This window comes from Sediminivirga luteola (genome assembly GCF_014639315.1).
GTDB classification, from domain to species: Bacteria; Actinomycetota; Actinomycetes; order Actinomycetales; family Brevibacteriaceae; genus Sediminivirga; species Sediminivirga luteola.
On the sequence record NZ_BMFY01000005.1, the window covers coordinates 115,344 to 173,014 of the forward strand.

40 protein-coding genes (2 of these 40 cut by a window edge) are annotated in these 57,671 nt (G+C 70.7%); 32 read left to right on the forward strand and 8 right to left on the reverse strand.

What is annotated here, in order from left to right; genetic code table 11:
• The 6 genes from IEW13_RS07175 to IEW13_RS07200 all read left to right on the forward strand — a co-directional run.
• Positions 1-11,201: the 3' portion of a ricin-type beta-trefoil lectin domain protein gene (locus tag IEW13_RS07175; RefSeq protein ID WP_188550267.1), read on the forward strand. 3,187 nt of this gene lie to the left of the window's left edge; the window shows 11,201 of its 14,388 coding nt (coding positions 3,188-14,388); its start codon lies beyond the left edge, outside the window; the stop codon is at positions 11,199-11,201.
• On the forward strand, positions 11,198-11,926 hold the full coding sequence (locus IEW13_RS07180) for a DUF11 domain-containing protein (RefSeq protein ID WP_188550268.1): 729 nt from the start codon (positions 11,198-11,200) through the stop codon (positions 11,924-11,926). Before IEW13_RS07175 ends, IEW13_RS07180 begins: the two co-directional genes overlap by 4 nt.
• A gap of 225 nt (positions 11,927-12,151) precedes the next feature.
• Positions 12,152-13,144 carry a substrate-binding domain-containing protein gene (locus IEW13_RS07185; RefSeq protein ID WP_373283556.1) on the forward strand — a complete coding sequence of 331 codons (993 nt, stop codon included), beginning with the start codon at positions 12,152-12,154 and terminating at the stop codon, positions 13,142-13,144.
• Positions 13,145-13,186: 42 nt separating this feature from the next.
• Positions 13,187-14,257 carry an ABC transporter permease gene (locus IEW13_RS07190; protein WP_188550269.1) on the forward strand — a complete coding sequence of 357 codons (1,071 nt, stop codon included), beginning with the start codon at positions 13,187-13,189 and terminating at the stop codon, positions 14,255-14,257.
• 11 nt (positions 14,258-14,268) lie between these two features.
• Entirely contained in the window at positions 14,269-15,165 is an 897-nt protein-coding gene (locus tag IEW13_RS07195; RefSeq protein WP_188550270.1) for an ATP-binding cassette domain-containing protein, read from the forward strand.
• 235 nt (positions 15,166-15,400) lie between these two features.
• A complete protein-coding gene (locus tag IEW13_RS07200) occupies positions 15,401-16,348 on the forward strand; it encodes a sugar phosphate isomerase/epimerase family protein (protein WP_188550271.1) in 948 nt (315 codons plus the stop codon).
• A 76-nt stretch (positions 16,349-16,424) separates the two neighbouring features.
• Here IEW13_RS07200 and IEW13_RS07205 read toward each other — a convergent pair whose 3' ends face one another.
• A complete protein-coding gene (locus IEW13_RS07205) occupies positions 16,425-17,447 on the reverse strand; it encodes a LacI family DNA-binding transcriptional regulator (RefSeq protein WP_188550272.1) in 1,023 nt (340 codons plus the stop codon).
• A 169-nt stretch (positions 17,448-17,616) separates the two neighbouring features.
• Here IEW13_RS07205 and IEW13_RS07210 point away from each other — a divergent pair, with 169 nt between their 5' ends.
• From IEW13_RS07210 to IEW13_RS07265, 12 genes are all read left to right on the forward strand, one after another.
• On the forward strand, positions 17,617-18,501 hold the full coding sequence (locus IEW13_RS07210; protein ID WP_188550273.1) for a sugar phosphate isomerase/epimerase family protein: 885 nt from the start codon (positions 17,617-17,619) through the stop codon (positions 18,499-18,501).
• Positions 18,498-19,574, forward strand: coding sequence for a Gfo/Idh/MocA family protein (locus tag IEW13_RS07215; RefSeq protein ID WP_188550274.1), 1,077 nt, complete (start codon positions 18,498-18,500; stop codon positions 19,572-19,574). Before IEW13_RS07210 ends, IEW13_RS07215 begins: the two co-directional genes overlap by 4 nt.
• Positions 19,571-20,632: a Gfo/Idh/MocA family oxidoreductase gene (locus IEW13_RS07220; RefSeq protein ID WP_188550275.1), complete on the forward strand. Its 1,062-nt coding sequence runs from the start codon at positions 19,571-19,573 to the stop codon at positions 20,630-20,632. Before IEW13_RS07215 ends, IEW13_RS07220 begins: the two co-directional genes overlap by 4 nt.
• A 73-nt stretch (positions 20,633-20,705) precedes the next feature.
• On the forward strand, positions 20,706-21,986 hold the full coding sequence (locus IEW13_RS07225) for a LacI family DNA-binding transcriptional regulator (protein ID WP_188550276.1): 1,281 nt from the start codon (positions 20,706-20,708) through the stop codon (positions 21,984-21,986).
• 151 nt (positions 21,987-22,137) lie between these two features.
• Complete coding sequence (gene iolD, locus IEW13_RS07230) at positions 22,138-24,075, forward strand: 3D-(3,5/4)-trihydroxycyclohexane-1,2-dione acylhydrolase (decyclizing) (RefSeq protein WP_188550277.1); 1,938 nt, start codon at positions 22,138-22,140, stop codon at positions 24,073-24,075.
• A complete protein-coding gene (locus tag IEW13_RS07235; RefSeq protein ID WP_229744986.1) occupies positions 24,072-25,010 on the forward strand; it encodes an HpcH/HpaI aldolase family protein in 939 nt (312 codons plus the stop codon). Before iolD ends, IEW13_RS07235 begins: the two co-directional genes overlap by 4 nt.
• Before the next feature lie 34 nt (positions 25,011-25,044).
• Positions 25,045-26,367: a Gfo/Idh/MocA family protein gene (locus IEW13_RS07240; RefSeq protein ID WP_268235179.1), complete on the forward strand. Its 1,323-nt coding sequence runs from the start codon at positions 25,045-25,047 to the stop codon at positions 26,365-26,367.
• Positions 26,360-27,334 carry a hydroxyacid dehydrogenase gene (locus IEW13_RS07245; RefSeq protein ID WP_188550278.1) on the forward strand — a complete coding sequence of 325 codons (975 nt, stop codon included), beginning with the start codon at positions 26,360-26,362 and terminating at the stop codon, positions 27,332-27,334. Before IEW13_RS07240 ends, IEW13_RS07245 begins: the two co-directional genes overlap by 8 nt.
• 86 nt (positions 27,335-27,420) lie before the next feature.
• Entirely contained in the window at positions 27,421-28,308 is an 888-nt protein-coding gene (locus IEW13_RS07250) for a sugar phosphate isomerase/epimerase family protein (protein WP_188550279.1), read from the forward strand.
• Entirely contained in the window at positions 28,305-29,384 is a 1,080-nt protein-coding gene (locus IEW13_RS07255) for a Gfo/Idh/MocA family protein (RefSeq protein ID WP_188550280.1), read from the forward strand. The genes IEW13_RS07250 and IEW13_RS07255 overlap by 4 nt, the downstream gene beginning before the upstream one ends.
• Positions 29,381-30,406 carry an inositol 2-dehydrogenase gene (gene iolG / locus IEW13_RS07260; RefSeq protein WP_188550281.1) on the forward strand — a complete coding sequence of 342 codons (1,026 nt, stop codon included), beginning with the start codon at positions 29,381-29,383 and terminating at the stop codon, positions 30,404-30,406. The genes IEW13_RS07255 and iolG overlap by 4 nt, the downstream gene beginning before the upstream one ends.
• A complete protein-coding gene (locus IEW13_RS07265; protein WP_188550282.1) occupies positions 30,393-31,373 on the forward strand; it encodes a sugar phosphate isomerase/epimerase family protein in 981 nt (326 codons plus the stop codon). Before iolG ends, IEW13_RS07265 begins: the two co-directional genes overlap by 14 nt.
• A gap of 16 nt (positions 31,374-31,389) precedes the next feature.
• On the opposite strand, the gene IEW13_RS07270 is transcribed toward IEW13_RS07265, so the two are convergent.
• Both IEW13_RS07270 and IEW13_RS07275 read right to left on the reverse strand, forming a co-directional pair.
• Positions 31,390-31,953 (reverse strand): dihydrofolate reductase family protein, encoded by a 564-nt coding sequence (locus IEW13_RS07270; RefSeq protein WP_188550283.1) that lies wholly within the window; start codon positions 31,951-31,953, stop codon positions 31,390-31,392.
• A gap of 13 nt (positions 31,954-31,966) precedes the next feature.
• Positions 31,967-32,287: a hypothetical protein gene (locus IEW13_RS07275; RefSeq protein ID WP_188550284.1), complete on the reverse strand. Its 321-nt coding sequence runs from the start codon at positions 32,285-32,287 to the stop codon at positions 31,967-31,969.
• Between the two features lie 107 nt (positions 32,288-32,394).
• Between IEW13_RS07275 and IEW13_RS07280 the strand changes: the two genes are divergently transcribed.
• Positions 32,395-32,898: a winged helix-turn-helix transcriptional regulator gene (locus IEW13_RS07280; protein ID WP_188550285.1), complete on the forward strand. Its 504-nt coding sequence runs from the start codon at positions 32,395-32,397 to the stop codon at positions 32,896-32,898.
• 177 nt (positions 32,899-33,075) lie between these two features.
• On the opposite strand, the gene IEW13_RS07285 is transcribed toward IEW13_RS07280, so the two are convergent.
• Both IEW13_RS07285 and IEW13_RS07290 read right to left on the reverse strand, forming a co-directional pair.
• Positions 33,076-34,932 (reverse strand): phospho-sugar mutase, encoded by a 1,857-nt coding sequence (locus IEW13_RS07285; RefSeq protein ID WP_188550379.1) that lies wholly within the window; start codon positions 34,930-34,932, stop codon positions 33,076-33,078.
• Between the two features lie 62 nt (positions 34,933-34,994).
• Positions 34,995-35,861 (reverse strand): purine-nucleoside phosphorylase, encoded by an 867-nt coding sequence (locus tag IEW13_RS07290; RefSeq protein WP_188550286.1) that lies wholly within the window; start codon positions 35,859-35,861, stop codon positions 34,995-34,997.
• 252 nt (positions 35,862-36,113) lie between these two features.
• Here IEW13_RS07290 and IEW13_RS07295 point away from each other — a divergent pair, with 252 nt between their 5' ends.
• The 5 genes from IEW13_RS07295 to IEW13_RS07315 all read left to right on the forward strand — a co-directional run bounded on the left by IEW13_RS07295 (position 36,114) and on the right by IEW13_RS07315 (position 43,511).
• Positions 36,114-37,058 (forward strand): GNAT family protein, encoded by a 945-nt coding sequence (locus IEW13_RS07295; protein ID WP_229744987.1) that lies wholly within the window; start codon positions 36,114-36,116, stop codon positions 37,056-37,058.
• Between the two features lie 37 nt (positions 37,059-37,095).
• Entirely contained in the window at positions 37,096-37,629 is a 534-nt protein-coding gene (locus IEW13_RS07300; RefSeq protein WP_188550287.1) for an SRPBCC family protein, read from the forward strand.
• Between the two features lie 86 nt (positions 37,630-37,715).
• Positions 37,716-38,087, forward strand: a complete 372-nt coding sequence (locus tag IEW13_RS07305; RefSeq protein WP_188550288.1) for an SdpI family protein — start codon at positions 37,716-37,718, stop codon at positions 38,085-38,087.
• A 933-nt stretch (positions 38,088-39,020) separates the two neighbouring features.
• Positions 39,021-41,123, forward strand: coding sequence for an HNH endonuclease signature motif containing protein (locus tag IEW13_RS07310; RefSeq protein WP_188550289.1), 2,103 nt, complete (start codon positions 39,021-39,023; stop codon positions 41,121-41,123).
• Between the two features lie 537 nt (positions 41,124-41,660).
• Positions 41,661-43,511, forward strand: coding sequence for an ABC-F family ATP-binding cassette domain-containing protein (locus IEW13_RS07315; RefSeq protein ID WP_188550290.1), 1,851 nt, complete (start codon positions 41,661-41,663; stop codon positions 43,509-43,511).
• A gap of 143 nt (positions 43,512-43,654) precedes the next feature.
• On the opposite strand, the gene IEW13_RS07320 is transcribed toward IEW13_RS07315, so the two are convergent.
• Entirely contained in the window at positions 43,655-44,830 is a 1,176-nt protein-coding gene (locus IEW13_RS07320; RefSeq protein WP_188550291.1) for an MFS transporter, read from the reverse strand.
• Positions 44,831-44,858: 28 nt separating this feature from the next.
• Here IEW13_RS07320 and IEW13_RS07325 point away from each other — a divergent pair, with 28 nt between their 5' ends.
• The 8 genes from IEW13_RS07325 (at position 44,859) to IEW13_RS07360 (ending at position 56,554) form a co-directional block, all read left to right on the forward strand.
• Positions 44,859-46,085 (forward strand): ROK family transcriptional regulator, encoded by a 1,227-nt coding sequence (locus IEW13_RS07325; protein WP_229744988.1) that lies wholly within the window; start codon positions 44,859-44,861, stop codon positions 46,083-46,085.
• A gap of 406 nt (positions 46,086-46,491) precedes the next feature.
• Entirely contained in the window at positions 46,492-49,233 is a 2,742-nt protein-coding gene (locus IEW13_RS07330) for a helix-turn-helix transcriptional regulator (protein ID WP_188550292.1), read from the forward strand.
• The gene (locus IEW13_RS17365) at positions 49,230-51,839 is read left to right on the forward strand and encodes a LuxR C-terminal-related transcriptional regulator (protein ID WP_229744989.1); all 2,610 of its coding nucleotides are present in this window, start codon (positions 49,230-49,232) and stop codon (positions 51,837-51,839) included. Before IEW13_RS07330 ends, IEW13_RS17365 begins: the two co-directional genes overlap by 4 nt.
• A gap of 180 nt (positions 51,840-52,019) precedes the next feature.
• On the forward strand, positions 52,020-53,627 hold the full coding sequence (locus tag IEW13_RS07340; RefSeq protein WP_188550293.1) for a collagen-binding domain-containing protein: 1,608 nt from the start codon (positions 52,020-52,022) through the stop codon (positions 53,625-53,627).
• A 76-nt stretch (positions 53,628-53,703) separates the two neighbouring features.
• Entirely contained in the window at positions 53,704-54,246 is a 543-nt protein-coding gene (locus IEW13_RS07345; RefSeq protein WP_188550294.1) for an alternate-type signal peptide domain-containing protein, read from the forward strand.
• Between the two features lie 198 nt (positions 54,247-54,444).
• The gene (locus IEW13_RS07350; RefSeq protein WP_188550295.1) at positions 54,445-55,245 is read left to right on the forward strand and encodes a hypothetical protein; all 801 of its coding nucleotides are present in this window, start codon (positions 54,445-54,447) and stop codon (positions 55,243-55,245) included.
• Positions 55,242-55,787 (forward strand): signal peptidase I, encoded by a 546-nt coding sequence (locus IEW13_RS07355; RefSeq protein WP_188550296.1) that lies wholly within the window; start codon positions 55,242-55,244, stop codon positions 55,785-55,787. Before IEW13_RS07350 ends, IEW13_RS07355 begins: the two co-directional genes overlap by 4 nt.
• Positions 55,784-56,554 (forward strand): hypothetical protein, encoded by a 771-nt coding sequence (locus IEW13_RS07360; RefSeq protein WP_188550297.1) that lies wholly within the window; start codon positions 55,784-55,786, stop codon positions 56,552-56,554. The genes IEW13_RS07355 and IEW13_RS07360 overlap by 4 nt, the downstream gene beginning before the upstream one ends.
• A 77-nt stretch (positions 56,555-56,631) precedes the next feature.
• On the opposite strand, the gene IEW13_RS07365 is transcribed toward IEW13_RS07360, so the two are convergent.
• Positions 56,632-57,618 carry an SIS domain-containing protein gene (locus IEW13_RS07365; protein WP_188550298.1) on the reverse strand — a complete coding sequence of 329 codons (987 nt, stop codon included), beginning with the start codon at positions 57,616-57,618 and terminating at the stop codon, positions 56,632-56,634.
• Positions 57,582-57,671, reverse strand: partial view of a hypothetical protein gene (locus IEW13_RS07370; RefSeq protein ID WP_188550299.1) — the 3' end only. Its footprint extends 1,182 nt past the window's final position; the window shows 90 of its 1,272 coding nt (coding positions 1,183-1,272); the start codon falls outside the window, past its right edge; the stop codon is at positions 57,582-57,584. Before IEW13_RS07370 ends, IEW13_RS07365 begins: the two co-directional genes overlap by 37 nt.

Here is a 57,671-nt window from a genome sequence, read left to right on the forward strand (position 1 = left end):
CGGTCCGGCTGGCCCCCGAGTACGCGGGCGATGGCATGGACGTCGTGAACACCGCAAACGCGGTCGCCGACAACGCCGAGGCGATCAACTTCTCCAATCCGGCACCGTTGCCGGAGGTGCTGCCGGCCAGCGCCGATGTCGCGGTGGAGAAGTACCTGGCCACCACGGGCAATGTGGTTCCCGGCCAGGAACTCACCTACCACATCAACGTCACCAACGAAGGCCCCTCCACCGCGACGGACATCGTCGTCGAGGACGAGTTGCCTCCGGGTCTGACCTTCGTCTCCGGCACCGGCTGCTCCGCCGATGAGTCCGGCGCGGTCACCTGCGACACCATCACCAGCCTGGCCCCGGATGGGACGGTGTCGTACACGATCGTCGCCCAGATCGACCCCGGCTACGAGGGAGACGGCGAGAACCTGGTCAACGAGGTCACCGTCACGCCGGCCACCCCGGATCCGAACGAGGACAACAACACCGCGCAAGCGGCCGCTCCGACGGTGAGCGACGCCGAGGCGGATCTGGCCGTCTACAAGGACGAGCCGCCGATCGCCGACGGCGTGGCGCCCGGTGAGGAGTTCACCTACGAGGTGACGGTCGTCAACTACGGCCCCTCCAATGCCACTGAAGTCGAGATCACCGACATGCTGCCCGCCGAGGTCTCCTTCGTTTCGGCCGGCACGGACCCGGAATGCACTCTCGACGAGGATGCCGAGTTCGGCGGTGACGTCATCTGTACCCTGCCCGAACTCGCGGTGGGAGCGAACCACACTTTCACCATCCAGGTCCAGCTAGACCCGGCATACGGCAGCCCGGAGCAGCCGGCCGATGGCTATGACATCGTCAACCGCGCCTGGGTGACTGCGGACCAGATCGACCCGAACACCTGGGGCGAGGACGAGGATCCGCGCACGGTGGACCCGGCGACGACCAACAGCGTCGCCGTCTTCGAGGGCATCCCGAACCTGCACGAGGGCCAGGCCGACGTCGAACTCGTCAAGACGGTCGTGGAAGCCGACGCCCGTCCCGGCGGCATCGTGCACTACCGGCTGACCATGATGAACCACGGTCCCTCCGTGGCTCCCGGTCCGCAGGTCACGGACACCCTGGAAGGGGATATCAGCTTCTACTCCTACCCGGAGGGCTGTGTCCTCGATGAGGACGACTCCCAGGTGCTCGTCTGCGGTCCGGCAGCCATCGGCACCTCCTCGCTTCCGCCTAACGAGCCCGAGCCCCGCACTCTGGACATCTACGCACAGATCGGCCCCGGGTACACCGGCGACGGCTCCGATATCTTCAACGGCGCCACCGTCACCTCCGCCTACCCCAACGGCTGGAACGAGGACGACGAGGACAGCGCAACCGACCGCATCTCCCTGACCGACCAGGGCGTGGCCGTCGGCGAGGCCGAGGCCGATCTGACCATCGAGAAGCGCCTGACCACGACCTCGGACGTGGCGCCCGGTCAGATGCTCGACTACGAGGTCACCGTCAGCAACACCGGTCCTTCCACGGCGGCGGACTTCACCATCACCGACGCCCTGCCGGCCGGCCTCTCCCTGGTCTGGGGCGGCGGCTGCAGCGCCACAGGCGGAACCATCACCTGCGAGCACACCGATCCGCTCGCGCCGAACGAGTCCGTGACCTACTACTTCCGCGTGCAGATCGACCCGAGCTACACCGGCTCCGCCGCGGATCTGGTGAACACCGCCTCCGTCGACTCCACCACCACCGATCCGGACGGGAGCAACAACCAGTCCTCGGCCGCTGCGCCGAACCTGGGCGACCCGCAGGTAGGCCTCTCGCTGAACAAGATGCTGGCCAACCCCGGACAGGACGTCGTGCCCGGTGAGCAGTTCAGTTACATCTTGAGCCTGGTGAACAGCGGCCCCTCCACGGCGACGAATGTCACCATCACCGATCTGCTGCCCCCGCAGCTGACCTTCGTGCCGGACGCCGGCGGCGTGTGCTCCGCGTCCGAGGGCAATGCGCAGCTGGTCGAATGTGATCTTGGCAGTGTCCCACCGGACTCTCGTCCCGTGGTCGTCACGGTCGTGCTCGACCCCGAGTACACCGGCGACGGCGGCAACATCATCAACACCGCCGCGGTCTTCTCCGAGCAGACCGGTGAGGAGCCGGCGGACACCGCGGAGGCCCCGCCGGTCCCGGCCGCCGAGCCCAGTGCCGATCTGAGCATCGACAAGTTCAGCAGTTCCTCGCAGGTCCGCCCCGGCGATACCTTCGAGTACACCTTCACGGTGGAGAACGCGGGCCCGTCCACCGCCCAGAGCGTCGTCATCAGCGATCCGCTTCCGGATGCAGTGACCTTCGTGGGCTCCGAGGACGGTTGCGCGCCGGCCGACGGCGGTGCCATCACCTGTGCCGTCGGCAGCGTCGCACCCGGACAGCCGGCCAGCTACACCATCACGGTGGAGCTGAACGACGACTACCTGCCCTCCGACGGCGATATCGTGAACGAGGCCACGGTCTCCTCCGCCACCGCGGATCCGGACGGGGACAACAACGTCGACGACTCGGTCATCACCAGCGGTGACCCCGAAGCGGCCCTGGAACTGACCAAGGTGGCGAACGTGGACGGCACGGTCGGGCCCGGTGAGACCTTCAGCTACACGTTGACCGTCACGAACCACGGCCCCTCGGTGGCCCGCGACGTGCAGGTCTTCGACCAGCTGCCGGCCGTGCTGGCGTTCCATTCCTCCGAGAGCTGCTCCGGCGACCCGGGCTACTACGGCGGCCAGGTCACCTGTGACGTTGCCGAGACGCTGGCAGTGGGCGCGAATGTCGAGCACACCATCGAGGTCCGCCTCAGCCCGTCCTACCCGGGTGACGGCTCGGACATTCAGAACAGCGCCAGCGTCACCTCCTCCACCGCGATGCCCGAGGGATCCACCCCCAACGCGGAGGTCACCCTGCCCCCGGGCGCGGTCTCCGAAGCCGTCGCGGACCTGGAGCTGAGCAAGACAGCTCCGGAAGCACCCGTCACCGCCGGTGAGAACGGCACGTTCACGCTGACCGTGGAGAACCACGGCCCGGCGGATGCCACCGAGGTGGTCATCACGGACACCCTGCCGGAGGGCCTGGCGCTCTACGGTTCGGACGGTGCCGACTGCACGCAGTCCGGCCAGGAGGTCACCTGCCCGATCGGCACAGTGCCTGAGGGCGGGACCGCCCAGGTCGTGCTGGACGTCGCAGTGGCATCCTCCGTGCCGCATGGCACCACCCTGACCAATGAGGCGACGGTTTCCTCGGCCGCCGAGGACGACGACGAGAGCAACAACGTCGCTTCCGCCTCGCTGACCGTTCAGGCCATCGCCTCGGTATCCGTGACCGACGCCCCGCCTGCCTCCCTGAACGCCGGCGAGGAGGCGACCTACACCGTCACCGTGCGCAACGAGGGCCCCTCGGATGCGCAGGACGTGACGATCACCTACGAGCTCGACCCGAGCCTGACGTTCGTGCCGCATCCCGACTGGGACTGCACCGCCGAAGGCCAGACGGTCACCTGCACCATCGGCTCCGTGCCGGCAGGCCAGGAGATCCAGGTGCCGATCACGGTCGCCGTCAGCCCGGACACCCCGGCCGGCCACCAGCCGGTGAACAGCGGCTCGGTGACGACCAGCACCGAGAACACCAGCGACGACACCTCGACGACCTCCACGGGTCCCGCGGTGGAGGTGTCCGCGGACATCGTCACCACCAAGACAGCCGTCGGTGAGGACCGCGTGATCCCGGGTGAGGAGTTCGACTACCTCATCACGGTCGCCAACGAGGGCCCGGCCGTCGCCACCGGCGTGGTGCTGACGGACGACCTGCCCAGCGTCCTCCGGTTCGTCTCCGCCTCCTCCGAGGCAGTCGACTGCACAGCTGACGGCGAGGCCTTCGGCGACGATGTCACCTGCTCCCCGGTGGAAACCCTCGGAGCCGGCGAGAGCTTCGAGGTCGTCCTGACCGTGCAGCTCGACCCGGGCTACGCGGGCAGCGGGGAAGACGTGCTGAACCAGGCCCGGGCCGACTCCGAGACCCCGGACCCGCTGCAGCGCAACAACGCCGCCAGCGCGAGCCTCCCCGGCGGCGGTGCGGCGGATCCGGAAGCGGACCTCTCGCTGAACAAGAGCCTGGCCAGCCAGGATCCCGTGACGCCGGGCGAAACCTTCGTCTACATCCTGGAGGTCGCCAATGAGGGCCCCTCTGCCGCGGTGAACCCGCGGGTGATCGACACCCTCCCGAGCGGGCTGACCTTCGTCGGAGGCAACCAGGAGGCGTGGCCTTGCGACGCGCAGGACCAGATCGTCACCTGCGCCTACTCGGGCGGAGCCTGGGCACCGGGCAGCAGCATCACCCTGGAGCTGGAAGTCCGCCTGGACTCCTCCTACACCGGTGACGGTTCCGATCTGCCGAACTCCGCGACCGTCGAGTCCGATACGACCGACCCGAACCCGGGCAACACCAGCTCCGAGGTGGAGGACGGCGCGCCTGCCGGCGAGCCGCTGGCGGACCTGCTGCTGACCAAGACGATGACGGCGGCGGGCGATGATCCGGGCCAGACCCAGATCGTCCCGGGCGGCTTCGTCGAGATGGACCTGACGGTGGAGAACCGCGGCCCCTCGGACGCCGCCGACGTCGCGGTGACCGATCCGCTCCCGTCCCAGCTCGCCTTCGTCTCCTCCGAGCAGTGCACCGGCACGCCCGGGGAGTACGGCGCCACCGTCACCTGCCCGACCGCCGAGACCCTCGGCGTCGGCGAGCGCCTGCACTACAGCGTGATCCTGCAGCTGGATCCGGCTTACGTCGGCACCGGCGAAAACGTGGTCAACTCGGTCACGCTGGAGTCCAGCACGACTGACCCCGAGCCCGGGACCGGCACGAGCGACGCCGACCTGGGCGGGATCGTCGACGAGGCCTCGGCCGATGTGTGGATCGACAAGTCGACTACCGCTCAGGACGTCGCTCCCGGCGACAGCTTCGACTACGAGATCACCGTGGCGAACGAGGGTCCCTCCACCGCTGCGAACACCCAGGTGGTCGACACGCTGCCGGCCCAGCTGAGCTTCATCTCCGCCGAAGGCGCCGAATGCGACGCCGCCGGGAGCGAGGTCATCTGCGACCTGGGTGCGCTCGCGCCGGGCGCCAGCGAGGTCATCACGCTGACCGTCGAGCTGGACAGCGATTACGAGGGCAGCGGCGCGAACGTCGTCAACTCCGTGACGGTGTCCTCCACGACGCCCGATCCGGACGAGGGGAACAACACCAACACCGCTTCGGTGCCGGCCGGACAGGCGCACGCCGATGTCTCCATCGTCAAGGAGGCCGTCGGCGATGCCGTGGCCCCGGGGCAGACCTTCGACTACACCCTGACGGTCGCCAACGCCGGCCCCTCGACCGCGCGGAACGTCTTGGTGACGGACACCCTGCCCTCGCAGCTGCGGTTCGTCGGGTCCGAGGACTGCACCGGCCCGGCAGAGGGCTTCGGCGGGACCGTGAACTGCGGCCCGGTCCGCTCACTGCCCGCCGGTGGCGACGATCTGAGCTATGTGATCACGGTGCAGCTGGCACCCGGCTACCAGGGAGACGGCGCGAACGTGGTCAACACCGCCGTGGTGGAGACCGATACGAACGACCTGAACTCGGCGAACAACCGCGATACCGAGGGGCTTCCCGGCCCCGACGGCGCACCGGCCGCTCCGCAGTCCCAGCTGACCACGGAGACCGAGGTCCGTACACCGGGCGGCGATCCCATCGCCCCGGGTGAGGAGTTCGAGGTCGTCCACCGCGTCGGCAACGACGGTCCCTCGGTGGCCCGGGACGTCACGGTCGTCTACGAGGTGCCGGACAATGTGGAGCTCGTCTCAGTGCCGGAGAACTGCCGCGTGGACGGGCGGACGGTCACCTGCGTGATCGACTCGATCGCGCCGGGCGGCGATGTGGAACTGCCCATCACCGTGCGGCTCGACCCCGGGTACACCAGCGACGGCACGGACATCTCCCACACCGCGACGGTGGACTCGCCCTCCTCCGAGCCGGTGAGCTCCGAGCCGGTCGATATGGGCGGGCACGTGACCGACCCGCGTTCCGACCTCAGCGTCGGGGTGGGCATCCAGACGCCCGGTGGTGAGCCCATCGCCCCGGGTCAGGACGCCGATGTGATCATCACCGTCGGCAACGGCGGCCCCTCCACGGCGCAGCCGGTCACGGTGACCTACCCGGTACCGGACCACCTGACGGTCGATCCCGACCGCCTGGACCCGCGCTGCGAGCTGTCCGAGGACGGCCGGACCGTCACCTGCACCATCGACGAGCTGCCGCCCGAGGGCACCGTGGAGATCACGGTGCCGGTCACCCTGGATCCGGAGTACACCGGTGACGGCACGAACATCGTGAACCAGGTGACCGTGGACGCGCCCTCCTCTGATCCGGTCACCTCCGACCCGGTCGACATGAGCGACGCGGTCGGTGAGGGCTCGGCCGATCTGGCGCTGACCAAGGCGCCGCTGACGAGCGATCCGGTGGCACCGGGGGAGACCTTCTCGTACCAGTTGACCGTGGTCAACAACGGTCCGTCCGTCGCCGTCGGCGTGGTCGTCACCGACCAGCTGCCCGACAGCCTGGCGCTGGTCTCGTCGGAGACCTGCACCGGCACGCCGGACCAGTACGGTGCCACCGTCACCTGTGAGGCCGGAACCCTGGCGGTCGAGGCGGACGCCGTCTTCGTGATCGAAGTCCGGATCGACCCGAGCTACAGCGGTGACGGGGCGGACATCACCAACACCGCGACCGTGGCCGCGGACACCGCGGACCCGAACCTCGACAACAACGAGGCCAGCGCGCAGGTGCCCGGCGGCGCGACCTCCGATCCGCGCTCGGACCTGACCGTCGGCACCGAGATCCGCACCCCCGGCGATGAGCCGGTGGCGCCGGGCGAGCGCTTCGACGTGATCATCACGGTCGGCAACGACGGGCCGTCCACCGCTCGCGATGTGGTCGTCACCTACCCGGTGCCCGAGGGCATCGCGGTGGATCCGGCGCTGCTGGACCCGCGTTGCGAGCTGTCCGACGACGGCCGGACCGTCACCTGCACCATTGACGAGATCCCGCCCGGCGGCAGTGTCGAGATCGACGTCCCGGTGATCCTGAACCCGGATTACACCGGTGACGGCACGGACATCGTGCACCAGCCCACCGCGGACTCGCCGACCTCCGATCCGGTGACCGCCGAGCCGGTGGACACCGGCGGGCACATCGGTGAAGGCCAGGCGGACCTGCGGCTGGACAAGTCGGTGGTACCGGGCAGCCTCGGCTCAGAGGGCTCGGTCGCTCCCGGCGACACCTTCGAGTATCTCCTCACGGTGGCCAACGACGGGCCGTCCGACGCCAGCGGCGTGACCATCACCGACACGCTGCCGGCCGAGCTGAGTCACTCGTCCCACGATGGTGACTGCAGCGTCGACGGCCAGACCGTCACCTGCCAGGTGGAGAGCATCCCGGCCGGTGAATCCGCTGAGGTCACGCTCACGGTGCAGCTGTCCGGCGACTACTCCGGCGACGGCTCCGATGTGGAGAACATCGCCCAGGTCTCCGCTGAGACCGCCGACCCCGATCTGGGCAACAACCAGAACTCAGCGGGCGTCCCAGCCGGTCAGCCGCATGCCGATGTCTCGATCGTCAAGGAGGCCCTCGGCGATCCGATCTCCGCCGGCGAGACCTTCGGCTACCAGCTGACCGTCGCCAACGCCGGTCCGTCCACGGCCACCGGCGTGACCGTCACGGACACTCTGCCGGCTCAGCTGAGCCTCGTCTCCGCGGACGAGACCTGCACCGCCGACGGTCAGGAGATCACCTGCCAGGTGGGCACGCTGGCCTCCGGCGCGGAGACCGTCCTCGGACTCGAGGTCCAGCTGGACGCGGACTACCGCGGCGGCGGCACCGATGTGGAGAACCTGGCCGTGGTGACCTCGGTGACCGAGGACCTCACCACGATCAACAACCGCGACACCGCGGGCCTGCCCGGCCCGGACGGGACCGTGGAACCGCCGCGCTCCGAGCTCACCATCGGCACGGAGATCGTGACGCCCGACGGGGAGCCGGTGGCACCCGGTGAGGAGGCCGGCGTCATCATCACCGTCGGCAACGACGGGCCCTCCACCGCGCGGGACGTCGTCGTCACCTACCCGGTGCCGGAGAACCTCCAGGTGACCGAGGTGCCGGAGAACTGCACCCTCTCGCGTGACGGTCGTACGGTCACCTGCACGGTGGACGAGCTGCCGCCGGGCGAGGCGGTCGAGTTCCCGATCACCGTGATCGTCGATCCCGGTTACGCCGGTGACGGCACGGATATCGTCAACGAGCCGAGCGCGGACTCCCCGTCCTCCGAGCCGGTCACGGCCGATCCGGTGGACATGGGCGACCATGTGACCGATCCGCGCAGCGAGCTGACGGTGGAGACGGAGAACCGCACTCCGGACGGAGCGCCGATCGCTCCGGGGGAGGACTTCGACTACGTCGTGATCGTCGAGAACGACGGCCCCTCCACGGCTCGTGACGTCACGATCACCTACCCGGTGCCCGACGGTGTGACCGTCGACCCGGAGACGCTGGACCCCAGGTGCGAGCTTTCCGAGGACGGCGGTACCGTGACCTGCGTGATCGAGGAGATCCCGCCGGGCGAGCGGGTCGAGGTCCCGATCACCGTGATCGTCGACCCGGAGTACACCGGTGATGGCACGGACATCGTGAACCAGGTCGAGGTGGACTCCCCGTCCTCCGAGCCCGTCATCTCCGAGCCGACCGACATCTCCGATGTCGTCGGAGACGGCTCCGCGGACCTGGCGTTGTACAAGACGCCGGTGACGAGCGAACCGGTCACCCCGGGCGAGACCTTCCAGTACGAGCTCCGGGTGGTCAACAATGGCCCGTCGCTGGCGGTGGGGATCGTCGTGACCGACCAGCTGCCGGTGACGCTGTCTTTCGTCTCCTCCGAGGACTGCACCGGTCCCGGGGAGTACGGCGCGAGCGTGACCTGTGAGCTGGGCTCCCTCTCCGTGGAGGAGGAGATCAGCGTCGTCATCGAGGTGCGGATCGATCCGTCCTACACCGGCGACGGTTCGGACATCGTCAACACCGCCACGGTCACGGCGGAGACGGAGGATCCGGATCTGTCCAACAACGAGGCACGGGCGGTCGTCCCCTCGGGCAGCACCGGCGACGCCGAGGCCGATGTCTCCCTGGAGAAGGCATTCGTCACGGACGGACAGGTGGCCCCGGGCCAGACCGTCAGCGTGGTCTTCACCGTGTCGAACGACGGGCCGTCCACCGCGCGCGGCATCGTGGTGACGGACGATCTGCCGGCCGAACTGGCCTACATGTCCAGTGAGGACTGCACCGGCACTACCGCTCTGCTGGGCGGTACGATCACCTGCGCCCCGATCCCGTCGCTGGAGCCCGGCCAGAGCGCCGAGCTCACCGCCGAGGTGCTGCTCGACCCGGCGTACCGCGGCGACGGCTCGGATGTGGTGAACAACGCGGTAGCCGAGCCGGCCACGGCGGATCCCGATACGGACAACAACTTCGCCTCGGCCTCCCTGGAGGACGCGGTCGGCGAGTCGGACGCGGATCTGGAGATCGTCAAGACCGGGCCCGATGTCCTGGTGGCCAGTGGTCAGGTCGTCTACGAGATCGACGTGGTCAACCACGGACCGTCCCGCGCGACGGGCGTGGTGGTCACCGACGAGCTCGACGAGCGGCTGACCCTGATCAGCCAGGAGCCCGAGCTCTGCGATGCGGACGGCCAGTCCTTGACCTGTGACTTCCGTGAGATCGCGCCGGGTGGCACCCGGGGCGTGACCCTCACAGTGGAGGTCTCGGACGAGGCCGGTCACGGCGACGAGATCGCCAACACCGCCGTGGTCGCAGCGGAGACGCCCGACAGCGATCTCAGCAACAACGAGAGCACGACCGTCGGGACCGTGGTCGACCCGGATGCGACGGAGGTGGCGGATCTCGCCCTGACCAAGGAGTTCGCTGATGAGACGGCGGGCCCGATCGCACCGGGGGAGACCTTCGGGTACATCATCACCGTGAGCAATCTCGGTCCTGGCGATGCGTCCGAGGTCACCATGGTGGACACCCTGCCGGCCGAGCTGAGCTACGTCTCGGCCGAGGGCGACGGCGTCCAGTGCGCTCCGCAGAACGGCACGGTCAGCTGTGACCTGGCCGAGTCCCTGCCAGCCGGCGAGGAACTCGAGCTGGTGCTGACGGTCCGCCTGGCTCCGGACTACGCCGGTGGCGAGGACGAGGCCATCGTGAACGAGGCCACCGTCAGCGCGGCCACGCCGGATCCGGATCTGGCCAACAACACCGACACCGCCGAGGGCGTCCCCGGCGGCGTGGGCGAGCGGATCTCGGACCTGGCCATCACGGCTCAGGACGCCGAGGGGCCGGTCCCGCCCGGCTCGGAGACGACCATGACCTACGAGGTCGTCAACCTCGGGCCGAGCGCGGTGCCGGAGGGCGAGGCGACGGTGGAGATCACCATGCCGGAGGATGTGCTGGCCCAGACCGGCGGACAGCCGGAAGGCTGCTCCGTCGCCGAGGACCGGCTCACGGTCACCTGCGTGGTCGACGAGCTGCTCTGGCCGGAGGATGTGGACCTGCCGGAGGCCACTGCCGCAGCGGTCTCCGCAGACCCGGACCAGGTGCGCGCCTTCCAGGCCGTGCAGTCCTTCAGCCAGGTGATCGCGCTTGAGGTCGAGGCGGATGCCCCGGTGAACGCCACGCTGCCGGGCGGCACGGCGACGGTCTTCGACGAGGGAGACCCCGTCGAGGGCAACAACTCCGACACCTGGGTGGCGACCACGATCGGCGACGAGCCGACCGAGCCGACGCCCACTCCGACGGAACCGACGGAGCCCACGCCGACCCCGACGGAGCCGACGCCGCCGACGGAGCCCACGCCCCCGACCCCGTCTCCGACGGAGCCGACGGAACCGTCCCCGACGACGGATCCGACGCAGCCGGGTCCCTCGCCGACGGCTCCTCCCGGTGATCCGGGCGACCCGGGCAAGCCGGCACCGGATCTGCCCCGGACAGGTGCGATGATCGCAGGGTTCCTTGCGGCCGGGATCGCGCTCCTGCTGGCTGGCCTGGCTATCATGGTGGTAGTCCGCCGGAGGAGGGACACGGTATGACGGCTGGAGGCCCCATGTACGGTCAGACGCGGAACCACGATGAGCGGACCGCCGGAGGGACGGCGATGCTCCGGCACTCCCTGGTGGGACTCATGGCCCTGGTGGTCGCCCTCCTCCTGGCTTCCCCGGCGGCAGCCGGTGAGGCGGAGGAGGGGACCGACCCCGGCCGGTTCACCGTGGAGATCACCCCGGACCGCGAGGACACGCTGTCCGCCGGCGACGAGGTCGCCTACGCGATCTCCGTCACCAATGAGGGCGAGGCGCTCGACGAGATGCGGGTGGTTCAGATGCTGCCGGCCGGGTTCGAGCACGTCAGCGCAGATCCGGAAGGCGAGGTGCAGGGCAGCCAGCACGTGTGGACGCTCGAGCTGGATGCGGGCGAGACCGCTTCCCTCACGCACACGGTGCGTGCCGGTAGCGCCTCCCAGGTGGAGGGCGGCCGGCTGGTGCAAGTCGAGCAGGAGGACGCTCCCGCCGCATCTGGCGGCGAGCAGTTCTCCTCCACGGTCTGCGTCTACGAGAGCGCCGGCGGCGATGCCGCGGCCTGTGCCTCGGCGTGGCAGCAGCTGGAGAGCGAGGGCGGTGGACTCGCGGCCTGGCTGTGGGGCATCGGCGGCGCCGTGGTCGTCGCGGCCCTGGCGGTGCTGGCGTTCTTCTGGCTCCGGAAGAAGCCGGGCAAGCGCAGCAAGGGCAAGGACGGGGAGAAGACCGCAGCGGCGGTGTAGTCTCCTGCTCACGCAGCGCCGGAAGCGGCCGGGACGTCTCATGTCCCGGCCGCTTCCGCGTGTCTGTGAATCAGCCGCCGCGCCCGGCGGCTTGGTCACGGTGTGGCATCGACCGCACCAACTATTGAGAAAATGTATTGACAATAGTTGGCGTGCCGTGTGATTATCCAATGACGGTCCAAGGGCGTGACCGCGGCAACACGGAACTGTCAAAGGAGATCAGACGTGGCCAAGAAGTCGACGATGATGATGGCGGTCGCTGCGACGGCCGCAGCGGCGCTCACCCTGAGCGCTTGTTCCTCGGAGGGCGGCCGGCAAGAGGCCGCCGGAGGCGAGGGCGGAGGCGGTGAAGGGGCAGGCACCCCGGAGATCAACGTCTCGCTCATCACCCACGCCGCACCCGGTGATACCTTCTGGGACATCGTGCGTGCGGGCGCCGAGGAGAACGCGACCAAGAACAATGTGAACCTGCAGTACACCTCCGACCCGGACGGCGCGCGTCAGGCGCAGCTGGTGAACCAGGCGGTCGACCAGGGTGTGGACGGCATCGTCGTCACCCTGGCCAAGGCGGACGCGATGAGCGGCGCGGTCGAGCGCGCGGTGGACGCCGGCATCCCGGTGATCTCGATCAACGCCGGCGAGGAGGAGTTCGCCGATATGGGTGTCATCACCCACTTCGGTCAGAACGAGAGCATCGCCGGTGAGGCGCTCGGTGAGCGGCTGCAGGAAGAAGGGCTGGAGAAGCCCATCTGCGTGATCCAGGAGCAGGGCCACGTCGGGCTGGAGAATCGCTGCGCCGGTGTCACCGAGGTGCTCCCGGAGACCGAGATCCTCTACGTGCAGGGCACGGACATGCCTTCGGTGAAGTCCACCGTCACGTCCAGCCTGCAGACCTCGGACGCCGATGCGATCGTCGGCCTGGGCGCTCCCTTCACGATGACGATCATCGAGGCGGTCGAGGAGACCGGCTCGGACATCACGGTGGCGTCCTTCGACCTCAACGCCGAACTGGCGCAGGCCATCGCCGACGAGCGCGTGCTCTTCACGGTCGATCAGCAGCCGTACCTGCAGGGCTACTCCGCCGTGGACGCCATCTGGGCCTACCACCGTGGCGGCTTCACCCCCGGCGGTGGACAGCCCGTGCTGACCGGTCCTGCGATCGTCGACGGGGAGAACATCGAGAACGTCCTCGCGTACGCCGAAGAGGGCATCCGGTAACCGACGCCAGAACTGGCAGATCTAAGGGGCGGAAGAGAACCGATGAGTAGTACCACTGCGACACCCGATACCGCCGCACCTCCGGCGGGTAGCGGGGCCGGCGCCGATGAGCGCGTCGCGAAACGATCACTGTTCAGGACCCTGCTGGGGCGCCCGGAGCTTGGCGCGCTCGTCGGCGCGGCTGCGCTGTTCGTATTCTTCGCGATCGTGTCCGACGTGTTCATCAGCCCCGCCGCCCAGGCGAACGTGCTCTACAGCGCCTCGACCCTGGGGATCATGGCGGTCGGTGTCTCCCTGCTGATGATCGGTGGTGAGTTCGACCTCTCCACCGGTGTGGCGGCCATCAGCTCCGGCCTCGTGGCGTCCCTGTTCAGCTGGTACTTCGCCACCAATGTGTGGGTGGGCGTCGCGATGGCGCTCGTGGTCTCGCTGCTGATCGGCTTCATCAACGGGCTGATCTTCATCAAGACCAAGCTCCCGAGCTTCATCGTGACGCTGGCGATGTTCTTCATGCTCGCCGGTCTCAACCTGGCGCTCACCCGCCTCATCGGCGGTTCGGTCTCGTCCCCGCCCATCTCCACTATGGACGGTTTCGAACTGGGCCGGTCGATCTTCGCCGCGCGCATCCCGGTGTTCGGCGTGGACGTCAACTCCACGGTGTTCATCTGGTTCGGCATGGTCCTGGTCGCCACCTGGGTGCTCATGCGGACCCGCGTCGGCAACTGGATCTACGCCGTGGGCGGTGACGCGGAGGCCGCCCGGGCCGTGGGCGTCCCGGTCACCGCGACCAAGATCGGCCTGTTCATGGCAGTCGGTTTCTGCGCCTGGGTGCTCGGCATGCACCTGCTCTTCGGCTTCGGCACCATGCAGTCAGGCGAGGGCATCGGCAACGAGTTCTTCTACATCATCGCCGTGGTGGTCGGCGGATGCCTCCTGACCGGTGGCTACGGCACCGCGATCGGCGGGGCCATTGGCGCCTTCATCTTCGGCATGTCGCAGCGCGGCATCGTCTACGCCGGATGGGACGCCGACTGGTTCCGGTTCTTCCTCGGCCTGATGCTGCTCGTGGCCACCGTCATCAACCTCACCGTGAAGAAGCGGTCGGAGTCCTAGGAGGGATCTGCATGACCACGGCAACATCCGAGCGGGAGACGACCGAGACCGGGACCCCGCTGCTGAAGCTGGAGAACGTCAGCAAGCACTACGGCAACATCATCGCCCTGCGCGATGTCACGATGGAGGCCGACGCCGGGAGCGTCACCTGCGTGCTCGGCGACAACGGTGCCGGCAAATCCACGCTGATCAAGATCATCGCCGGTCTGCACGAGCACACCGACGGGAAGTTCATGATGAGCGGCACGGAACTGCGGCTCAGCTCGCCGCGTGCCGCGCTGGGCTTGGGCATCGCCACGGTGTACCAGCACCTGGCCGTGGTGCCGCTGATGCCGATCTGGCGGAACTTCTTCCTCGGCTCGGAGCTGACCACGGGCTGGGGTCCCTTCAAGCGCCTCGACGTGAAGCGCATGAAGGAGATCACCAAGAAGGAACTGGCCGATATGGGCATCGATCTGCGCGATGTGGATCAGCCCATCGGGCAGCTCTCCGGCGGTGAGAAGCAGTGTGTCGCCATCGCCCGGGCGGTGTACTTCGGCGCCAAGGTGCTCATCCTCGATGAGCCCACCGCGGCGCTGGGCGTGAAGCAGTCCGGTGTGGTGCTCAAGTACATCGTGAACGCCCGGGCCCGTGGCCTGGCGGTCGTGTTCATCACCCACAACCCGCATCACGCCTACCCGGTGGGCGACCGTTTCCTGGTGCTCAAGCGGGGACGCGCCATCGCCTACCAGGAGAAGAAGGACATCTCCCTGGAGGAGCTGACCGGCCTGATGGCCGGTGGCGCCGAGCTGGAGGAGCTGGCTCACGAGCTGGAGCACAGCAGCTCTCCCGGTGCCCAGGACGCGCTCAAGGACGTCGAAGCAGGACTGGACGACCTGGACGCCGGACAGGCCCCTGCCAAGAGCTGAGGGCCGGAGGGGGTCCCGCTTGATTCCGGCCTGCTGCATAAATTCCGGGTGAGGAAACACGGAATTTGTGCACGATCCCGGAAGTTCCGGGCGGCGCCTGCGGCTTCCCGCGCGGCGGTCGGTGGAAACACCGGCCGCCGTTCCTGTATCCCGTGTTGGAGCGGTCCAATCCGAGTTATGATAGGACAAAGTCCGGCGCTGAGGGCGGCGCCGATGATCACGACGAGGTGAGAGTGTGAACGAACAGGCTACCGGCGGTCCGGCGTCCCCTGCGTCTTCTGGGGGCGGCCTGCGCATCGGCACGGCCCCCGACTCATGGGGCGTGTGGTTCCCCGAGCACCCCAGGCAGATCCCGTGGCAGCGTTTCCTGGACGAGGTGCAGGCCGCCGGATATCACTGGATCGAGCTGGGCCCCTACGGCTATCTGCCCACGGACCCGCACCAGCTCGAGGACGAGCTCGGCGCACGCGACCTCAAGCTCAGCGGGGGCACCGTCTTCACCGGCTTCCACAAGGGCGACGAGCAGTGGCAGCGCGCCTGGGACCAGGCCGTGCAGGTCGGCAGTCTGGTTCATGCGCTGGGTGCCGAGCACATCGTGGTCATCCCGGACATGTGGCGTTCCGACCTCACCGGCGAGGCGCTCGAGCCGCGCATCCTCGACGCGGAGCAGTGGGGCCGGCTGGCCCGCGGCCAGGAACGTCTGGGCAAGGCGCTGTGGGAGGAATACGGCGTCCGGCAGCAGTTCCACTCCCACGCCGACTCCCATGTGGGGACTAGGCGGGAAGTCGTCAGGCTGCTGGAGCTGACCGATCCGAGGTATGTCAACCTCTGCCTCGACACCGGGCACTACGCCTACTACGGCGGCGACAATCTGCGGCTCATCCAGGAGCACCCGGACCGCATCGGCTATCTGCACCTGAAGCAGGTGGACCCCGAGCTGCTGTTCGAGGTGCTCAAGAACGACACCCCCTTCGCTGATGCCGCCGCCGAGGTGATGGTCGAACCGCCGGCCGGCATCCCGGAGTTCGGCCCGATCATCGAGGCGGTCGCTGCCATCGATCCGGACATCTTCGCCATCGTGGAACAGGACATGCCCGGCGTCGACATCGACGTGCCCCTGAAGATCGCCACCCGGACCCGCGAGCACATCTTCGGCTGCTCGCCCCTGACCCGGCGCCGCTGACCCGGCCCGCAGGTCTCCCGCGGTCCGGCGGAACGGTCAGGGTGCCCGGTGTATTCAAGGGGCGCCCTGACCGTTCTCAGCTGTCCGGTGAGCGGTTCCCCGGCCGTGAGCCAGGTGCCGGGCCGGTGGTGCCGCGGGCGACCAGCCGCGGCGGGATCAGCCGGCGCACCGGTTCGGACGGGCCGGCGCCGTCGATGCGGTCCAGGAGGGCAGCCGCAGCCGCCTCGCCCACCTCGGCGCTCATATTGTCCACGGTGCTCAGATCGATGTACGCGCTGCCTGCCAGGGGAACGTCGTCGTAACCGATGACCGAGAGGTCCTGCGGGACGCGGAGCCCGCGTTCACGCGCCGCTGACAGCGCGCCGAGTGCCATCACGTCGTTCGCTGCGAAAACCGCGGTGAGCTCCGGGCGGTGGTCCAGGAGCTGGTCCGCCGCCGTCCGTCCGGCGCGCTCCGATGTGGGGTGCGCATGCGCGGTGAGCACCCCCTGCAGACCTCGGGCTCGGCAGGCGTCCAGAAACGCCTCGCGCCGCAATGCGCCCGGCCCGCTGTCGGCGGCCAGGTGCCCGATCGTCCGGTGCCCCAGGCCGGCCAGGTGCTCCACCGCCATCGCGGCGCCGAGGGTATCGTCGTCGGCGACGATGTCCGCCGCGGCCGGCGGGTCCGTGCGGTTGCCGGCCACGACGTGCGGGACGCGTATCGCGCCGTCCAGGCTCTGCTCGCTGGCGATCACCACGCCGTCGACGTCCAGCGAGACGAAGCCCTCCAGCGCAGACAGGCCGAGATGCGCGTTGAGCGCGGCATCGGCGACCGAGACGTGATAGCCGTGATCGGCCAGCGCCCGGCGCATCCCCGCGAGCAGATCGACGAACCAGGGATTCTCGAAGTCGTCGATGATGACGCCGATGCTCCGGCTGCGGCGCGCGGCAAGGGACGCGGCCAGGCGGCTGGGCCGATAGCCGAGCTCCGCGATGGCGCGCTCGACGGCGGCCCGGCGCGCCGGGCTGACCTTCGGGGAGTCCTGCAGCACGAGGGAGACCAGGGACTTAGAGACGCCGGCGCGCTCGGCGACATCGTAGATGGTCGGACGGCGCGGCATGGAGCATAGTCTCTCATGTGCCGCGCCACCCCCGGCGCCGCTCCCGGTCCCCACCTTTGACAGGACAAAGTATCCTGGCTAGCCTGGCGTTGTAGCGCTCCAACAAATCCGGCCCAGGGCTCACGCCGATGTGACCCTGCACGCTGTGCCGAGGAGAGGAACGAATTCAATGGTGAAGATCGCCCTGGACCCCACCCCCTTCCACGCCACCCATGACTTCCTGGATTTCCCGGACGTCGCCGCGCGACTGGGCTACGAGCACCTGCAGATCACCCCGCACCCGGACTTCATGCCGTTCTTCGGGCATCCCCGGGCCGACGACGCCTACGTCGCCCAGCTGAAGAAACGCGCCGCAGACGCCGGGATCGGCCTGTCCTCCCTGCTGCCGGTGCACCGCATCTCCTGGCCCGAGGAGAACCTCCGCGAGGCCGCCGTGCGGTACTGGAAGCGGATCATCCGGATCGCCGAGCAGCTCGAGATCCCGGTCATCAACACCGAGTTCTCCGGCCGTCCCGAGCGGGCGGAGGAATCCGAAGCGGGCTTCTACCGCTCCATGGAGGAACTGCTCCCGCTGATCGAATCCGCGGGCCTGAAGGTGAACATCGACCCCCACCCGGACGACTTCGTCGAGGACGGCCTGGACGCCTGGCGGATCATCCGCGGCCTGAACTCCCGGCACATCGGCTTCGTCTACGTCGCCTCCCACACCTTCCACTACGGCAATCGCGCCACCACGCTCATCCCCGAACTGGGCGACCGCCTCGGCGCGGTATACACCGCCGACAGCTTCGATCACACCCGCTCCCACGGCCTGCGGTACATCACCAATCCGCCGGGCAACCCGGCCAGGGTGCACCAGCATCTGCGCATCGGCGACGGCGATGTGGACTGGCAGGAACTGTTCGGGTTGCTCAGCCGGACGGGCTTCCTGGAGCGCGAGGACGCCATCGTCTGCTCGAACGTCTTCGCCGAGGACGAGACTGCGGAGGAGACCTCCGTCTACCAGCGCGAGAAGCTGGCCGAGCTCATTGGCGCGGCGGGCCAGGGCCGATGACGTTCCCCCGGGTGCTGCCGGCACCCAGGACCCCCGGCCCCGGTCAGGTCCCGGCTCTGCGATGGGGGATCCTGGGGACCGGGTGGATCGCGGAGCGCTTCACGGACACGGTGCGGCGCAACACCACGCAGCAGATCGTGGCCGTGGGATCCCGCTCGGCGGAGCGGGCCCGGCGGTTCAGCAGCCGGCACGGCATCCCGCGAGCCCACGGCAGTGACGAGTCCCTGGTCCAGGACCCGGGCGTCGACGTGATCTATGTGGCCACTCCGCATGGCCGCCACCGCGACCACGCGCTGCTCGCCCTGGAAGCCGGCAAGCACGTCCTGGTGGAAAAGCCCCTCGGCGTCAACGCCGCGCAGGCCGCCGAGATCGCCGGCGCCGCGCGCCGGACGGGGCTGTTCGCCGCAGAGGCGCTGTGGTCGGCGTTCCTGCCGAAGACCGATGTCCTCCGGCAACTGCTCGACGACGGCGCGCTCGGGGCCATCCACACGCTCACCGCCGACATCGGCGAGTACTTCGACCCCGGTCATCGCATCTTCGACCCCGGTCTGGCCGGCGGTGACATCCTCGACCTCGGGACCTACCCCGCGTGGTTCGCCACCTGGATCCAGGGGCTGCCGGACGAGGTGAAGGCGCGAGGACGCGCGTATCCGGGCGGCGTGAACGCCCAGACGATGGCGACCCTGAGCTGGGCCGGCGGCGCCCTCGGGCAGGTGCACTCCTCGCTGGAGAGCTTCACGCCCACTCGCGCCTATCTGGCCGGAGAGGCCGCCTCGGTGCAGCTGGAGGAACCGTTCTACGGGCCCGGCGGCTTTGTGCTCCGCTCCGCCGATGGCCGTCGGTCGCTGCGCTGGGAGGAGCCCGATGTCCGCCACGAAGGCCTCTTCCACGAGGCGTTGGAAGCGGCCCGCTGCATCGGCGCCTCGCTTCCCGAGACCCCGTACCGACGGCTGGACGACTCGGTCGTGACGCTCCGGCTGCTGGACCTGATCCGCGCGCAGACCGGCGACACGAGCGGGGTAGAGAAGCGCGCCGGGGACGGCTGCGCCGAGAGCAAGGAGCAGGGCCGATGACGGACATCACCACTGGAATCGCCGCGGCGGGAGGCCCCTCGCCGGGGAACGTGCGACCGGCGGGCGACGGCGTCAGGGTCGGCGTCATCGGCGCCGGCATCATGGGAGCGGATCACGCGCGGACCCTCGACCGCTGGGTCTCCGGGGCCGTCGTCAGCCGCATCGCCGACGTCGATGCGGGGCGGGCCGCGCAGGTGGCGGCGGAGGTCCCAGGAGCTGCGACGGACACGGACGCGCAGGCGCTCATCGCCGCCGCAGACGTCGACGCCGTCGTGATCGCCTCCCACGACTCCACGCATGCGGAGCTGGTGCGGGCCGCGGTGGCGGCGGGAAAACCCGTGCTGTGCGAGAAGCCCCTGGCTCCCACGCTCGCGGAGGCCAGCGCGGTCGCCCGGGACGTCGCGGCCGGGGCGGACCTGGTCACTCTGGGATTCATGCGCCGCTTCGACGCCGGTTATACCCAGATGCGGGCCGATCTCGCAGCGGGTCGGATCGGCCGCCCTCTCGTGGTGCACTCCATCGGCCGCGGCGTCTCATCCGGGCCCGGCGCGGACTCCGAGAGCGCCATCACCAACTCCGCGATCCACGACCTGGACATCGTGCCCTGGCTGCTGGGCGAACCGCTCACCGAGATCGAATACCGCGCCGGGAACGCCTCCGGGGGAGCGCCCGAGGGACTGCAGGATCCGCACCTCCTGCTCGCCCGCACCGCCGGCGGGACGCTGGTGACGATCGACATCTTCCTCAATGCCCGCTACGGCTACGACATCCGGTGCGAACTGATCGGCGAGACCGGTGCGCTGAGCCTGATCGAACCGGCCGTGCTGCGCCGGGACCAGGACCTCGTCTCCGGCTACCGCTACGCCGAGGACTGGCGGCCGCGTTTCGCAGACGCCTACCGCCGCGAGCTGCAGGCCTGGGTCGACCTGATCCGGGGCCGCGATGGCCGCGGCGAACTGGCCACCCTTCAGGACGGGCTCCGGGCCAGCCGGGTCGCCGATGCCGCCGTGCGCTCCCTGCGCTCCGGCGGCCAGCCGGTCACCGTGGCGAGCGACTGAACCCCGCCGCGCTGTGGCGCTTCCGGGCGGTGGTCTGGCAGGGGCAGGCGTGGCTCGTGCCACAATGTCGGGAATGAGCAGCGCACGGGGGACCGGGAGGGCGACGATCCGGGATGTCGCCGCTGAGGCCGGCGTGTCCACGGGCCTGGTCTCGCTCGCGTTCAAGGATCCCGCCCGGGTCAGCGCGGTGCGGCGCGCGCGGATCCTCGACGCGGCGGACCGCCTGGGCTACCGGCCCAACTTCGTGGCGCGCTCCCTGGCGGCGGACGGCTCGTCGTTCATCGGGATCCTGCTGAGCGATCTGCACAATCCGCTCTTCGCGGAGATCGCCGACGCGGCGCGCCAGGAATTCGACGCGCACGGTTCCTACGCCCTCATCGCCAGTGCCACGAAAGCCAGGCCGGAAGGCCGAGCCCCGGAAAACCCCGAAGAAGGCGGCCAGGCGGGCTCCGGTGCCTCAGCCCGCGGGCCGGGCGGACTCCGCGTGCCGGGGGCCACAGGAGGCGCGGACCGCATCGCCGACGAGCAGGTCATCGCCATGTTCCGGGATCTGCGCCCCCGCGGCGTCCTGGTCATCGGGACGATCGCCGATACGGCCCTGCTCTCGGGCCTGCCGTCCGCCACCCCCGTGGTGTACGCCAGCGCGGTCTCGCCGGAAGGCTCCGCCCACCCGTCCGTGCGCGCCGACGACGACGCCGGGATGGCCCTCCTGTTCGACCACCTCACCGGGCGAGGTCACCAGCGGATCGCTTTCGTCGGCGGCGCCGGCGGTGAGGTCTCACGGCTGCGCCTGGAGGCCTACCTGGCGCAGGCGGAGGCCCGCGGAATGCCGGCACTCGTCGCCCGCGCGGACTTCTCCGAGCAGTCCGGCTACCGCGCAGGCGCCGAGCTGGCTGGTCTCGACCCCCGTCCCACCGCCGTGATCGCGGTCAACGATCTGGCCGGCATCGGTGTGCAGGCCGCCGCGGAGCAGGCCGGGCTCAGGTTGCCGGCCGACCTGGCCGTGGCGGCGTTCGACAACACCTACCTGGCCGGGCTGCACCGGATCTCGCTCACCACGATCGATCCGCGCAACGCGGAGGTCGGCCGCCGTGCCGCTTCCCGGCTCCTGCTGGCGCTGGACCCGGACGGCGCCCGTCACGCCGGCCTCCCGCGTGACGGCGCAAGGAACGCCAGCGCTCCCGGCGCCGGCGATTCCGATGCGCTCCGCGATGTCAGCAGCCCTATCGGCGAGAGCAGGGGCGCCGCCAGCGCTCCCCGCTCCGCGCGCTTCGGCGGTGCGCACGCTGTCGCCTCGCCCGGGACAGAGGACGTGCTCGTGCGCCCCGAGCTCATCGTCAGGGACTCCGCCTAGGACAACCGGCGGATTCCTTTTCAGCGGCGGCTCCGGCCGGGCATTGACACCTCCGCCACCGCAGCCGTAGCGTGTGTTTGAACCGGTTCAAAACCAGTTTCGCGGACCTTGCCGCACACCACCGACAGCGACGTCGGAAGGAAGAAGACACATGACCGAGAACACCACTGTGCGGCTCACTGTCGCCCAGGCCATCGTGAAGTTCATCGCTGCCCAGCACTCGGTGGCCGACGGGCACCGGCAGCGGTTCGTCCCGGCCGCCGCCGGCATCTTCGGCCACGGAAACGTCGCCGGATTCAGCCAGGCCCTGGCCCAGTACTCCGACCAGATCCCGTTCGTCCAGGGCCGCAACGAACAGGCGCTCGGCCACGCCGGTTCGGCGCTGGCCAAGGCATCTCGTCGCCGGCAGACCCTCGCGGTCACCGCCTCCATCGGCCCCGGCGCCATGAACCTCGTCACCGCCGCTGCCCTGGCCACGGTCAACCGGCTCCCGCTCCTCCTGCTTCCCGGCGACACCTACGCCACCCGGCGCCAGGGACCCGTCCTGCAGCAGCTGGAAGACCCCAGCGACCCTGGCCTGTCCGTCAACGACGCCTTCCGGCCGGTCTCCCGGTTCTTCGACCGCATCACCCGTCCGGAGCAGATCCTCACCGCTCTGCCCCAGGCCTTCCGCGTGCTGGCCAATCCGGCCGAGACCGGCGCCGTCGTGCTCTCCCTGCCGCAGGACATCCAGTCCCACGCCTACGATTACCCCGCGGAGTTCTTCCGCCCCCGCGACTGGAAGATCCGCCGCACGCTCCCCGATACGGAAGACATCGAGGCCGTGGCCGCGCTGATCCGCCAGGCCGAGCGACCCCTCATCATCGCCGGCGGCGGCGTGCACTACTCCGAGGCCGGACCCGCTCTGGAGGCATTCGCCGAGGCGACGGGCATCCCCGTGGCCGAGACCTTCGGCGGCAAGGGCGCCGTGCAGCGAGGCGCCGACTGGTTCCTGGGCGGCATCGGCCTGGAGGGAAACCCCGCCACCAACCGGCTCGTGGCCCGGGCCGACCTCATCCTGAGCATCGGCACCCGGCTGACCGACTTCGCCACCGGCTCCCAGACGATGTTCCAGGACCCGGACGTCCGCTTCGCCTCCATCAACATCACCGAACTCGACGCCCTCAAACAGGGCGCCACCGCCGTACTCGCCGATGCCAGGCTCGGGCTGGACGCGCTCGCCGTGGCCGTCGGCGGGCACCGGGTCGCGGCCGGCTGGGCCGAGGAGATCGCCGCCCGCAAAGCCGAATGGGAACCCGAACGCGCGCGTGCCCTCGATCCGGACACGCCCTTCGACCCGGCCGCTCCGGAGCACGCCGCACTGGACATCCCGGAGACCGACGCCGTGCTCACCCAGGGCCAGCTGATCGGGCTGCTGCAGGAACACGCGCAGGAAGGCGACACCGTCATCGCCGCGGCCGGCGGCCCTCCCGGCGATCTGCTCAAGGTCTGGGACGCCACCGCCGGGCGCCACTGCCACCTGGAGTTCGGCTTCTCCTGCATGGGCTACGAGATCCCCGCCGGCATCGGCGTCCGCCTGGCCGATCCCGACCCGGCCCACCGGGTGAGCGTGTTCATCGGCGACGGCACCTACCTGCTGAACCCGACCGAGATCCTCACCGCCGCCCAGGAGGGCATGCCGATCACCTACATCGTCTCGGAGAACCGCGGCTATCAGGTGATCCGCCGCCTGCAGATGCTCAAGTACGGCGAGCAGTTCGGCAACGACTTCCGGTACCGGGGCAAGGACGGCGAGGGCGCCCGGCTCGACGGGGACTACCTCCAGGTGGACCTGACCGCCATCGGCGCCGGCCTGGGAGCCCTGGCCCGACGCGCCGGCAGCGCCGAGGAAGTCCGCGCCGCCCTCCGCGAGACCCGCGACCATCGCGGACCCGTCGTGATCGTCGTGCCCACCATCCCGCACGCCGATCTCCCCGGCGCAGGCGTCTTCTGGGACGTTGCGCCCGCCGAGGTCGCCGAGCAGGACTGGGTGGCACCCCTGCGCGCCGAGTACGAGGACGGCCTCAAAGCCCAGCGGTGGCACGGATGAGCGCCGGTTCCGGGACCGGTTCCCGCGCGGACGGCACAGCCGCTCGTGCCGTGTCATCTCCCGGCGGGTCCTCTCCCGTGATTCCTGCCGGGCCACTCGATCGGGGCCGCCTGCGCCGCCGGCTGCTGGCCGGTGAAGCCGTCGCGGGCTGCTTCGCCGGGCTCGCCTCGCCGATGGCCGTCGAGGTCATGGCCGCCTCCGGCGCCGGCTGGGTCCTGGTGGACCTGGAACACGGCGGCGGAGGAGAAGAACAGGTGGGCCCCGCGGTCGCGGCCGCCGGCGCCTACGACACCGCCGTCCTGGTCCGGGTCGAGCGCCCGGACCGGGTGCGCATCGGCCGCGTCCTCGACGCGGGCGCCGCCGGGGTCATGCTGCCCCGCATCGAGAGCGCCGATGAGGTCCGCGGCCTGCTGCGCCACCTGCGCTACCCGCCGGACGGCGACCGTGGCGTGGCGACCTATAACCGCGCGGTCCGCTGGGGACAGGACCTGGCCGCCCTCGGCACCGCGAACACCGAGGCAGCCGGGATCGTGCAGATCGAGACCCGCGGCGCGCTGGAGCAGATCGAGGAGATCGCCGCGCTCGACGGCGCCGACGTCCTGTTCATCGGGCCGCTCGACCTCAGCTACGCGCTCGGCGTGCCGCTGGACTTCGGCGCCCCGGCCTTCACGGGCGCCGTGGAGCGCGTTCTCGCCGCGGCGGAGCGCCACGGCAAGGCGGCCGGCATCCTCAGCCCCACCGCGCAGGCCGCCGTGGACCGCAAGCACCAGGGCTTCCGCTTCCTCGCGGTCGGATCTGACTCCACCCTGCTCGCCTCAGCGGTGTCCGGCGCCATGGCGGCTCTGGCGGACAACCCCGCCGAGGCGCTTCCCGAGCGAGGCTCTGCGGCGAACACGACGCACAGCACGGACCCGGCCGCCCGGCCGCAATCCTGACCAGCCGTATACGACCCCCCTCACGAGGAGCACAGTGACCACTGCACGCAGCATCGGCGTCGGACTCATCAGCGTCGGCTGGATGGGCAAGCTGCACAGCCGCGCCTACACGAACCTGCCCATCGTGTACCCCGAGCTGGGCATCCGGCCACGGCTGGTCCAGGCGGCCGACACCGCCGAGGACCGCATCGACTACGCCCGGGACGTGCTCGGCTACGCCTCCGGCACCACCGATTACCGGGAGGTGCTGGCCAATCCCGAGGTGGACGTCGTCTCCATCTGCGCGCCGAACTTCCTGCACGCTGAGATCGGCAAAGCCGCGGCGCAAGCCGGCAAGGCCTTCTGGATCGAGAAGCCTGCCGGACGCTCGGCACAGGAGACCCAGGAGATCGCCGCTGCCGCCGCTGCCGCCGGCGTCATCTCCGCGGTTGGCTTCAACTACCGGAACGCCCCGGCCATCGAATACGCCCGCAGCCTCGTGGCCGGGGGCAAGCTGGGCCGCATCACCAATATCCGCGGCGCCTTCTTCGCCGACTACTCCTCCGAGCCGAAGGGCGCTCTGTCCTGGCGGTTCATCCGGGACCTCGCCGGCTCCGGCGTGCTCGGCGACCTGATGGGTCACCTGGCGGATCTGGCGCACTACGTGGTCGGCCCGGTCGCCAGGGTCAGCGCCGTGACCTCCACCGTCTACACCGAACGACCCAAGCTGCCGATGGGTCAGGGCACGCACTTCGCGGTGGTCGAGGACGGGGAGATGCTGCCGGTGGAGAACGAGGACTACGCGGCGCTGCTGGTGGCCTTCGGCGGAGATGCCGCGGGCGCCGTCGGCACGCTGGAAGCCTCCCGCGTCTCGGTCGGCCCGCGCGCCCAGTACAGCCTGGAGGTCTACGGCACCGAGGGCTCCCTGCTGTGGGACTTCGAGCGGATGAACGAGCTGCAGCTGGCGCTCGGCCGCTCCGGGCCGCACGTCGGCTACACCCGGATCATGGCCGGTCCGGATTTCGGCGACTTCGGCCGGTTCCAGCCCGGCGCCGGCACCAGCATGGGCTACGACGACCTCAAGGTCATCGAAGCCAGGAAGTTCCTGCAGGCCTACCTCGGGGAAAACAGCGCTCACGCCGATATCCGCGATGCGCTCGCCGCGAACCGCGTGGTCTCCGCAGCCGAGACCTCCGCGGCCTCCGGCACATGGGAGGAGGTGGCGCCGGTCGAGGGCACCACCGCGGCCCGGCGCGACGCCGGAGGCGCCGCAGAGACGACGGAACGGCATGACGACGCCTCGGACGCCGGCGCAGGCGGTGCCGCGGACCACGGCGCCGGCCCCGCGCGTGAAGCGGGAGGAACCGCCGATGCCTGAGCGGGCCGGCGGCCCGGAGCGACTCGTCGTCGGGCTCGGCCCGGTCCCGCCGTCAGCAGTCGAACCCGTGCTCGGCGACGTGGTATTCGTCCCCGAGCCCGGGCCGGAGGAGCTGGCCGCCGCCGAGGGCGCCATCGTCCGCGCTTCCGTGACGGTCGGGGAGACCGAGCTGGCCGCGATGCCCCGGCTGCGGGTGCTGGCCCGCACCGGAGTCGGGTACGAGCGGGTGGACGTCGAGGCCGCGGCCCGCCGCGGGATTCCCGTGGCGATCACACCCGGTTCCAATACCAACGCCGTCGCCGAAGGCGCTTTCGCCCATATGCTCCACCTGGTCAAACAGCTCGGTCCCCTCACCGCGCTCATCCGGGACGGCGGCTGGGACGAGCGTGCCGCCATCCCGGTGGGGGACCTGGAGGACGCCACGCTGGGCATCATCGGCTACGGCCGGATCGGACGCCGCGTGCACCACCTCGCCGATGCCTTCGGCATGCGGGTGCGCGCCTACGACCCCGCAGCGGAGGTGCCCGGCGGGATCCGGGCCGGCACCCTGGAGGAGCTGCTGCGCGGTGCCGACGTCGTGACCCTGCACGTGCCGCTGCTGCCGGCCACCCGGCACCTGATCGACGCCGCGGCACTGGAGCTGATGCGCCCCGGCGCGGTGCTGGTCAACGTCAGCCGGGGCGGACTGCTCGACGAGGACGCGGTCCTGGCCGCGCTGGAATCCGGCCGGCTGGCCGGTGCGGGACTGGACGCCTTCGATCCCGAACCCCCGGCCCCGCATCCGCTCCACCAACACCCGCGGGTCGTCCTGACCCCGCATGTGATGGGCCTGAGCCGCCGCGCCGCCCACGCCACCTTCGTCGACGCGGCCCGCGCCGTCCGCGCGGTCCTGGACGGCGGCACCCCGGCCGCCGTGGTCACGCCAGCATCCTCGTCCGCCCCGGATCACCCGCCCCGCCCGGTCTAAGCGCCGGACCCTTCCTGACCAGACAGCCGGCTGTCACAGTCCTGGCGCCGGAAAAGATCGCCCTCTAGAGCAAGGAGTACGAGGATATGAGCACACAGGCGAGGATCGCGGCGGCCCCCATCTCCTGGGGCGTCTGCGAGGTCCCGGGCTGGGGCCACCAGATGGCGCCGGCACGGGTGCTGCAGGAGATGCAGGAACTCGGCTTCGCGGCGACGGAGTTCGGCCCGGAGGGCTTCCTGCCCGCCGAGCCCGAGGCCAAGGCCGCGCTGCTGGAGAAGTACGGCATGCGTGCCGTCGGCGGATTCGTTCCCGTCGTCCTCCACGACCGCGCGCAGGACCCGCTGCCGGTGATCGAGGCCGAGCTGAAGGGGTTCATCGCCGCCGGCGCCGGAACCCTCGTGCTGGCCGCGGCCACCGGGGTCGACGGCTATGACGCCGCCCGGCCCCAGCTGGACGAAGCCGGCTGGGCGACGCTGTTCGGCAATATCCGCCGCATCCAGGAAGCCGCCTCGGCCGCCGGGATCGCCGTGGCACTGCACCCGCACGCCGGCACCATGGTGGAAACCCAGGACGACCTGGACCGGGTACTGGCCAGCACCGACGTGGCGATCTGCTTCGACACCGGGCACATGCTCATCGGCGGCATCGATCCGGTCGCCTTCGCCCGGCAGCACGCCGGCAGGGTCTCCCACGCCCATCTGAAAGACGTCAGCCTCGCCGCCGCGCGCCAGGTGCAGGCGGGGGAGAAGACCTACTACGACGCCGTCGTCGACGGGCTCTACCGGCCCCTGGGACAGGGCGACATCGACATCCGCGCGATCGTCCTCAGCCTCGCCGAGGCAGGTTTCGACGGCTGGTACGTCCTGGAGCAGGACAACGTCGTGCAGGCCGAGCCCGCCACCGGGACCGGGCCCATCGGCGACGCCCGCGCCAGCCTCGACTACCTGAAGAGCGTCCTGGAGGAGCAGGCATGAGCGGCCTGCGCATCGGCGTGATCGGGCTGGGCCGCATCGGCGTCATGCACGCCCGCAACCTCGCCCAGACCGAGGGCGTGGACGAGGTGGTGCTGATCGGCCGGAGCGCAGTTCGCGTGGACGCCGCCAGGGCAGAGCTGGAGAAGGCCCTGGCGCCCGGCGCCCCGGCGGTCCTGCGCGGTGACCTCGCGCCAGAGGGAGCCGCGGCGCCGTTGAGCACCCGGCTCACGGACGGGACATGGCTGGAGGGCCTGGACGGGCTGGTGATCGCCTCGTCGACGGCGAGCCATCCGCAGCTCATGCGCCAGGCCGCCGCAGCCGGCGTGCCAGCGCTCGTGGAGAAGCCCATCGCCCTGGAACTGGAGGAGTTCGAAGCGCTCGCGGCCGAGTTCGCCGAGCCGCGGACTCCCGTCATGGTGGCGTTCCACCGTCGCTACGATGCCGGTTACCAGGAACTCAGGCGCCGCATACAGGCCGGGGACGCCGGGACGGTGCGGCTGGTGCACGCACTCAGCCACGATCACTACCACATCACCACGGACTACATGCCCGGATCGGGCGGCATCTGGCGCGATATGGTCATCCACGACTTCGACGCGCTGCCCTGGCTGCTGGACGAAGAGGTGGTGAGCGTCTACGCCACCGGCGCCGTGGTGGACGAGCCCGCATACGCGGAGCACGGCGACGTCGACACCGCCAGCGCCATCCTCACCTTCGCCTCCGGAGCGCAGGCCATCGTCAGCGCGGGCCGGAACATCGCCTCCGGTCATGATGTCCGCACCGAGGTGTACGGCTCCAAGGCGGCGTTCTCCGCAGGCCTGGACGCGCGGACCCCGGTGGTCTCCACCGAACCGGGCGGGCCTGCACCGGAGGAGACCTACGACGAGTTCGTCAACCGGTTCGAACCTGCCTTCCGCCGGGAGATCGCCCACTTCCTCCGGGTGATCCGGGGTGAGGACGTCAGTCTCACGCCGCCTGCCGACGGGCTGACGGCGATGCGGATCGCCGTCGCGGCGGAGGAATCCGTGCGGCGGGGTGCCCCGGTGCGGATCCACGAGATCGGAGGCGCGCGGTGAGCGCCCCGGACCAGCCGGGCGCCCCGGTCCGTTTCGGGCTGATCGGCACCGGGCGCATCGGGCAGGTTCATGCCGGCAGCATCGCCCGGCTGCCGGACGCCGTGCTGACCCACGTCTGCGATCCCTTGGTCGACGGCGCCCGCAAAGTGGCGGCGGCGCACGAGGGCGCCCGGGTCAGCGCGGACGCCGCGGAGGTATTCGCCGACGAGCGGGTGGACGCCGTGATCGTGGCCTCGCCCACCGCCACCCACGTCGATCTGCTCGCCGCCGCGCTCGAAGCCGGGAAGCCGGTGCTGTGCGAGAAACCCATCGACCTGGATCTGTCCCGCGTCGACGCCCTGCGTGAGCGGGCAGCAGAAGCGCCCGTGCCGGTCGCGCTGGGCTTCAACCGGCGGTTCGACCCGCACTTCGCCGAGGCGCGCGGCAGAGTCGCCGCCGGGGAGATCGGCAGGCTGGAGCATCTGCAGATCACCAGCCGGGACCCCGCTCCGGCCCCGGCGGAGTACCTGCGCTCCAGCGGTGGGATCTTCCGGGACATGACCATCCACGACTTCGACACGGCGCGGTTCTTCGTCCCCGACATCGTCTCCGTCCAGGCCAGTGGCGGGAACGTGTTCAGCGAGGAGATCGCCGGGATCGGCGACTGGGATTCGGTCGCGGTCATCATGCGAGGCCGCGGCGGCGAGTTTATCACCATCACCAACTCCAGGCACAGCGCCTACGGCTACGACCAGCGGCTGGAAGTGTTCGGCTCGGAGGGTCTGATCGAGGTGCCCAATGTCGGGGACACGACCGTCCGCCTGCACACGGCGGCGGCGGTGGAGAGCCGGCGGCCGTACCAGAACTTCATCTTCGAACGGTATGCCGAGGCGTACCTGCTGGAGCTGGCCGAGTTCATCCGGCTGGTGCGCGGCGAGGAGTCACGCAGCCCCGGATTCGAGGACGGCCGGGCCGCGCTCGTCCTGGCGCTCGCCGCGGAGGAGTCCGCCCGGACCGGCCGGACGGTCGATGTCGACCTCTGAGCCGGCCGCTCTGGTGGCGACCTGCTGGACCTCGGCCGGTGCGGCCGTCCCCGGGGAAGGTGATCAGTGCAGTCCGTTCTCCCTCCGGGAGCGGATCGAGGCGGTTGCCACGGCGGGATACGCGGGAGCGGGTTTCGTCCTGGCCGATCTGGCGGGGTGCGCCGAGCTGGCGGGGTACGCGGGACGGGCCGGTGGCGCCGGCCCGACTGAGCGCGACGGGATGTCGCTGGCCGAGCTGGCCGCGGCGATGGAGGATCTGGGCCTGTGGCATCGGGAGGTGGAACTGATCGAGGACTGGAACCTTTCCGGTGGTGCCGACGCGGACGCCACGACGGCGCTGCTGGATGCCGCGGTGGCGTTGGACGCCGCCTTCGTGAAGGTCGGACCGCCTCGCGGCCCCGCGCTCGGAAACCAGGGTCCTCGCGGCGCCGGACTGGCCGCCAGCAGCTCGGGGGAGGGTGCCCAGGACAGGACGGCATCGGACTGGGACGGGCTCGTGGCGCCGATGCGTGAGCTGGCGGACCGTGCGGCGGTACGTGGCGTGCGTCTGGCGCTGGAACCGTTGCCGTTCGCGCGGATCCCCTCGATTCCGGCCGGCGCGGAATTCGTGCGTGCGGTGAGCCGGGACAACCTGGGGCTGGCGGTGGACTTCTGGCACGTGTTCCGGGCCGGAACGTCCCTGGACGAGCTGGCCGGTGCGCTGCGGCCAGGGGAAATCACCGCCGTGGAGCTGTGCGACGCCGACGCTGCGCCGGTGGGGAATCTGTTCGACGACACACGGCACCGGCGGCGTTACTGCGGGGAGGGCGCGCAGGACGTCGCGGGTTTCATCGGCGTCATGCGCGGACTGGGTTTCGAAGGACCCTGGGGCGTGGAGATCCTCTCCGCGGAGCACCGTGCCCGCCCGCTGGATGAGGGACTGAAGAAGGCCAGGGACACCGCTTTGGCGAGCTTCCCGCCCGCCTGAACTCGCACCCGTCCTGCTACCTCCGCAGGACGCGGTAGTGGTGGATGTGCGCGCCGCGCGGACCCGAGGGCGTCTCGTCCAGGACCTCCAGGCCGTAGGGGCGGGCGGCGCCGCTGAGCACAGGCGTTCCGCCGCCCAGCAAGGCCGGCAGCGTGGAGATGACGACCTCATCGACCACGCCGGCTTCTAAGCACTGACGGGCGACACCAGCGCCGAGGATGTTCACCAGCCCCTCGGTCCCGGCCACGGCCCGTGCGGTCTCCACCGCCTCGTGCAATGTATGGCGGACGAGCAGATTCGCCGGCGGGGACTCGATGGGGCGATGGGTGAGCAGCACCTGCGGGCCCTCCCACTGGCCTTCGAAGGCGCCCTCCTTCTCCGGGTCCCCGGCATGGGGATCGTCTCCGTCGAAGGTCGTGCGGCCGCAGAGGATCGCCGTGATGCGCGGGATGATCCGGTCGAGAATCGGGCCCGGATCAGGGACATCGCCGAGGAACTGCGTCAGCCAGGACATGTCTCCGCCGGGCCCGGAGATATAACCGTCGGCCGAAGCGGAGACCGAATAAAGGAAGGTCGTCATGAGATGGCCGGGCTCATCTCATCAGCGGGTGGACGGTCGTGGAGCCGTAGCCAAGGTGCGGCATTCCGGCTGCGATCTGCTGGGCGGCCGCGTCCGACTCCACCGCAATGGCATGCACGGCGAAGACCACCTGTGAGCCGGCGTCGTCGGCGGCGGTGCCCAGGGCGGCAGTGGCCGAGTTCAGCGCCCAAGCCTCCACCAATTGCCCGGATGAGCGCAGGTCGGAGTCAATCTGAGCCCAGATTTTCATCTCCGCGTCCAGTTCAGCGGTGCCCTCCTGTGGACCGGTGCCAGGAGCGTAGCGGTGGACAAGGGCATGCGTCGGCGTTGCCATGACGTTCTCCTCTGAATTCTCTCCGCTTGCACTCTGCAACCGGTGAGACCATCGCACCATAACCGGATGTAGAATGCAAGCAGTTTCGGAAGAGTCAGGAGTTCTGCATGGAGTCCGAGCACCGCTCAGGATGCCCCATCAACCTCTCGCTGGAGGTGCTGGGGGACAGCTGGTCACTGATCGTGATCCGCGACATCATGTTCGGCGACCGCAGGCACTACCGGCAGCTGCTGAACGAATCCGAGGAGGGCATCGCCTCCAACATCCTCAGCGACCGGCTCAAGCGGCTCACCGCTCACGGCCTGGTGACCAAGCAATCAGACCCGGCGCACAAGCAGCGCCAGCTCTACAGCCTGACCGAGCAGTCCATCCAGCTGGTGCCGGTGCTGGTGCAGCTGGGCGCCTGGGGACGGAAGTTCCTCCCCGCCAGCCCCGAACTCAGCATTCGCGCCAGGATTCTCGACGAGGGCGGGCCAGAGCTGTGGGCCGACTTCATGGACGAACTGCGGGTCATGCACCTGGGAGCGGAGCCGCGCGCCTCAGCGGAATCGGTGTTCGAGAAGCTGGAGAAGGCTTACCAGGAAGCGGTGGCCGCCGGCCGCTCCAGCTGAGCGACCGTGCTGAAGCGGTGCTCCGGGTTGAAAGCGAGGCGCCGGGCCGAAGCGATGTGATGTTCCGGGGTGCGCCGCCGGAGCGCGCCGCCGGGCTGAAAACAAGGCACTCTCGGCGCGCAACGGACCGGGCGCACCACGAGCTCGGCGCCTCACGACAGCCCCTCGCGAGGTGCCTTATGCCAGTGCCAGGATCTCCCGCAGATCCGCGGCCATGGCGTTCAGCCGGGCCCGGGCGCGTTCGCGGGCGGCAGCCAGCTCTTCCCGGAAGGTTCCCGTCTTCTCGCCCGTTGACGGGGACGCTTCCGATCCGCTCTCACGTGCCGGTGCCAGCGGCGGCTCCACCGCTTCGAGGTAGCACTTCAGCTTCGGCTCTGTGCCGGAGGGGCGGACGACGACGCGGTCCCCGGTTCCGGTCTCCAGGACCAGCCCGTCGGTTGGCGGAAGGGATCCCCCCTCGCCGCTGCCCTCGGCCAGATCCACCACCCGCGCCACAGCGGCGCCGCCCAGGCTCTCTGGCGGTTCGGCGCGGAGGCGGGCCATGGCATCGGCGATCAGCTGGACATCGGCGACCCGGAACGACAACGGAGCCGTCAGGTACACGCCGTAGCGCAGTGCCAGGTCGTCCAGGCGATCCTGAACCGAGCGGCCCGAAGCCTTCAAGCTCGCGGCCAGGTGGGCGAAGAGCAGGGCGGCGGAGATCCCGTCCTTGTCGCGTACGGCCTCCGGGTCGCTGCAGTAGCCCAGCGCCTCCTCGTACCCGAATACGAGGCCCGGTGTGCGGGAGATCCACTTGAAACCGGTCAGCGTCGTGGCGTAGCCGACGCCGCGAGCTTCCGCCATGGCTCCCAGCGCGCGCGAGGACACCAGCGAGGCGGCCAGCATCGGCGCGCGTTCATCGTCGGCCTGGCCGCCCTGGTCTCTGGAAGGCCGGATCAGGCGGTCGATGGCCTCGGCGCCCAGCAGCAGCCCCACCTCATCGCCGCTGAGCTGCCGCCAGCCGTCTGGGGACGGGACCGCCACGGAGAGCCGGTCGGCGTCGGGATCGTTGGCCAGCACCAGATCCGCGCCGGTCTCCGCCGCGCGCGCCAGCGCCAGGTCCAGCGCGCCGGGCTCCTCCGGATTGGGGAAAGCCACGGTCGGGAAGTCCGGGTCCGGTTCCCGCTGCGCTTCCACGGGGTGCAGGTCCTCGAACCCGGCGGCACGCAAGGCCCGCTCGGCGACGCCCCAGCCGACGCCGTGCAAGGCGGTGTGCACGATCGTGAGGTTCCGGTGGGCGTCCTCCCGCGGCACCAGCGCCGCCAGGCGGGCCAGATACGCGTCCTCGACGCCATCGTCCAGCAGCGTGATGCCCTCGGCCAGGCGGGGCACCGCCCGCACGGAGGGCACCGCTTCGATCCGCTCGGCGATCTCCCGGTCGGCCGGAGTCACGATCTGGGCGCCCTGGCCGGGTCCGGTGACGACGCGGCCACCGAGGTAGACCTTGTAGCCGTTGTCCCGGGGCGGGTTGTGCGAGGCGGTCACCATGACCCCGGCATCGGCGTCCAGATGCCGGACGGCGAACGCCAGCAGGGGAGTCGGCTTGGCGGCCGGGAGCAGCAGCGCCTCTCCGCCGGCGGCTGTCACCACCTCCGCGGTGTCCCGGGCGAAGGCGGCCGAACCGTGACGGGCATCGCAGCCGATCACGACGCGGAACGGCCGCGAGTCCCCGTTCCGGCCGGCAAGGCGCTCGGCCAGGAAGGCGCTCAGGCCCGCGGCGGCGCGGATCACGACGGCGCGGTTCATCCGGTGCGGCCCTCCGGCCAGCTCTCCGCGCAGCCCGGCGGTGCCGAACTGCAGCAGCCCGCGGAACCGGTCGCCCAGTTCCGCGCGGGCCGCCGCCCAGGATTCCTCATCGGCGTCCTGAGCGCCCTCCGCGTCCTGGAGCAGCACGGCCAGTTCCGCGGCGGTGGCCGGGTCCGGGTCATCGGCGATCCACGCGCGCACCACATCCCCGTCGAACTCCTCACCGGTGGCCTCGTAGGCTCCCGCCATCGAGGTGGGCACAGGGTCGTGGGGTGGCGGGCTCTTCGGCACGTCCGGGCCGCCGATGCCGCTCACTGCTCGCCCCCGGGCGTCTGCGGTTCCGGCTGTGCCGGGCCTTGAGCCGCGATACGCCGGACGACATCCGCCAGCAGGGTGGAGATCCGGGGGCCGGCGGCGCGTCCGGCCTCAATGACTTCCTCATGTGAGAGCGGCTCGTCCGAGACGCCCGCGGCGAGGTTCGTCACGAGCGAGATGCCCAGCACCTCCAGGCCCGCGTGCCGGGCGGCGATGGCCTCCAGCGCGGTGGACATGCCGACGAGGTCCCCGCCGAGGACGCCGGCCATCCGGACCTCCGCCGGGGTCTCGTAGTGCGGGCCGCGGAACTGGACGTACACGCCCTCGTCCAGGGACGGGTCCACGGCACGGGCCAGGGTGCGCAGGCGGGACGAATAGAGATCCGTCAGATCGACGAAGGTGGGGCCCTCCAGCGGGGAGTCCGCGGTGAGGTTGATGTGGTCGGAGATCAGCACGGGCGTCCCGGGCCGCCACTCGCGCCGCAGGCCCCCGCAGCCATTGGTCAGCACGGCGATGCTTGCCCCGGCGGCCGCTGCGGTGCGCACCCCGTGTGCCACCGCCCGCACGCCCCGGCCCTCGTAATAGTGCGTGCGTGCGCCGATCACGAGCGCATGATCGTCGGTGCCCTCGATCCGGATGCTCTTGACGGTGCCCTTGTGGCCGGGCACGCCGGAGGGCTGGAAACCAGGGACCTCGGTGGCGGGCAGTTCGGCGTTCACGGGGCCCAGGAGTTCCGCGGCCTGACCCCAGCCGGACCCCAGGACGAGGGCGAAGCGGTGGGCGTCGATGCCGGTGGCCTCCCGGATGACCGCGGCGGCTTCGGCTGCGGTGCGTTCGGGGTCGGGGAACGTGTGCGTCGTCATGAACCGGACATTACCCAAGGAGCCTGCCGGCCCAAAGCCGCGCGGGAGGACGGGCGCTCCGCTGTGCTGGAGAGCGGCTGGACCCGGCATGGCTGTGCTGGAGAGCGGCTGGACCCGGCATGATCGCGTTCGCCGGGCCGGGAGGGCAGACCGCTACCGCATTTTCACGCGAACCGTTCGGCGCGATCCCACAGCCCTGTGACCGTGCGGGGTGCGGCGAGAGCAGCACACGGGAGGCGATACCGTAGAGGAGTGAGCACACCCCGTATCCGGCCCTTCGCCGAGGGCGACGACCTGCGCCTGAACGAACTCCTGAGCGACCCGCGGGACTCGGCCGTTCACGCCGGCCGCGGTCTGCTGCGCCCGCCTGCCGAGCGTCCGCTTTCCCGCGCCGTCGTCGCGGAGGTGGCCGATGACGTCCTGGTGGGCGCGGCCGGCGTCTCCGAGTCGCTGCTGCATCCGCAGCGGGCCTGGGTGCATGTGGACGTCGCCGCTGCCGAGGCGCGCTCGGGGCTGGGCGGCAGGCTCCTGGAGGCGGTGCGGGCCGAGCTGGCCGGCACCCGCCTGGAGGGTCTCGGGCTGCGGTGCGTCGTGACGCCCGGCTCCGCCGGCGAGGCGTTCGCGCGCGAGCACGGGTTCAGTGAGCTGCACCGCACCCGGATGGTGCGCATCGACGCCGGGGCCCTTCCGTCCCCTGCCCTGGAAGGCCGGCCGGACGGTGCTGAGCTGAAGGTGACGACGGCGGGCTCGGCGCAGCTGACACTCGCCTACGGGCCGTGGTACCAGCGGGTCTACGCCCGAATCGATCCGGCCGTGGAACTCAGCGTCGGGGAGGTGCACCGCAGGTTCCTGAGCGAGCAGGCCGGCGCCCACGGTGCCGCCCTGGTGCTGCGCGATGGCGCGGTGCAGGCCTTCGCCGTGTCCTATGCCAGACCACAGGAAGCGCCCGCCGGGGAAGGTGCGGCGCCTGTACCCCAGCCGGAGGAAGCAGGCGACGACGGCACCGAGCTGACCATCGGCACCGCGGACACCGGCACGGCCGAGGACCTGGAGCTGATGCTGGGAGTCCTGGCCGCCGAACGTCCGGTGGTCGTCGAGGTCAAACCGCAGATGGAGCTGCTGGACGCGCTCGCGGACCGCCTGATCGACAACGGACGGGCGCAGGTGCTCACCACGCTGCTGACCCTGGGCGACTGAGGGCGCAGGAGAGTCACCGTCACGAGGAGGAGCGGCCATGGTCCTCAATGTGCATGAACGTCGCATCGCTGCCTCCGCTGCGGCGGTCGGCGGGGTACTGGACACCCTTGCCACGCAGAACGACTGCCTCTGGGCGTGGGAGCACTGGCCGCCGATGCGGTTCCCCGGCGGGCTGCGTCCCGGAGCCGAGGGTGGTCACGGTCCGGTGCGGTACGCCGTCGTGGAGCGCGTATCCGGCAGGCGAGTGCGCTTCCGGTTCCAGCGCCCGGGCGGGTTCCACGGCCATCACGAGTTCCGCGTCGATGCGGTGCCGGCAGCCTCCGGCGCAGAACCGGAGGCGGCGGAAGCGGCGCCCCGCCCGGAGAACGCGTGCATCCTGCGCCATGAGATCGCCATGTCGCTGAGCGGCACTGCGCGACTGAGCTGGCCGCTGGTGTTCCGGCCACTGCACGATGCACTGATAGAAGAGTCCTTCGACAAGGTCGAACGCGGTTTCGGCGCCGGACCCGCCGTGCCGCATCGGCGTTCCCTGTGGGTGCGGTTCCTGCGCCGTCTGCTCGCCCGAAAGTGAGCACCCCGTACCCGGTGATGGACGTCGTACCGGGCAGAGCCAGGACATGACGACGGCGGAGAACACCGGCTGGGTACCATGACGGCATGCCCGAGGAACTGATCGCCCGCGCGCTGCTGGCCTGCTCGATGATGGGTTCCGGCGTGCTGCTTCTTTGGATCGCAGAAGCCGCCGCGAACGGCAGGCTGCGTCGCAATCAGCTGGCGGGTATCCGGACGGCCGCGACGCTGGCGAGCGATGAAGCGTGGCTGGCGGCCCACCGGAGAGCCCGGCCTTCCACGCGTTGGGCAGGCTGGTGCGCGGTGCTCGGCGGCGTGCCGGCGGTCCTTCCGGTGCCCCTGCCGATCTTCGCCGGCGCGGCACTGCTGGGCTGCCTGGGGATGATCGGGCTCGTCCTTTACGGTGCCGCGGTGGGCACCGCAGCCGCCCGTACCGCAGGCAGCGGGAGCGATTCCTGAGGTCTTCGGCGGGCCCCGCCTGCTCCCGTGGAGGAGGACGTGTCAGGCTGGTGAGGTCTTCGCGCCTGAGTATGAGTGGGCGTAAGTTCGTGTGCATGAGGGTGACGGCGAGCCTGCCTGACACTGACGCGGAGTTCCTTGAGCGTTATCGACGCACACACAATCTGGAATCACGGTCGGCGGCGGTGTCCCGTGCCGTCCGCGCGCTCCATGAGGCCGAGCTGGCTGAGCAGTACCGTGCGGCCTATCTGGAATGGAAGGGCTCCGGTGACGGCGCTGGGATCAGACCACCGGCGACGGTGTTGAGGCCGGCGATGAGGCGAGGTGACATCTATCGTGTTGATCCCGAGCCGATCCGATCCGGGGCCAGTAAGGGGTCGTGAGTTTATAGGGGGGTGTGTCGGGGTTGAGAACATAGTCCCAATCCGGGTGCCACTTATGGCGGGTCAGTGCCCCACTGACCTAAAAGTTGCTGCATGTCCTAGTCGGGAATTTTGATCCCGACAGGTACAAGCGCGGCCTGCCACCACGCCATACCGGACATGCACGCAAGACCGACTGGACGCGCACCTGGGAGTCACGGGACCCACACGCGGGCCAGAGCCACGCAGAACCACCAGCGCGGCCTGTCACCATCCCACACAGAACGCACGCCCAAGAGCGAAGAGACGTGCACGCGGGAGTGTCCGTGCCGGGTCATACAGTGAGACCATGACGAACACCCCGCATCGCTACCGGCACGAAGAGCTTCGTGCGGTACCTGCAGCCGGCGCCGGTGCCAGCACGGGTGGCGATGCATGGCCCGACGGCGGCCCCGGCGGAGAGCACCGTCCGACCTGCGGTGATGCCCGCGGGAACCGAAGTCCGTCCCGCAGCACCACCGGTGGTGATGCGTTGGATACGCTTGCCCGTCTTCAGCGGGCGTCGGCTCGGATGGAAGCGCAGATCCTCACCGGTGCGCTGGACTACCTCGATCGGGTGGCCGCCCAGGCTGAGGCCGACTACGCCGATCACGACCGTCACCTCAACCGCCTCCAGGCCGCCGGCGACGCACATGCCGCCAGCGCCGCCCGCGCCGCCGGGGCAGGACACTCCGGTTCTGTACAGCAGGTTCAAGCTGCACGCGGTGCCGCGATCTATGAGATCGGCCAGGCGCTGGGTCTCAGCGAGGGCCAGGCGTCTCTCCGGCTGGCCCGGGCAGCCCGTGTCCGTGAAGCGCTACCAGCCTCCTGGCAGGCCTTCCAGACCGGCGCCATCGACGCCGCACGGGTCCATGTTCTCGCCGAAGCCGCCAACGCTCTCACCCGGGCCGAGTCCCTGCATAAGCTTGATGCGCAGGCGGCCACGTACGCTGCAGGCCGGACCGTGGCGCAGCTACGAGCCTGGATCAAGCGCCGGATCGCTTCCTGGGAACCGGACGCACAGGCCCACCGCACCGCTGAGGCGCTGCAGGGCCGGCGGGTATGCATCGACCACCGCGATGACGGGGTCAGCGAGTTGTGGGCCGTGCTGCCCACGATGCACGCGGTCGCGATCGATCAGGCGCTAACCCGGGCAGGAAAGAAACTCCTGCAACAGTGTCGCCACGGTCAACAGGCAGGTGACCTGCACAATCGCGACAGCACGGCCCGGAACAACAGTGCGGCCGGGAACGACGACACGACCGGGAACAACAACGGCGGCGCGGCCGGGAACGATGGCACAACGCCTCGTCCCGCCCTCCCGCGTGTCACGTTGGAGCAGGCCCGCGCCGATGTCCTCGCTGATGTCCTGACCGGGGGAAAGCTGCCCCGCGCCCTGGACGCCACCACCACCGTCGATACCGGCGGTGTCGATGCCGGCGGTGTCGATGCCGGTGGTGGGAGCACCGGCTTCCGTGCCCAGTCAGGCCCCGGTAGCACCGGTCACGGCAGCCGCACCGGCAGCCACAGTGTCGGCAGCGCCACTGCCAGCGGCACCAACGACAGCACCAGCCTCAGCACCGGCAGCCTCAGTACCGGCTCCGGCACGGGCAGTCACAGTGTCGGCAGCTGCGGGACTGGCGATGCTACGGACCTCAGCTCCAGCACCGACAGCCACAATGGCGGCAGCCACAGTGTCGGTGATGCCCCGGACACCCGCCCCCGCACCGCCGGTCACGAAGACGACGACGCCCCGGCCACCCACACCGGTGAGGGCCCCGGAGTGGCGTACGAGCCCGGAGCGGGACTCGAAGCCCTGCGGGACGTCCGAGTCGATATCGGCATCACCATCCCCATCGGCACCCTGGCCGGGAAAGCACAGGCGCCCGGTACCGCACCAGACGGGTCCTGGACGCTCCCGGCAGACCAGGTGCGGGAACTCGCTCTCAGTCCTGCTGGCGGTCAGGTGTTCTGGCACCGCCTCCTCATTGATGACAGCGATGACGGTGGCGGCGAGGTGCTCTCCCACACCTATGCCGGGAGGTTCCCGCCCAGAGTCCTCCAGGCTGCGCTCCGGTTCCGGGACGGCACCTGCAGTGTGCCCGGGTGCCGGGTGCCGGCCGCTGACTGCGACACCGACCACCGCACTGCGTGGCCGGCAGGGCCGACCCGTGCTTCGAACTTGTGGAGTCTGTGCCGACGGCATCATCGATGGAAGACCCTCGGGATCGTCGAACCGGTCCGCACCAGCGACGACGGCAGAAGTGACAGTCACAGCACCAGCAACCCCGTCCGGTGGGGGTGGGTGCTGCCCTCTGGCAGGGTCGTCCGGGTCGAGCCGGTGGACCACCGTCCCATCGCCGAAACGCCACCCAGCACCTACACCGGAATCGATTCACTGCCGGTGGGCCTGGCCGGGGAGGTCCTGGGTGAGTTCCCGGACGCCTTCCCGCCGCGTGGTCCGGCGTCAGGGCTCCCCGGTATGCCGTTGGATGAAGACTTCTGGGACGAAGGCTCGTGGGAAGACGGTCCGCCGCCTCCTCCAAGGGACCTCGATGTTCTCCCGCCTGTCCCCGTAGCGTGCATCACCGCCGCGGTCCCGGGCAGCGCTACCGTCACCAGCGCCCCCGCATAGAGCACCGCACCCACCCCTGGCCTCGCCCTCACCACTCCTACGCAGAACATGCGCCCCGCCACCAGCGCCCCCGCATCTGCATCTGCATAGAGCGCCGCGTCCGCCCCTGGCCTCACCCTCACCACTCCTAGGCAGAACATGTGGCCCCGTCACCGGCGCCGCCCCATCTGCATCCCACACAGAGGGCACCCGTTCGCGCCCCTGCATCCGGCACCACGCCACCCTCAAGGGGTTCGTCAGTTTATATGTGGGGTGTGTTGGGGTTGAGAGTGTCGTTCCCATGGCCCCCGGGGTGCGGGCTTGGCCGGCTGGGCACCAGCCGGGTAGAGCGCTCATCCAGGTGCGGGAGCACTGTGCTGAACGTCGCCGTCAGGGGTTCTTGTACTTCTTGAGTGACGGCTGTACGCCATGATCCCAACCCGAAACCATTATGAGACTGGATTACTCACTGGCGAACGCTTAGACCTGGTGCTGTGACGGCCGCCAAGGCAGGTGGCCGGCCGCAGGCGTGCGGCCCGCCGACTACCCTTGACGGTGATGGCACATCTTCTCGGGGCTGAGGCCCTGCACCTGGAATATCCCACCCGCGTGGTGTTCGACTCCGTCACCGTCGGCGTGAACGAGGGCGACCGCATCGGCATCGTCGGGCGCAATGGCGACGGCAAATCCAGTCTGCTGGCGATGCTAGCGGGCCGGATCGAACCTGATGCCGGCCGGGTCACCCGGCGCGGCGATGTCCGGCTGGGCGCGCTGTGGCAATCCGACGAGCTGGATCCGGACGCCACGGTCGGGTACAGCATCGTCGGCGACGCCCCCGAGCACGAGTGGGCATCGGACGCGCGGATCCGCGACGTCATCGGCGGCCTGGTGTCCGACATCCCCTGGGACGCGCGCATCGGCGCCCTGAGCGGCGGGCAGCGGCGCCGCACCGCCCTGGCGAAGCTGCTCGTGGGGGACTGGGACGTGATCGCGCTCGACGAGCCGACCAACCACCTGGACGTGGAGGGCATCGCCTGGCTCGCGGAGCACCTGAAGCGCCGCTGGTCCAAGAACGCCGGCGGGCTCCTGGTCGTCACGCACGACCGCTGGTTCCTGGACGAGGTCTGCACCGCCACCTGGGAGGTGCACGACCGGATCGTCGAGCCCTTCGACGGCGGGTACGCCGCCTACGTCCTGCAGCGGGTCGAACGCGACCGGCAGGCCGCCGTCGCCGAGGCGAAACGGCAGAACCTGATGAAGAAGGAACTCGCCTGGCTGCGCCGCGGAGCCCCGGCCCGCACCTCGAAGCCCAAGTTCCGCATCGACGCGGCCAACCAGCTGATCAGCGATGTCCCGCCGCCGCGCAACCCCATCGAGCTGACCCGGATGGCCACGGCGCGTCTCGGCAAGGACGTGGTCGACGTCCTGGAAGCCTCGGTGGCCTTCGGCGACCGCGAGATCCTGAAGGATGTGACCTGGCGGATCGGACCGGGCGAGCGCACCGGGATCCTGGGCGCGAACGGCGCGGGCAAGTCCACCCTGCTGGGTCTCGTCGCCGGCACGGTGGAGCCGAGCGCCGGCCGGGTCAAGCGCGGCAAGACGGTGCGCCTGGCGGTTCTGGACCAGCAGTTCTCGCAGCTAGCCCAGATCGAGGACGACCGGGTGCGCGAGGTCCTGGCCCGTCAGAAGACGCTGGTGGAGGTGGAGGGCAAGGAACTCACGCCCGCGCAGCTGCTCGAGCGCCTGGGCTTCGCTCGTGAGCACCTTTCCGCCCGCGTCGGTGATCTCTCCGGCGGGCAGCGGCGCAGGCTCCAGCTGCTGCTGGTGCTGCTGAGCGAACCCAATGTCATGATCCTCGACGAGCCCACCAACGACCTCGACGTGGACATGCTCGCGGCGATGGAGGATCTGCTGGACTCCTGGCCGGGCACCCTGCTGGTGGTCTCTCACGACCGGTACCTGCTTGAACGCGTCACCGATCAGCAGTACGCCATCCTGGACGGCCGGCTGCGCCACGTTCCCGGCGGTGTCGACGAGTACCTGCGGCTGCGCGCGGACTCAGAGACGGGACGGCCCGGCGACGCCGATGCCGGAGGCGGCGGGCAGAGCGTCGCGGCAGCGCCCGGCTCCGGTTCTGCATCCGACGCCGCATCCGGTTCCGGGACCGGTGGCGGCTGCCTGAAGCCGGGCAGCGCCGAGCACCGGGCCGCGGGGAAGGAAGCCGCGGCGATCGAGCGGAAGATGGAGCGGCTGGAACAGCAGGTCGCCGCGCTGCAGGAAGAGATGGCGGCGCACGACCCCGCGGACTTCGAAGGGCTCGCGGCGCTTGGCGCGCGCCAGGAGAAGCTCCGCGCCGACCAGGAGAAGCTCGAAGAGCGCTGGCTGGAGCTCGCCGAGCGGCTCGGCTGAGCTGTTTTGCCGCTGAGACGAGCACCTACGGTCCGGCCGGTACTCGCGCCCGGCCCGCCAGCACGTCCATCCGGCCTGGCCTGCCTTCGTGACTTGGCACGTCCGGCCGATACGGTCCGGTCCGCCCGTGCTGGGCTGCACGCTCAGGAGCCCGCGTGGGCGGGAACGTCACGGAACGAGTTCCGGCCCACGACGGTCAGCAGCGCGGAGGCGCCGAGCAGGACTGCGGCGATGACGGCGAGCATGGTGATCCCGCTCTGGGCGAACACCATGGAGCCGAGCGCGGCGCCTCCCGCGATGCCGGCGTTGCTGGTCGCCACCACCCAGGCGCCGGCGGTCTCCGGTTCTGCGCTTCCGGTGCGCACCGCCGCCGACTGGTAGACCGAGGCGGCTGGTCCGAAGGCCAGGCTCCACAGCATCGCGGCCAGGAACACCGGCACGAGTGCGGGATACGCGAGGGCGATCACCGCGATGCCTGCGGCCATGCCCGCCGGGACGGCGGCAGCGCTGGCCCGCGGGCGGCGGTCGAGGTGAGGGGCCGCCAGCCGGATGCCGAGCAGGCTGGTCGCGCCCAGAGCGAACAGCGCGGCGCCCACCCAGGCGGGTCCCACGCCGGAGCGGACCAGCAGGCTGCTGATGTACGTGTAGAGCACGTAATGCCCCAGATAGGTCAATCCGTTGGCCAGGACGACCAGCAGCAGCGCCGGCCGGCGGCGCCGGTCCCCACCGCCTGCGGCCCGGGGTGCGGGCACGTCGGGGAGCACGAACATCGCCAGCGCCACCACCACGCCCAGCAGCGCCGTCAGCGCCACGAAGGACCAGCGCCAGCCGAGCGCGGCGCCGATGGCGCTGACGCCCGGCACGCCGAGCACCAGTCCCGCGGACACGCCCACGGAGACGAGGGCCATGGCCCGGCCGGTGGCGCCCGGCGGGGCGAGCCTGGCCGCATAACCGATGCAGATCGAGAAGAAGAGCGCGTGCGTGGCGCCGCCGAGGATCCGCGCCAGCGCGAGCACGCCGAAGGACGGGGCCAGGAAGGTGAGTGCGTTGCACAGCAGGAAACCGGCCAGGGTGGCGATCAGGAGCGGCTTGCGCCGGAGACGACGGGTGGCCATCGTGACCGGGATGGCGAGGATCGCCACCATCACGGCGTAGGCGCTGACCAGCACGCCGACGCGGGCCTCCTCCACTCCGAAGGAACGGGAGATCTCCAGTAGCAGGCCCACCGGAGCCACCTCGGTGGTCAATGCAGCGAACGCGGCGGCCGCCAGCACCAGCAACCCGGTCCGCGCCGAGCCGAGACCACCTGTATGAGCCACCGCGCCGCCTCCGGATTAGAATTTACTCGTGCCCCGAGAATATTACCGGACGAAAAGCCCTGACAACGCCGCCGGCGGCCGCGCGGCCGAGAGCCGGTGGCGGACCGCGATCGACATGCTGCGACTGCTGCACACCGAGCCGGGAATCACGCGTGCGGCCGCGAGCGAGCGCCTGGGAATCAGCAGCGCCTCGGCGACTGAGACCGCCGGGAGACTGCGGGAGATGGAACTCATCCGGGAGGAGCGTGCGCCTGCCAGCGGACGGGGCCGGCCCACGACGGTCCTGTCCCCCCACGACCGAGGACCGCTGGTGTGCACGGTGGCGCTGCGTTCGTCCAGCTGGGAGATCGCCCTTGCAGATCTGGGCGGTGAACCCGTGCCGCTGGATTCGGGCAGCTACGGACCGCGGTCCCTCGAAGAGATCCTGCCGGAGCTCGCCGCCAGCATCGGCGCGGTGGCGGAGCGTTACGGCCGGCGGGTGCGCTGCGTCGCGGTCACCGTCGCGGGAACCGTGACGGGTACCCGCATCGCGCAGTTCTCCACCCGTGGCTGGGGCGCCAGTGACCTCCGCCCCCTCATGCCGGCAACGGACGCCGGGAGCGAGATTGGGATGCTGGGCGGTAACGACGCGACCCTCAGCGGGCTGGCGGAAGCCCGCACCGGCGTGCTGAAGAACACCAGCTGCGCACTGCATCTGCTCGTGGAAGTGGGCGTGGGTGGCACACTCGTGGTGAACGGCGACGCGATCGCGGGGGCCTCGGGCGCGGCGGGCGAATACGGTCATCTTCCACTCGGCGACCCGGCCCTGGAATGCCCGTGCGGCGCGCGCGGCTGCTGGGACCTGATGGTGGACGGCCGCGCGATGGCGCGCCACCTCGGCCGGTCCCGGCCGGAGGACCCCGCCGGCTTCGCCGCGGAGGTGCTGGCCGCGGCCGGGCAAAAGGGCACCGGGGCGGAGCTGGACGCGGTGGCAGCGGTGGCCGCCGACCTCGGCGCGGGCGTGGCCGCCCTGGTCAACGCTTACGATCCGGAGACGATTTCCCTGGCCGGCCTGGCCCCGCGTATCCGGGCCCTGGCCCCGCTGGCCTTCCGGGAGGGGTTCCGCGAGGGGCTGATGAAGCTGCATCGCGCCCAGCCCCCGGCGGTGGTGGACAGCCGTCACGCCGATGACGGCGCCGTCCGCGGTGCGGCCATCCTGGGGATCGATCATCTGCTGAGACCGGAGGCGCTGGAGAGATGGGGCGCGGCCAGCTGAGCCACGGAATTCCATGCGTGGAGGCGGGGCGGCCCGCCGGCGGTCGGCGGGTAGGCGGGCCGTGCCTGACCGGGCACGGCACCGGGCACCGTCGCCGGTCCTGCTGACGAGTACGGGAATGCCGCGGCCCCCTGGTTCGCGATCCCGAGACTGGGCACCATCGCGGCCACCGGGGGAGCTGTTCGATACAGGGGCGTGTTCAATCATACGAACCCGGATCGCACAAGACTTTCGCAGAAGAGCGCTCTTGACGGATGCCCGAAACTAGGCGAGCGTATCTGACAGTGTCTCATTACCGGTAAAGGGTTCTATACGGTCGCGCACGCAGGCCGGGGACCCGCTCGATGGCAAGCCTCGAATCGTCCTCTACCACGGCTGTGCCCGTGGCGCGGGAACCAGGAAGGCGGTGCGGAAGGGAGTGCGGGTGTCCTACCGCCTGCGTGAGCGTCCCATCCGCGGCGAACTCGGAACGACGCTGCAGGACCACTGCCGCAGTACCGCCGCTCCGGTCGTGCTGGTCCGAGGCGCGATGGGCGCCGGCAAGAGCCGCTTCCTCCGGCTGGGTCTGGCCGGGCTCGAGGACCGGGAGATGATCGTCCTGGACCAGCGACCGGCGCCGGACCGGACCGGGGTCTCCGAGCCCGAGCCCGGCAAGCACCGGCTGTCCCTGCTGAACGAGACGCCGGAAGACGGGCGCGGCAACGGGCCCAATCCCTATGCCGCTTTCACCGGTCTTCTCGCTTCGTTCCACGGCAGCTGGGGGAGCGCGCCGCCGGTCGTCGTGGTGGAGAACGTCGATGTGCTGGACTCCCCTTCGCTGACCGTGATCGATCTGCTGATCCGCTCCCAGCGCGCCGGCGTCCTGCTGACGGCGTCCAGCAGCGCGGTCGTCCTGCGCTTCGCCCAGGTGCTGCAGTCTGCCCGCGGGCTGGAACTGATCCTGGCACCACTCACGGCCTCCGAGGTCAGCGAACTGGCCCGGCAGGAGTACGGGGTGCCTGCCTCGGAGCCCGTGGCGCGGTACCTCCGGCACACCTCGGGTGGTTCCGCCTTGCTCGTCGCCGACATGCTGCGGCTCGGATTCGAGGAGCGCTGGCTCGTGCCGGTTGACGGTTATGTCGTCTTCAACGGCCTGCCGGCCCTGCTGGACGGATACGTCGCCAAGGAGAGCGTCGCCCGCCTGCGTGCGGAGGCGGGCTCGGATCTGGTGGAGTTCTGTTATCTGGTCGCGCTGCACGGGGAACTGGAACCGGGCGAGGCGATGTCCTCGCGTGCTAGCGGGACGAATCTGCTGCTGGCGGAGGAACTCGGCCTCGTCACGATCGAGCGCGGACGGGTCAGGCTACGGGCGCAGGCCCTGGCCTACTTCCTTCAGCTGGCGATCCGCGGCTGGGACGAGTCGGCCGTCGGCCGTCAGGCGCAGTGGCGGTCCCACTCCGATCCCGCCCATCGCTCCGTGTTCGCCGCCGTCCAAGCGGGGATCGACTGCAGCCGGGAAGAGCTGCTGGCCTCCGCACGTCGTTGGCTCGACCGCGGGGTACTGGCCCGCGCGGAGGCGATGCTCGACGCGATCGACGGGCCCGGTGCCGATGACCGTGCCGTCCTGCTGCGGGCCGAACTGGCCGCGGTCGCGGGCCGGCCGTACACGGCGCTGGAGACGTTGCGCGCAGTCTGCGGGCAGCAGACCCGCGAGGCGTTCGAGCTGAGCGCCCGGATCAAGATCGTCCTGCTCGGCGACATTGCCGCCGCCGAGGACACCTTCGCCCAGCTCGCGGCGCTGGAGCGCGACGGCATCGTGCCCCCGGCGTCCGAGGCGGACGCCTACCGGCGGTACGCCCTGCAGGTGCAGCGGGACTGGGTCAGCCTCCCACCCGGGGAGGTCCTGGCCGCGCACGACCCGCCCGCCCCGCCGCCACCGGGAACCGGGCACGAGCCGGGCATCGCCGCTGCCCGGCTGCGCATCATGGCCGCGGTGGCCCATGCGCGTGCCTATGGCGGGGACCCGCGTGCCGCAGCGGAACTGGTGCAGGCCATGGCCGTCCCGCCGCAACCGCCCCGGGACGTGCAGGCCGTGCCGCTGCTGGATCAGCTCTGGCTGCGCACGGTGCTCCAGGGCACGCTCATGGCCGCCGGCATCCATCCGGACGAGTTGTCCGCAGTGCCGTGGTACGCCACCCCGGACGAGCGCATCGTGCCCGATCTGTGCGCGATGGAAGCCGCCGGTCTCTATGTGGACCTCGTCAACGGCACTCCGGTGCCGGCGCTGGCCGAGCGCCTGGCCCAGCTGCAGGCACAGGTGTCCACGCACGTCCCTCTGCAGAGGCACATCCGGCCGCACCTCGAGGTAATCTCCGCGGTCGTCACCGCGCTGGGCGAACGACCGGCGCCGGGCGTCGCGCCGGATCCCTCATGCACCGGCGACGGCACGGAAAGCAGGGCCGTCCAGGGCGTCCGGGAGATGCGGCCAGACGCCTACGATCCCTATGCGCGGCACGTGCTCCTGCTGGGCCAGGCGCTGCTGACGCCTCCCGGGGACCTCGCCGAGGTGCTGACCCGGAGCCGCCGGGACTTCGCGCCGGCGCCTGGCGGGCACCACATCATCCTCCGATGCGTGGCCGTGCGGCGAATGGCCGAGCTCCCCGAGCACGCGCTGCGGATGCTCGCCCAGGAGCTGTCCGGAACGGACGCCGACGATGATCTCGTCAGGGCGCTCACCGCCCTGGCCGATCTCCGAGCGGGCGGTGCCGGCCGTGCGCCCCGGCCCGCGCTGGAACGGGCGCTGGGCGAGCTGATCGAGAAGCGTCCGGCACTCGACCCGCGAGGGCTCGCACTCACCCTCGCCGCGCTCGGACTCGAACAGGGCCCCGCCGCGGACCGGCTGCTGCGAAACAGCCCGGCCGCGGAGGAGTGGCTCCGGAGCGGGACCGAGCCGGAGCCCGAGCGTGCGCCCCGGCGGGAGGACCTGCGCACGGTTCTGACCGCACGCGAATACCAGGTCGCCGAGCTCGCTGCCGGAGGCCTGTCCAATGCCGCGATCGCCGAACGTCTGAGCATCTCCCGCCGCACGGCCGAGACGCACCTGGGCCATGCCTACCGGAAGCTGGGCATCGCAAGCCGGCAGGAACTGTGGGCGGAGTTCCTCGCGTGAGCGTCGACCGCATCCCGAAGGCGCCTGAGCCCCCAGCGCCTCGCGCGGCGTCACCGGCGGCGCCCTTCCTGGGGCCGGTCTTCACCGGCCTGGTGGAACGCATCGCCGATCTGCGGCCAGAGCGCCGGGGAGTGGTGGCGGTGCTGCCGGCCACCTGGGGAGCGACCGCTCTGTGCGCGCAGCTGGACGAACCGGGAGCGCTCACCGTGCGCGGCCTCCCGGGGGCGGAGAACGAATCGGGCCTGGCGATCCGGATGGCGCTGGAGGCCTTCGACGACCGTCCGGCCGCAGTGCTCCTGGACGAGTGGCTGGCGGCTTCGGCAGGTCGGGCCCCGCTCCTGCTGGTGGATCAGGTCGGGGCCCTGGACGCGGAGAGCGCCCGGCTGATCAGCCAGCTCATCGCCCGCCGCAAAGTCTTCGCCGTCATCCTGCTGGCCGTGCTGGGCGATCTGCCCGCGCCGCTGGCGGCGCAGCAGCGCGCCGGTACCCTCGTCGTCGAGGAGATGAGCGCCCTGGAACCGGGGCAGATCCGCTGCCATCTGGGCGACCTGCTCGGAGGCGATCCGTCATCGGCCATCACCGCCCGGGTGGCCGCGCTCAGCGGCGGCCACCGGGCTCTCATGCACTGGCTGCTGCGGGCCGCCCACGATGCGGGCGTGCTGCACCGGACCGGTGCGGTCTGGGAGTGGCGCCTGGACGAATCCGGGCTCATCCCGGCCCTGGCGGCCTATGAGACGGAGATCGTCGGCGCCATCCGGGCCGATGTGCGAGACCGTCTCACCACCATCGCGCTGGCAGGATCGATCCCGGAGCACGACGCGGCGGCGCTGCTGAGCGAACGCTTCCTGGCCAGGCTCCGCCGGCAGCGGCTGATCACCCTTGACCCGTACGGCACGAGCGCCAGGCGCAGCTACACGCTGCGCAGTCCGGCGCTGGCGGCGCTGCTGCGGCACCGTGTGGGCCCGGCCGAGGACACGCACCGCTGGTACACGGTCGGAACGTCGCTGCACCCGTCCTCCGGCGGCCCCGATGCCGAGCTGGGCGCGGCACGCTGGCGTCTGCGCGCCGAAGGCGGCATCGCGGGAGAGGAGACCCAGCGGCTATTGCGCACGGCGTTGCGCCGCGGCCGCTTCGCCGTGGCGATCGAACTGGCCGCGCCGCACCTCGCCGTCCACCCCGGCGTCCGGGTGCTCGCCGCTCGCGCGCACTACGCCCACGGCGACGTCGAGGAAGCGCTGGCACTGTTGCGCGGTCTGCGAGCCGGCGTTAACGAGGACTGGCGGCAGGCCTACATCCTGGCCATGCGCATCGCCGTGTTCCACCGGCGGCCGGGGATGGAGCTGGCGCGTCTCCTTCGCGTCCGTTGGGCCGAATCCACCGGACGGGACGACCCTCATCTGGACGGAGACGGCGTGCCCGGTCTGGAGCGCATCATGCGTGCGCTCCAGCATGACCGCGGTCCGCGCGCGGCGGCCGCGATGCTCCCGCAAGCCGGCTTCCGCACCGCCACGGCCGCCTTCACGGCCCGGCTGTGGGTCGGCGCGGAACTCGGTTTCGGCGCTGATCCCAAGCGGGGCAGGCACCTGCTGCAGAGCCTGCTGGACGACTGCACGCGGGAACCCGATGGCACCGAGTTCATCGAACCGGTCCTGGTGCTGCTGCTGATGCTCAGCGTGCAATCGGATGAAACGGGATTCGCGGGAAGGATGATGCAACTCCAGACCGGCGGCCTGCTGCGGCAGAGCCATGCGCTGTCGGCGGTGCTGGACCTCATCACCGCCACCGCGGCCCTGGAAGCGGACCGCGCGCATACGGCGCTGCGCCTGGCCAGCGATGTCGCCCGGCAGCCTCGCGATCCGTACGGTATTCGCCCCCTGGCGTGGGCGGTCGCCGCCGGAGCCGCCCGTGCCACGGGGGAACACGAGCCGGAAGACGCCGTTCCCGCGGGGGCGGCGGAGGCGAACTGCCTGCCGTACCTCGAGGGCATCCGGCAGGCGATCCTGCTGTTCGCCCGCGACCCGGAGGACCCCTCGACGGTCGCGGAGCTGGAGAAGCTCTCCCGCGGGGCGGAGGCGGAGGACCGCGTGATGGAACGGTTCGAGATCCTGGTCGTGGCCGCCCGCGGGGGAAGCGAGTACGCGGCACGGGAACTCGTGCGGATGGTGGCGCCGTTCCGGCGCGGCAGAACCGGGATCGCGCGTGACTTCGCCGAGGCCCGGCTCTCACGCGATCCGGCCGTGGTGCTGCGAACGGCCGCCCAGTTGCAGGAACGCGACGCTTCCAGCTACGCGCTCGTGCTGGTGGCCGGGCTCTGGCCGCACCTGGACCGGCTGAGGGGAGGCAAGCGCGAGGCGATCCGGCTGGTGCTGCGGGCTCGGGCAGCCCAAGCCGAGCCGTCCCTGCTCGTGGACACCTTGATGGCGGACCTCGCGCTGTCGGAGCGCGAGCGACTGATCCTGGCGTCCCTGCGCGACGGCGAATCCACCGGCACCGTGGCGCGGCGGGTGAACCTCTCGGCCAGAACGGTCGAGGGCATTCTCTCCCGGCTGATGCGGCGGTTCGGCTGCGCCAACCGGATCGAGCTCCTGGACCTCGGCCTGGTCTGAACCACCCCGCGATGTGCCGTACGACACTTTCCGGGGTAATGAACCTCACCCGTCTACGGGCTCGTGCGTGAAACCACGTAGTACGCCGTCAGCGGGTTGCGGAACTACTGATATGACTATTCGGTGAAGAGGTGGCAACCCTGAGGTGACGCAGTGGTGACGACTCGTACAGTCACTGACGTGAGCACATGGACGAACCCCTCCGAGACCGGCATCCGCGCCCGTCTCGCCGCCGCCGGAGCGGTCTTGCTGACCGCTCTGAGCGCCGCCGTGCTCCCCTTCCCGGCAGCCCCCGCCGCCGCCCAGGGCGTCCCTCAGGCGGACCCGCTCGCCCCGCCGCACACCGTCGTCGTCCGCGGCGATGCGCGATTCGGCACCGGAGGCCAGATCAACGGCAGCCTCGCTGCCGGCGGCACCATCTCCTTCGGCACCTTCGACCTGGGGCGTCCCGCGGACGGCACCGCGGTGCCCGCCGCCGACGGCCGCCCCACCCAGCTGCTGGCCGGCGGCCGCGTCGACCTGTCTTCGGGCACCGTGTTCCGCACCAACGCCGGATACGCCGGCATCGCGGATATGAGCCGTTACACCCAGGTCCGCGACGGCCGCCTGCTCTCCGGGACCGATCCGAACGGTCCGCACGTCTTCGTCCAGGGCGTCAGCCCCAGGCCGGCGACCCTTGCCGATTACCACTCCGAGGCGTTCGCGGCCCTGTACCCGGCAGCGTTCTTCGACGATGCGATCGCCACCGCGGCGCAGCTCGGGCAGCTGCCCGGCACCGTGCAGGCGCGTGCCGGCGGCGAGCTGCAGCTGACCCTGCAGCCGGACACCGTCAACGTCTGGACCGTCACCGCCCGGGAGCTCGCCGGCTACCATGCGGTCAACTTCGGCACCGTGAAACCCAGCGCGACCGCGCCCCTGATCGTCAACGTGACCGACCCCGCCGGCACCGGCAACGTACTCGGCGGCTTGCGCTTCAACGGCGATGCCGCCGGCTTCTCGCCGTACGTCACCTGGAACCTCAGCGGCTGGAACCGGCTCAGCCTGGAAGGCGGCGCCGAGCTCTCCGGGCTCGTCCTGGCACCGCAGGCCGCCGTGACCTACCGGCTGGGCAGTAACCTGACCGGGCAGCTGATCGCCGATTCCTTCACGATGGAGGGCGGCCGCACCATCAACCATCGCCAGCACGTCGCCCCGGCGCTCGGCCGCGAGCCCGAACCGGCCACGCTGCGCCTGCGCGCGGAGGTCGAGAACGGCACGACCGGCACCGCGGCCCCGGCCGACTGGACGCTCCACGCCGAGGGCTCCGGTGGCGAGGTGCCCGGCAGCGGGGGAACGCTCGCCGTCGCCCCCGGGGGATATGCGCTCGATGGCCGCCTCACCTCCGGCAGCGGAGAGCCCGGCGACTATGTGCTCACCGGCGTCGCCTGCAGCGAGGACGGTGCCGGGCCGGTCCCAGTGCACGGGCAGCAGGTGGAGGTCGCCGAGGGCCAGACGCTCGACTGCGTTCTCCGCTACGCCCATCAGCGCCTCCAGATCGAGCTGCGCGGCTGGGACGTGCCCGCCCAGGAACCAGGTTCCCTGCCCCCGGCGGACACGGAGATCACCGAAGGGCAGCGCATCCCGGACCGGACCGTCACCTGGACCTACACGGTCAGCAACACCGGTGCCACCACCATCGGCGGCATCCGGGTGACCGACGATACCGGCACGGGACCTCCCGCGTGCCCCGCCGACCGGCTCTGGCCGGGCGAGCGGATGATCTGCACCTCCAGCGGCCGGGCCGCCTGACCACCGATTCATGCACCATCCCGCACCCACCGGCCGGCTGCCCAAAGCCGCCGGCGAACCCCAGAAGGAGACACACATGCGCAAGTCCACCGCCGGAATCATCGCCGGAGCCGGCCTGCTCGCCCTCGCCCTGACCGGCGGCACGTTCGCACTCTGGAGCGACGATGCCGAGGCCGACGGCGGCATCATCACCGCCGGAAACCTGCAGGTCACCACCGGTCAGCCGCAGTGGTACGACATCTCCGCCGGTACTGATAAGACCATCGACCTGAACTCCTTCCGCGCCGTGCCCGGTGACACCCTCCGCCTGGACCAGGACGTCGACGTCGTCCTGGTGGGTGACAACCTGAAGGCGCAGGCGGCGGTCGAGCTCCCCGACGCGGGCGGCGCCCTCGCGCAGCACCTCGACGTGACCTACGAGTTCCTCGATGCGCAGGGCCGCAGCCTCGGCAGCGCCGAGGCCGGGCAGGCCATCGAGACTGAGATCACTCCCGCCGACGCCGGCACCTACACCGTCGAGGTGACCTTCCAGTTCGACGAGAACACCCCGGATCGCGTCGCCACCGAAGCTTCCGCCGCGATCGCCGGCACCACCATCACCCTGACCCAGGTGCGCTGAGCCGGCGTTCGCCGAAGACGCGGCGCCCGCGTAAGGCGCGCCGGGAGCAGCAACCGCCAGCGTGGAGGAGTCGTGCCGCAGAGGTGCCGAACGGCACCGGCGTAAGAGACCAGGACCATCACCTGCGCATCACGGGGCGCAGCGACCGCGGACCGCAGGGCGTGGCAACCCCGTACCACCGAGAGGAGGAAACCCGAGATGAAGCATACGCGTACGGAACGCAGGCGCCGGTTCCGGTCCGCGCCCGTGGCCGGGCTGCTCATCGGCGCGGCTCTTCTCCTCGCGGCGGGCGGAGGCGTCACCTCCGCGCTGTGGGTCGACACCGCAGCATGGTCCGGGCTGATCACCCTCGGCCAGACGCGGTTCACCCTGGGAGAGGACGAGTCGCGTCAGACTCTGGAGACGTTCCCGGGCACGCTCGGGCAGGAGTACTCGGCGGACCTCCTGACCGGACTCCGGGCAGGGCAGCCGCAGGCCGTCGCGATCCCGGTCACGGGCCGGGCGGAGGGCAACCGCGGCCTGGCCTACCGTGTGGAGAGCACTGGGGTGACGGGCGATCCGGCGCTGCTGGAAGCGGCCGCGCTGAGTTTCATCGCGGTCGACCAGCCCGGTGACTGCCATCCCGGCGGGGCGGGGGCGGCGCTGGGCGAGATCCCCGCCGGGAGCACCGCCCTGCGACGCGGCGACGACCGGGTCCTCGTTCCGGCCTCCGGCGAGGACACCGGCCACGGGTACCTGTGTGTCATCGCCACCGTCGAACAGGATCCCGTGACAGGCACGCACCGGCGGCACACGACCGTCACAGGAACGTCCGAGGACGTCCTCGCCGGGGACCCGGACGTGACCGCCGCCGACGAGTGGAGCCGGGACCTGGATCTGCCGGCCAGCGCACGCGAGGCCGTCCTGCGGGTGGACCTCCGGGTCTGGACCTTCCGGAACGACGATGCCGATGACGGCGGCTTGGCCGGCCGAGGCGGCGAACTGCGGACGGGCTCATGACAGCCCGGGAGGACGACGGCCGGAGCCTGCTGCGGACCCTCCTCAATACCGTCCTCTGGAGTGTCCTGGTGGTCTTCCTGGCGGTCGTCGCGGCAGCCGTGCTGGTGCCGCGGCTGCTGGGCGGGACCGCCCTGACAGTGCTCAGCGGCTCGATGGAGCCCACCTACTCGCCCGGGGACATGATCGTCGTGGTGCCCGCCGGCGCGGAGGAGATCCAGCTGGGCGATGTCATCAGCTTCCACCCCTACCCGGACGATCCGGCCCTGGTGACCCACCGGGTGATCGCCGTCCAGACCGACGGCACGGGGGAACTCTCCCTGGTCACTCAGGGAGACGCCAATTCCTCCGCGGATGAGCCGATCCGCGGCGAGCAGATCGCCGGGAAGGTGCTCTACGACCTTCCCGCCCTCGGATTCCTGGCCGAGGCCATGCGCGGGGACAGCGCCCGGACCCTGGCGATCTGGGCCGGCGGGGCGCTGCTGATCCTAGGACTGACCGGCACGGCGCTGCGCTGGCTGCGCCGCGCGAAGGCGGGGACATGAGAGCACTCGGCGCGACTCTGCTTCCGGTGCTGCTGGCGGTGGCGCTGCTGACCGGGGCGGTCCCGGTCGCGGCCACCGGGAACGCCCCGCACGACAGCGCTGCGGCATCTGCCGGAGCCGCCGCCGGTGGCGCGGCCATCGCGGACGAGAGCGCCGTCCAGCACATCGGCCTGACCTACGACGGTTTCCATGCCGAGGAGGCCACGGTGCCGTTCCCGCCGGCCGTCGTGGTTCCCGGCGACGCCGACGAGCGAATCCTCCGGGTGGAGAACCTGGGCGATCTGCCCGGGCAGCTGACCGCGCAGATCGTCGGGGTCCGGTTCAGCACCGATGCCGTCCACGAGTTCTACCGGGAACTGCGGATCAACGGGATCCCCGCCGTCGAGCTGTACCACCGGGAAACCGTGGTCCGCAGCCAGGTGCTCACACCGGGAGAGACGACCGACATCCCGGTGCGTTATGACTTCCCGGTCGACTCCACCGGCGGGAACAGCGACCAGCATCCTTCCGTGGCCTTCGACGTGCGGCTGACGCTGGACGCGCTGCTGCCAGGCAGCGGCGGGGAGGGCCCGACGGCACCCGCAGGCGAGGGAGCCGCCGCCACGACCGGAGGCAACGCCGATGTCCCAGTTGCGGCCGGGACCGTCCGGCTGCCCCGGGAGCTTCCCTTCACCGGCGTTGACCTGCCCGTGCTGCTGGCGCTGGCCGCCCTGGCCCTGGCGGCGGGCTCGGTGCTGTCCGCCGTCGTGCGCCGGCGACGCCGCTGAGTGCATCTGCCCCGGCGACGCCGCTGAGCGCATCTGCGCCAGCCGCGGCACCGGTCCTGGTCCTCAGGCCGTACCGCTCACGCCTCCCGGAACCAATGCCAGGCGACCAGCTCACCGGCCAGGACCTCGGTCAGCAGCGCGACGGAGCGGTCCTCCTGACCGGGGAACTCGACGGTCAGCTCCGCGCCGGGGAGCGTGCCGCCCACCACCGCGTACCGTGAGCCGCGCTGGCGCATCCAGTCCAGCGCCGGCCCGTCCCATGCCGAACCGGCGAAGACCAGCGCCCGGTAGTCCTGCGTTTTGGTCAGGTACACGTCGACGTGGGACCAGTCGCCGGTCTCCGAGGCATACGCCGGCCGGCGCGGCACCTCTCGCATCATGAGCGCCGACTGCTGGGCCGAGGACAGCCGCTCCACCGGCGCCAGCACCCAGGCTCCTATCGGGCCGCCCAGCAGGTCCGCGAGCGGCGGAACCCAGTCCGCATCGGCGTCCAGGAGGTGGCGGGACGCCTCCGCGGCGCGCCGGAGTGACTGCGCCGAGAACATCGGCGTGACCGGCGTGAGCGCCGCCAGGAGCGCGTCCAGCACCGGCAGGGTGGCGCGGAAGGTGCGGCAGGCGATGCCGCTCTGCTCGGTGCCCGCCCCCAGCGGCACCACCGCATCGGCTCCCTGGGCGAGGGCGGAATCGGGCCGGTTGGTCACCGCCACCAGCCGTCCGGTGCCGCGGTACCGGACGACGGCGTCCAGCACCTCCGCGCTGCCGCCGGTCGCGGAGACGGCGACGACCACGAGATCCTCGGCCGGAGCCGGGAGCTCGGAGGTGCTCGCCAGCTCCACGGTCACCGGGACTCCCTGGGCGCGGGCGGCGCGGGCCACGACGTGCGCGGCATAGGCGCTCGACCCCATGCCCAGCACGAGGACGCGCCGTCGTTCCGGCGGCACGGACACCCGGAGCGCGCCGGGCAGCCCGTCCAGGCCGGGCAGGCCGTCCCGCAGCACCACGGCGAGGGCGTCGAGGGTGTCCGGAATCAGGTCGAGATCGGCGCGGAAGGCGGTGGTGTCCATGGCTCCTCGGGAAGATCGGCGGTGCTGGGGTAGCGGTGGGCGATGACGGCGTC

Excerpts from the sequence above, each read along its gene's own strand:
- IEW13_RS07345 (WP_188550294.1), top strand. The coding sequence starts at position 53,704 with ATGCGCAAGTCCACCGCCGGAATCATCGCCGGAGCCGGCCTGCTCGCC.
- IEW13_RS07265 (WP_188550282.1), top strand. The coding sequence starts at position 30,393 with ATGTCGACCTCTGAGCCGGCCGCTCTGGTGGCGACCTGCTGGACCTCG.
- IEW13_RS07235 (WP_229744986.1), top strand. The coding sequence starts at position 24,072 with ATGAGCGCCGGTTCCGGGACCGGTTCCCGCGCGGACGGCACAGCCGCT.
- IEW13_RS07365 (WP_188550298.1), bottom strand. The coding sequence starts at position 57,618 with ATGGACACCACCGCCTTCCGCGCCGATCTCGACCTGATTCCGGACACC.
- IEW13_RS07275 (WP_188550284.1), bottom strand. The coding sequence starts at position 32,287 with ATGGCAACGCCGACGCATGCCCTTGTCCACCGCTACGCTCCTGGCACC.
- IEW13_RS07195 (WP_188550270.1), top strand. The coding sequence starts at position 14,269 with ATGACCACGGCAACATCCGAGCGGGAGACGACCGAGACCGGGACCCCG.
- IEW13_RS07255 (WP_188550280.1), top strand. The coding sequence starts at position 28,305 with ATGAGCGGCCTGCGCATCGGCGTGATCGGGCTGGGCCGCATCGGCGTC.
- iolD (WP_188550277.1), top strand. The coding sequence starts at position 22,138 with ATGACCGAGAACACCACTGTGCGGCTCACTGTCGCCCAGGCCATCGTG.
- IEW13_RS07315 (WP_188550290.1), top strand. The coding sequence starts at position 41,661 with ATGGCACATCTTCTCGGGGCTGAGGCCCTGCACCTGGAATATCCCACC.
- IEW13_RS07220 (WP_188550275.1), top strand. The coding sequence starts at position 19,571 with ATGACGGACATCACCACTGGAATCGCCGCGGCGGGAGGCCCCTCGCCG.
- IEW13_RS07270 (WP_188550283.1), bottom strand. The coding sequence starts at position 31,953 with ATGACGACCTTCCTTTATTCGGTCTCCGCTTCGGCCGACGGTTATATC.
- IEW13_RS07290 (WP_188550286.1), bottom strand. The coding sequence starts at position 35,861 with ATGACGACGCACACGTTCCCCGACCCCGAACGCACCGCAGCCGAAGCC.
- IEW13_RS07215 (WP_188550274.1), top strand. The coding sequence starts at position 18,498 with ATGACGTTCCCCCGGGTGCTGCCGGCACCCAGGACCCCCGGCCCCGGT.
- IEW13_RS07250 (WP_188550279.1), top strand. The coding sequence starts at position 27,421 with ATGAGCACACAGGCGAGGATCGCGGCGGCCCCCATCTCCTGGGGCGTC.
- IEW13_RS07355 (WP_188550296.1), top strand. The coding sequence starts at position 55,242 with ATGACAGCCCGGGAGGACGACGGCCGGAGCCTGCTGCGGACCCTCCTC.
- IEW13_RS07300 (WP_188550287.1), top strand. The coding sequence starts at position 37,096 with ATGGTCCTCAATGTGCATGAACGTCGCATCGCTGCCTCCGCTGCGGCG.
- IEW13_RS07180 (WP_188550268.1), top strand. The coding sequence starts at position 11,198 with ATGACGGCTGGAGGCCCCATGTACGGTCAGACGCGGAACCACGATGAG.
- IEW13_RS07280 (WP_188550285.1), top strand. The coding sequence starts at position 32,395 with ATGGAGTCCGAGCACCGCTCAGGATGCCCCATCAACCTCTCGCTGGAG.
- IEW13_RS07225 (WP_188550276.1), top strand. The coding sequence starts at position 20,706 with ATGAGCAGCGCACGGGGGACCGGGAGGGCGACGATCCGGGATGTCGCC.
- IEW13_RS07245 (WP_188550278.1), top strand. The coding sequence starts at position 26,360 with ATGCCTGAGCGGGCCGGCGGCCCGGAGCGACTCGTCGTCGGGCTCGGC.
- IEW13_RS07350 (WP_188550295.1), top strand. The coding sequence starts at position 54,445 with ATGAAGCATACGCGTACGGAACGCAGGCGCCGGTTCCGGTCCGCGCCC.
- IEW13_RS07310 (WP_188550289.1), top strand. The coding sequence starts at position 39,021 with ATGGAAGCGCAGATCCTCACCGGTGCGCTGGACTACCTCGATCGGGTG.
- IEW13_RS07360 (WP_188550297.1), top strand. The coding sequence starts at position 55,784 with ATGAGAGCACTCGGCGCGACTCTGCTTCCGGTGCTGCTGGCGGTGGCG.
- IEW13_RS07210 (WP_188550273.1), top strand. The coding sequence starts at position 17,617 with ATGGTGAAGATCGCCCTGGACCCCACCCCCTTCCACGCCACCCATGAC.
- IEW13_RS07305 (WP_188550288.1), top strand. The coding sequence starts at position 37,716 with ATGCCCGAGGAACTGATCGCCCGCGCGCTGCTGGCCTGCTCGATGATG.
- IEW13_RS07205 (WP_188550272.1), bottom strand. The coding sequence starts at position 17,447 with ATGCCGCGCCGTCCGACCATCTACGATGTCGCCGAGCGCGCCGGCGTC.
- IEW13_RS07190 (WP_188550269.1), top strand. The coding sequence starts at position 13,187 with ATGAGTAGTACCACTGCGACACCCGATACCGCCGCACCTCCGGCGGGT.
- IEW13_RS07285 (WP_188550379.1), bottom strand. The coding sequence starts at position 34,932 with ATGGCGGGAGCCTACGAGGCCACCGGTGAGGAGTTCGACGGGGATGTG.